Annotated in this window: 31 protein-coding genes and 1 riboswitch (2 of these 32 only partly in view); of the genes, 16 read left to right on the forward strand and 15 right to left on the reverse strand. The window is 64.1% G+C overall.

Annotated elements, in window-relative coordinates:
• Positions 1-722: the 3' portion of a sensor domain-containing diguanylate cyclase gene (locus tag ACN50D_RS05090; protein ID WP_249342659.1), read on the forward strand. It extends 412 nt beyond the left edge of the window; the window shows 722 of its 1,134 coding nt (coding positions 413-1,134); the start codon falls outside the window, past its left edge; the stop codon is at positions 720-722.
• Here the strand turns inward: ACN50D_RS05090 and ACN50D_RS05095 are convergent.
• The 4 genes from ACN50D_RS05095 to ACN50D_RS05110 all read right to left on the reverse strand — a co-directional run bounded on the left by ACN50D_RS05095 (position 711) and on the right by ACN50D_RS05110 (position 29,771).
• The gene (locus ACN50D_RS05095; protein ID WP_003945009.1) at positions 711-1,184 is read right to left on the reverse strand and encodes a DUF5709 domain-containing protein; all 474 of its coding nucleotides are present in this window, start codon (positions 1,182-1,184) and stop codon (positions 711-713) included. The genes ACN50D_RS05090 and ACN50D_RS05095 overlap by 12 nt on opposite strands.
• 73 nt (positions 1,185-1,257) lie before the next feature.
• On the reverse strand, positions 1,258-2,433 hold the full coding sequence (locus tag ACN50D_RS05100; RefSeq protein ID WP_054827626.1) for a lipase family protein: 1,176 nt from the start codon (positions 2,431-2,433) through the stop codon (positions 1,258-1,260).
• A gap of 110 nt (positions 2,434-2,543) precedes the next feature.
• On the reverse strand, positions 2,544-29,120 hold the full coding sequence (locus ACN50D_RS05105; RefSeq protein ID WP_211920165.1) for a non-ribosomal peptide synthase/polyketide synthase: 26,577 nt from the start codon (positions 29,118-29,120) through the stop codon (positions 2,544-2,546).
• A 294-nt stretch (positions 29,121-29,414) separates the two neighbouring features.
• Positions 29,415-29,771 (reverse strand): hypothetical protein, encoded by a 357-nt coding sequence (locus tag ACN50D_RS05110; protein WP_050655267.1) that lies wholly within the window; start codon positions 29,769-29,771, stop codon positions 29,415-29,417.
• A gap of 189 nt (positions 29,772-29,960) precedes the next feature.
• Between ACN50D_RS05110 and ACN50D_RS05115 the strand changes: the two genes are divergently transcribed.
• Entirely contained in the window at positions 29,961-30,299 is a 339-nt protein-coding gene (locus tag ACN50D_RS05115; protein WP_003944971.1) for an RNA polymerase-binding protein RbpA, read from the forward strand.
• Between the two features lie 429 nt (positions 30,300-30,728).
• On the opposite strand, the gene ACN50D_RS05120 is transcribed toward ACN50D_RS05115, so the two are convergent.
• From ACN50D_RS05120 to ACN50D_RS05145, 6 genes are all read right to left on the reverse strand, one after another.
• Entirely contained in the window at positions 30,729-31,907 is a 1,179-nt protein-coding gene (locus tag ACN50D_RS05120) for a PrsW family intramembrane metalloprotease (RefSeq protein WP_211920163.1), read from the reverse strand.
• Positions 31,904-32,557 carry a hypothetical protein gene (locus ACN50D_RS05125; protein WP_249342658.1) on the reverse strand — a complete coding sequence of 218 codons (654 nt, stop codon included), beginning with the start codon at positions 32,555-32,557 and terminating at the stop codon, positions 31,904-31,906. The genes ACN50D_RS05120 and ACN50D_RS05125 overlap by 4 nt, the downstream gene beginning before the upstream one ends.
• 136 nt (positions 32,558-32,693) lie before the next feature.
• The gene (locus tag ACN50D_RS05130) at positions 32,694-33,524 is read right to left on the reverse strand and encodes a hypothetical protein (RefSeq protein ID WP_192712409.1); all 831 of its coding nucleotides are present in this window, start codon (positions 33,522-33,524) and stop codon (positions 32,694-32,696) included.
• 92 nt (positions 33,525-33,616) lie between these two features.
• Entirely contained in the window at positions 33,617-35,185 is a 1,569-nt protein-coding gene (lnt, locus tag ACN50D_RS05135) for an apolipoprotein N-acyltransferase (protein ID WP_081558815.1), read from the reverse strand.
• A 37-nt stretch (positions 35,186-35,222) separates the two neighbouring features.
• Entirely contained in the window at positions 35,223-36,857 is a 1,635-nt protein-coding gene (locus ACN50D_RS05140) for an amidohydrolase (RefSeq protein WP_003944830.1), read from the reverse strand.
• A gap of 12 nt (positions 36,858-36,869) precedes the next feature.
• On the reverse strand, positions 36,870-37,430 hold the full coding sequence (locus tag ACN50D_RS05145; RefSeq protein WP_003944915.1) for an FxsA family protein: 561 nt from the start codon (positions 37,428-37,430) through the stop codon (positions 36,870-36,872).
• Between the two features lie 250 nt (positions 37,431-37,680).
• On the opposite strand from ACN50D_RS05145, the gene ACN50D_RS05150 reads away from it, so the two are divergent.
• Positions 37,681-38,340: a hypothetical protein gene (locus ACN50D_RS05150; protein ID WP_211920159.1), complete on the forward strand. Its 660-nt coding sequence runs from the start codon at positions 37,681-37,683 to the stop codon at positions 38,338-38,340.
• A gap of 37 nt (positions 38,341-38,377) precedes the next feature.
• Here ACN50D_RS05150 and ACN50D_RS05155 read toward each other — a convergent pair whose 3' ends face one another.
• Positions 38,378-39,037, reverse strand: a complete 660-nt coding sequence (locus ACN50D_RS05155) for a response regulator (RefSeq protein ID WP_003945024.1) — start codon at positions 39,035-39,037, stop codon at positions 38,378-38,380.
• A 57-nt stretch (positions 39,038-39,094) separates the two neighbouring features.
• Positions 39,095-40,258, reverse strand: coding sequence for a sensor histidine kinase (locus tag ACN50D_RS05160; RefSeq protein WP_030536362.1), 1,164 nt, complete (start codon positions 40,256-40,258; stop codon positions 39,095-39,097).
• 38 nt (positions 40,259-40,296) lie between these two features.
• On the opposite strand from ACN50D_RS05160, the gene ACN50D_RS05165 reads away from it, so the two are divergent.
• From ACN50D_RS05165 to ACN50D_RS05180, 4 genes are read left to right on the forward strand one after another with little or no spacing between them, the layout of a single operon-like run.
• A complete protein-coding gene (locus ACN50D_RS05165; RefSeq protein WP_030536361.1) occupies positions 40,297-41,064 on the forward strand; it encodes a TSUP family transporter in 768 nt (255 codons plus the stop codon).
• A 30-nt stretch (positions 41,065-41,094) separates the two neighbouring features.
• Complete coding sequence (locus ACN50D_RS05170) at positions 41,095-42,615, forward strand: TldD/PmbA family protein (RefSeq protein WP_211920157.1); 1,521 nt, start codon at positions 41,095-41,097, stop codon at positions 42,613-42,615.
• Positions 42,612-43,970 carry a metallopeptidase TldD-related protein gene (locus tag ACN50D_RS05175; protein WP_211920155.1) on the forward strand — a complete coding sequence of 453 codons (1,359 nt, stop codon included), beginning with the start codon at positions 42,612-42,614 and terminating at the stop codon, positions 43,968-43,970. Before ACN50D_RS05170 ends, ACN50D_RS05175 begins: the two co-directional genes overlap by 4 nt.
• Positions 43,970-44,875, forward strand: coding sequence for a TIGR01777 family oxidoreductase (locus ACN50D_RS05180; RefSeq protein WP_042919754.1), 906 nt, complete (start codon positions 43,970-43,972; stop codon positions 44,873-44,875). The genes ACN50D_RS05175 and ACN50D_RS05180 overlap by 1 nt, the downstream gene beginning before the upstream one ends.
• Positions 44,876-44,882: 7 nt before the next feature.
• On the opposite strand, the gene ACN50D_RS05185 is transcribed toward ACN50D_RS05180, so the two are convergent.
• Positions 44,883-45,263: a PPOX class F420-dependent oxidoreductase gene (locus ACN50D_RS05185; protein ID WP_211920153.1), complete on the reverse strand. Its 381-nt coding sequence runs from the start codon at positions 45,261-45,263 to the stop codon at positions 44,883-44,885.
• Positions 45,264-45,466: 203 nt separating this feature from the next.
• Between ACN50D_RS05185 and ACN50D_RS05190 the strand changes: the two genes are divergently transcribed.
• Positions 45,467-47,122 carry a GMC oxidoreductase gene (locus ACN50D_RS05190; protein ID WP_211920151.1) on the forward strand — a complete coding sequence of 552 codons (1,656 nt, stop codon included), beginning with the start codon at positions 45,467-45,469 and terminating at the stop codon, positions 47,120-47,122.
• 39 nt (positions 47,123-47,161) lie between these two features.
• Here the strand turns inward: ACN50D_RS05190 and ACN50D_RS05195 are convergent, their stop codons facing one another.
• Positions 47,162-50,782, reverse strand: a complete 3,621-nt coding sequence (locus ACN50D_RS05195; RefSeq protein WP_042919753.1) for a cobaltochelatase subunit CobN — start codon at positions 50,780-50,782, stop codon at positions 47,162-47,164.
• Between the two features lie 63 nt (positions 50,783-50,845).
• Positions 50,846-50,931, reverse strand: a riboswitch (cobalamin riboswitch).
• A 74-nt stretch (positions 50,932-51,005) separates the two neighbouring features.
• Between ACN50D_RS05195 and cobG the strand changes: the two genes are divergently transcribed.
• From cobG to ACN50D_RS05230, 7 genes are all read left to right on the forward strand, one after another.
• Positions 51,006-52,148, forward strand: a complete 1,143-nt coding sequence (gene cobG / locus ACN50D_RS05200) for a precorrin-3B synthase (protein ID WP_211920149.1) — start codon at positions 51,006-51,008, stop codon at positions 52,146-52,148.
• 19 nt (positions 52,149-52,167) lie between these two features.
• The gene (locus ACN50D_RS05205; protein ID WP_007729839.1) at positions 52,168-52,794 is read left to right on the forward strand and encodes a precorrin-8X methylmutase; all 627 of its coding nucleotides are present in this window, start codon (positions 52,168-52,170) and stop codon (positions 52,792-52,794) included.
• Positions 52,791-54,278, forward strand: a complete 1,488-nt coding sequence (gene cobJ / locus ACN50D_RS05210) for a precorrin-3B C(17)-methyltransferase (RefSeq protein ID WP_125051083.1) — start codon at positions 52,791-52,793, stop codon at positions 54,276-54,278. Before ACN50D_RS05205 ends, cobJ begins: the two co-directional genes overlap by 4 nt.
• A gap of 26 nt (positions 54,279-54,304) precedes the next feature.
• Complete coding sequence (locus ACN50D_RS05215; protein WP_065455757.1) at positions 54,305-54,664, forward strand: HNH endonuclease; 360 nt, start codon at positions 54,305-54,307, stop codon at positions 54,662-54,664.
• Positions 54,661-55,065, forward strand: coding sequence for a hypothetical protein (locus ACN50D_RS05220; RefSeq protein WP_058226722.1), 405 nt, complete (start codon positions 54,661-54,663; stop codon positions 55,063-55,065). Before ACN50D_RS05215 ends, ACN50D_RS05220 begins: the two co-directional genes overlap by 4 nt.
• Positions 55,062-55,301 carry a PLDc N-terminal domain-containing protein gene (locus tag ACN50D_RS05225; RefSeq protein ID WP_003944835.1) on the forward strand — a complete coding sequence of 80 codons (240 nt, stop codon included), beginning with the start codon at positions 55,062-55,064 and terminating at the stop codon, positions 55,299-55,301. The genes ACN50D_RS05220 and ACN50D_RS05225 overlap by 4 nt, the downstream gene beginning before the upstream one ends.
• 77 nt (positions 55,302-55,378) lie before the next feature.
• Complete coding sequence (locus tag ACN50D_RS05230; RefSeq protein ID WP_125051085.1) at positions 55,379-55,969, forward strand: dihydrofolate reductase family protein; 591 nt, start codon at positions 55,379-55,381, stop codon at positions 55,967-55,969.
• Between the two features lie 446 nt (positions 55,970-56,415).
• Here the strand turns inward: ACN50D_RS05230 and ACN50D_RS05235 are convergent, their stop codons facing one another.
• Positions 56,416-57,198 carry an alpha/beta hydrolase gene (locus ACN50D_RS05235; RefSeq protein WP_211920147.1) on the reverse strand — a complete coding sequence of 261 codons (783 nt, stop codon included), beginning with the start codon at positions 57,196-57,198 and terminating at the stop codon, positions 56,416-56,418.
• A gap of 274 nt (positions 57,199-57,472) precedes the next feature.
• On the opposite strand from ACN50D_RS05235, the gene ccsB reads away from it, so the two are divergent.
• Positions 57,473-57,671: the 5' portion of a c-type cytochrome biogenesis protein CcsB gene (gene ccsB, locus ACN50D_RS05240; protein WP_007729846.1), read on the forward strand. 761 nt of this gene lie beyond the right edge of the window; the window shows 199 of its 960 coding nt (coding positions 1-199); its start codon is at positions 57,473-57,475; its stop codon lies off the right edge, out of view.

Raw genomic sequence — 57,671 nt, forward strand, 5'->3', positions numbered from 1 at the left:
AGCTGTGGCACCTGCTGTTTTCCGGGGCAGTCATCGTTGTTGCCAGCATCGGCGTGTTCACCGATGTACCTTCTGGCCTTCCAGACGTCCTGGGACGCATTGCCTTTGCCATTCCTGTCATCACTGTCATACCGGTGGTCACGCAGATTGCTCTGGCGCTCCTGAGCAACGACGCTCAAAGCTCAGAACTCGATCCGTTGACGGACCTGCTGAATCGGCGCGGACTCGCACGGCGGACTTCCGAACTACTGCAAGCGAAATCCAGCCTCGACCAGTCTTTGCTGGTGGTGGTGATCGACATCGACAATTTCAAACACTTCAACGACACCTACGGTCACGACGTCGGCGACCGAGTCATACTGCGCACGGCCTATCGACTACACGACTGGGCCAGATCGGACGCGGCGATAGCGCGCTTCGGCGGTGACGAGTTCGTCGTCGTTCAGATGATGCCGTTGCCGTACGTCGGCGATCTACTGGCCCGGATCGCGCCCATCATGAACTCCCCTACAGGCGAACCAATCTCGACGACAAGCATCGGCATAGCCATCCACAACGGCGCCTGGCCGGACGTACAAGCAGCAGAAAGTGGCGTTCACGATCTACATCGCCTCGCCGATTCGGCGATGTACGAAAGCAAGAGAATGGGTGGAAATCACGTCCACTCCATCGTTCTCACCGATCAACAGCTACAACAGTCAGGCGGTCGTTCAGTCCTCTGAATCGTCGATCAGATGCATCGCGGCTTCCTCTGCCGACGCTGCGCCGCCGTCGATTCCGACGTCTCCGGCAATGAGTTCACTTTCCTCGTCCTCGTATCTGCCCTCGTCTTCGGCAACGAGACGGCCGACCCGACGGTTACCCACTTCGTCACCGTTCGGGAATTCTTCTTCCCGTTCGAATTCGTCGGCATCGGCGGGATCCTTCAAAGGATCTCCGAGCGACGCGTACGGATCGGGTTCTTCTTCGGCCAGGCGCTCGTCGAGGGTCTCCCCCGCTGATTCCTCGCTGCCGGTCAACCCGTGGGCATCAAGTCCCAGTGGGCGTTCCGGTGGTGAGATTCCCTCGTCGAGAATGTCGTCGACGCCTCGATCGATCAGAGTGTCTTCAGGTTGAAGCTGGTCGTCGGGATCGAGACTGTAATCGCCATTGCCGGCCGCGCCGGTGTCATCCGTGTCGCTCATACGATCAACGATGCCACGGGCACACCGAGTTGGCCATGTGCCGCGCCTGCTCGATACGTCACTCCGGAGACATTCAGCACGAACGCGGGGCCGGCACTCCGTCGAATCGGTCCTGTAGGTACTCGAATGCGGTGGGCAGACCGAGGACCGCAGTGGTGAGGTGGTCCGGGCTGGGGAACAGTTGGGATTGAATCGTGGCTCCGGCGGCGCAGTACCGCGAAATCGTGTTGACCACCGAATCGATGGGGATCAGAACGTCGTCGGGCGTGTGCCATTCGAACACCGGGGCAGTCGGCACACCGGGATAGAGTTCGACGCTGTTGTCGTCCATCACCTTTCGCACTTCAGGGCTGGACAGCAAGGATGTCGACGTCGACACCTGAGAGGCACTGCGCCCGGCACCGACCCTGAGGATGTCGTTGGTGCACGCGTTGGTGAGTTCGGCCCGCATCGACCGTCCGAGGTCGTTGAGTTGGTTGCTCAGCGGCAGTAGGTCGGGATACTCGCGTTCGAGGCCCATTGCTGCGGCGAAGGCGAGGCCGAATGCCGGGTGCGGATCCTGTCCGAGGCCGTTTGCCATCTTGGACAGATTCATCGGGACGCCGCCCTCGGCTACACCGACAAGGTTGACCTCGGGTGCGTAGCTCGGGGCCAGTGCGGCCGCCCACGCGGTGGCCATGCCGCCGCCGGAGTAGCCGGCAATACCTACAGGGCTGGCGCCACTACGCAATTCGGGGACTTTCTGAACGGCGCGGATACCGTCGAGCGTGATCTGTCCGCCCAGGCGCGCGGCGCCGTACGCACTGTTGGGTCCGAGATGGTCGGGAAGGGCAATGGTCCATCCACGTTGCAGCGCGACGTTGAGGATGGGCGCTTCACGGATGACGATGTTGGGATCCGATGCGTAAAGCGCGCGAGACGGCGCACATCCCGTACCGAGTGCATTGACGATGTGCTGATACGAGAGCAACGGGCCGTCTTGTGCTTGATTCGGCGGGACCAGGATCGTGCTGACCGCGGCAATAGGCTTGTTCTCTGAGTTCGTGGACCTGTAACTGACCTGCCAGATCGCGACGCCGGGAAAGGTCATCAGGTCAGGGGCCCGGCGCACGGAGATCGGCGTGCCGGCGGTCCCCTCGGCCGCTGCTTGCGAGTAGAACGGGTCCGGGTCCGGTGCCGGATATGCGGGATCGGCCTGTGCAGTCCCCCCGGAGAGCAGTGCGGCAGTCAGTGCAGCGGCAGTCAGCATCGATCCGGTAAACACGCGTGTGGTTCGCAGTTTCAACGTTTTCCCCTCGTCCGGACCCACCCGGGGTCCATCACCCTGTGTGTTTCACTCATACCCATGTCGAACCTGGTTCAGACACCCCACTGAGCGATAACTTCTCGCAATCGTACAGCTATGGTTGCCGCCGGACCCGGTTCGATCATCTGGTTGTGTTCGCAATCGACTTCGGTGACTCGGATGTCCCCTTCTACAAACCTTCGCCATTCGGCGACATCGTGTCCGTTCTCCGTAGATCTTCCGGCTACGAAGAACTCGATGGCTCCAACGTGGACAGGCGGTTGGTGCCGATTCGTCAATTCGACGGAGCGGGAGTAACCGCGACTGATCCGCGCCAGATGCTCCGCTTCGATTCCGATTCCGGCACCCAGGGTCTGCTCCAGCAATTCCGCCGCTTCTTCGAAGGTCTCGACCGTCTTGGATCCCGCCGGCATCGCGAGCCCGGCCAGTAGTTCGGAGACCGAGAGTTCTGCGGGCTGATCGGAATCCGACGACGGATAGCTGTCGAGTATCGACAGAGTCACGTCACGTCCGCTCCGAGTGAGGCTGTGTGCCACGGCGTGTGCGATCACGCCGCCGAGCGACCAGCCGGCCAGATGGATCGGGCCGGTCGATGCCACGGCTGCAATGCGATTCGCGTAGTCGTCGGCGAGTTCGGTCAGCGAGTCGAAGCTGGGCCCGCCGCTCAGGGACGGTAGCTGAAGACCGTAGACGGGTTGATCCAGCTCGAGATGCTTGACGAATTCTGCGTAACCCCAGGACAATCCGATACCCGGATGGACGAAGAACAGTGGTGCACGATCGGATCCGGCGCGCAGCGTGATCATCGGGGCGAGAAGATCCGACGAATCGTCCGGCGAGTGTGCGTCCATTCCGTCGGCAGCCCGGGCGACTCCGGCAGGTGTCGGATCCAGGAAAAGCGATTGCAACGGCACTCGCATCCCGAGACGCTTCTCGAGTTCGATGGTGATGCGAGTGGCCACGATCGACGTTCCGCCCAGTTCGAAGAAGTCGTCGTCGACGCCGATGTGCTCGTGCCCGAGCACGGTCTCGAAGATGTCGACGACCGTTCGTTCGGTGTTGTTTGTCGGCGGTGCGTACGGGACCGTGCGTCGCTCGAAGCTCGGGGTCGGCAGTGCCTTGCGGTCCAGCTTGCCGACCGGTGTCACCGGAATGCGGTCGACGACGACGATCGCGCCGGGAACCATGTGCGCGGGCAGGCGAGAAGACAGATGGCGGCGAAGCTCCCAGTCGTCGACGGTCTGTCCTTCCACGGGCTGGATGTAGGAGGCGATCATCGTCTCCCCCGACGGCGCTTCGTGCCCGAGTGTGGCGGCGAAGTAGACGGATGGGTGTGCCATCAGGACAGAGTCGATTTCGCCGAGCTCGATGCGGAATCCGCGGACCTTGATCTGGAAGTCGCTGCGGCCCAGGTATTCGAGGGTGCTGTCGGAGCGCCAGCGCACCAGGTCGCCCGTGCGGTACATCCGCTGGCCTGGTTCGCCGAACGGATCGGCGACAAATCGGTCGGCGGTAAGGTCGGGACGATTGTGGTATCCGCGGGCGAGTCCGGGGCCGGTCACGTACAGCTCCCCGATGACTCCCACCGGCACGGGCTTGAGGTGCCCGTCGAGGACCAGTCCGGCGAAGCCGATGGCCGGTCGTCCGATGTTGATGTCCTTGCCCGGCCGCATGGGTTCACTGACGCTGGCCTGGATGGTGGATTCGGTGGGTCCGTATCCGTTGAACATGCGACGGTCGCGGCCCCAGATGTCCACGAGTTCGGGTGGGCAGGCTTCGCCACCGACTGCGAGTACGCGGAGTTCGGGTAGCGCGGAGCTTTCGATCGAGCTGAGCGCGGTCGGAGTGATGAACGCGTGTGAGACGTGTTCGTCGGCAAAGATTTCGGCCAACTCGGATCCGCCGAAGACCGTCGGTGGGATGACGACCAGGCACGCTCCGCTGCCGAACGCCATCATGAGTTCGAAGACCGAGGCGTCGAAGCTCGGTGATGCCAGGTGAGAGATCCGCGAATAGGGCTGGACGTTGAATCTCTGATGTTCCTCGGCATTGAGGTTTGACAACCCGAGGTGGGTGACGATGACGCCCTTCGGCTTCCCGGTTGAACCCGAGGTGTAGATCAGGTACGCGGGATGCCCGTGATGCAAGGGGATCGTGCGGTCGCGATCGGTGATCGCGGCTGCGCTCTGGGCGTCGATCTCGTCGACGGTCTCGGCTTCATCGAGGACCATCCACTCGACCGTGTCGGGAAGTTGACTGCGGTGAGCGTCGTCGGTGATGCCGAGTACGGCCCGCGAATCGTCGAGCATGTGGTTGATGCGATCGTCGGGATAGTTCGGGTCGACCGGCAAGAATGCTGCACCGGTTTTCGTGACCGCCCAGATCGCGACGATCTCCGCGGTGGACCGCGGCAGACCCAGCGCCACAAAATCTTCGGGACCGACGCCGCGCCGACACAGCGCGCGCGCCAGCTTCGTCGATTCCTCGTCGAGCTCGCGGTAGGTCATCGACCTCTCGCGACTCGAGAGGGCTGGGGCATCCGGGTTCGAGGCGACTGCTTCGGCGAGGATCTCCGGCCACACCCGCGCTCGAGTCGCGGCGGCACCGGATGCCGGCACCAGGGCAGCTGTTTCGTCGGCGCCGAGGATGCCGATGTCGGCGATACGTGTTGCGGGTTCGCGTCCGACAGCGTCCAGGATCAGGCGCAGTCGGTCGGCAAACCGACGAATGGTGGCGGGTTCGAAGAGATCGGTTGCGAAGTCGAAGGCTGCGGACATCCCAGCCGGGATGCCGAACTCGTCGAACTTCTCGTCGACGATCAGCTCCAGGTCCTCCTTCGCGAATTTGGTTTCCACGGTCAGTCCGTCGATGTCGAGGCCGGGTAGGTGGAAATGTGCGGGTTCGTTGTTCTGAAGTTCGAGGGCGACCTGGAACAACGGTGAGTACGACGTGGATCTGGTTGGGTTGATGACGTCGACGAGCCGTTCGAATGGCAGGTCCGAGTTCTGGAATGCGGCCAGGTCGATTTCCCGGACGTGCTCCAACAGGTCGGCAAACGTGATGTCGGGATCGACGCTGGTTCGCAGGACCAGTGTGTTGACGAACATTCCGACGAGATGGTCGAGCGCTGCCTGACCTCGGCCGGCGATCGGTGTGCCGATGGTGACTTCGTCGGCGCCCGACAACTTGGACATCAGCACTGCGAGCGCGCCGTGCAGCGCCATGAACATCGTGACACCGTTTGCCCTGGTGAGGTCCGCGAGGGCGCGGTGGGTGTTCGCGTCGATGTCGAAGGTGAATCGGTCACCGTGGAAGGTCTGTTGCACGGGTCGCGGGTGGTCGGCGGGCAGTGCGATGACGTCGTCGAGTCCGGCGAGTTGCTCACTCCAGTAGTGCAATTGGCGACTGATGACGGATTCCGGGTCGTCTTCCGATCCGAGGACGCGATGCTGCCACAACGTGAAGTCTGCGTACTGCACCTCGAGTGGCGCCCACGTGGGCTCGGTCCCTGCCGTACGCGCCAGGTAGGCCGTCATCACGTCGCGTGCGAGCGGCGCCATCGACGATCCGTCGGCGCAGATGTGATGGACCACGACAAACAGAATGTGAACGGGTTCAGCGGTGTCGAGTCGGAACAGTGCCACGCGCAGCGGCAGGTCCACCGACACGTCGAAGCCGGTCGTGGCGAGTCGTTGCATGCGCTCCGCGAGCTCGTCCTCCCCCAACGTCATTTCACGGACCGGCGGTACTGCCTCGTCGACGGTGAGCACTTGCTGAATCGGATCGCCGCCGACGGCGGGGAACACCGTCCGCAGTGTTTCGTGCCGCTCGACGACGTCGGCGATGGCCTGTTGCATGGCCGTGACGTCGAGGTCACCGGTAAGGCGAACAGCTAGTGGGATGTTGTACGCGGCTGAGCGTGTGTCGAATTGGTTCAGGAACCACATGCGCTTCTGCGCCAACGAGAGCGGGACGCTGCCACTGCGCTCCATGGGAGTGAGCGGCACAGCGCCGACGGCAGTGACAGCGCTGGAGAGCCGTTCGGCGAGCTGAGCCGTCGTCGGTGCCTCGAACAGCACGCGCACCCCGACGTCGATGTTCAGTGCGGAGTTGAGCCGCGAGACCACGCGAGTGGCGATCAGCGAGTTGCCGCCGAGCTCGAAGAAATTGTCGTCGACGCCGACCCGTTCGACGCCGAGTACGTCGATGAACGCATCGGCGATCCGACGTTCGAGGCTGGTGCCGGGCGCCCGGAATTCCACACCGGTTCCGGTAAACTCCGGCGTCGGCAACGCTTTTCGATCGAGCTTGCCGACCGCGGTGCGCGGTAGCTCGTCGACGATCATGATGCTGGCCGGAACCATGTGCGAGGGAACACGTCCGGCGAGGTGCGCGGTGATCTCTGCCCCGGTCAGCGTCGATCCTTCCTCGACGGTGAGGTAGGACGCGAGAACTGTGGCGCCGGCCGGTCCGTCGACGCCGAGTGTCACGCAATTCGTGACACTCGCCATTGCGGTGATCTGGGCGTCGACCTCGCCGAGCTCGATGCGGAATCCGCGAATCTTGACCTGGAAGTCGCTGCGCCCGACGTATTCGATGGTGTGATCGCTTCGCCAGGAGACGATGTCGCCCGTGCGGTACATCCGGTCGCCTGGCTTGCCGAAGGGGTCGGCGACAAATCGCTCGCTGGTCAGGCCGGGACGCCGGTGGTATCCGCGAGCCAGGCCGATGCCGGCGATGTACAGCTCACCGGGAGCTCCGACGGGTACGGGTTGCAGGCGCGAATCGAGGATCATCTCGTGCACGCCGCGGATCGGTCCACCGATCGTGATGGGTGCGCCCACTGTCATGGGTTCGCTGATGTCTGCCATGACGGTTGTCTCGGTCGGGCCGTAGGCGTTGACGAATTCTCGTCCGGGAGCCCAGAGGCCGACGAGATGCGGCGGTAGTGTCTCTCCCCCGACGACGACGTGCCGGAACTCGTCCAGGCCGGCCGGGTCGACGGTGGCGAGCGCTGCCGTGGTGACGAACGCGTGAGTGACGTGTTCGCGGCGGATGAGACTTGCCAGTTCGGCGCCGCCGTAGATGTCGGTCGGGACGATCACCATGGTGGCTCCGACACCGAATGCCTGCAGGTACTCGAAGACGGCTCCGTCGAAGCTGGGGGTGGCGAAGTGCAGGGTTCGAGAGTGGTGATCTGCGTGGAATCGACGCTGCTGGTCGAGTGCGAAGCTGTCGAGTCCGGTGTGGGTGACGACAACTCCCTTGGGTCGGCCGGTGGATCCCGAGGTGTAGACCACGTAGGCGGCGTTGTCCATGACCACCGGTGCACGCCGTTCGTCCTGGGTGATCGGCAGCGTGCAACTGGTGGCGACGTCGTCGTCGAATGCCTCTTCTCCGAGCACCAACCAGGACACGATGGGTGGAAGTGTGTCGATGGCGTCGACGACGGTCAACCCGAACAGCACCTCGGAGTCGCTGAGCATGTGTTCGATTCGGTCAGCCGGATAGGTGGGGTCGACGGGGACGAACGCTGCGCCGGTCTTGGCCACCGCCCACACCGCGAGTACGGATTCGACGGACCTTTCGATGCCGATGGCAACCGACGTCTCGGGCCCGGCGCCGCGGCGAATCATGGCTCTGGCCAACTGGTTCGAGCGCCGGTCCAGTTCGGCGTAGGTCATGGAACGGCTGCCGGCCGAGAGCGCGATGCGGTCGGGATAGGTGGCAGAGACGTCGGCGAGAATCTCTGGGAGCGTTCGCGCGGAGCGCCCCGGGGAGCCGAAGACCGGCGCAAGATCACGGCTCTCGAACTCCGTGAGAACCTGCAGACGGGCCAGCGGCTGATCCGGTGCCGAGGCGAGTTGCCCGAGGACGATGCCCACGCGCTCGGTGATCTTGGCGACTTCGCGGGCGGAGAAGTGCGTCGGCAAGTACTCCATCTTCAGATTCAGCGTGTCACTTTCGGACGCCACCACGGCAATCGGATAGTGCGCCGAGTCGCGTCCGTCGATGCCGAGAACGTGCATTCCCGCGATGTCGGTTTCGGCGGTCAGGGCTGCCTCGTCGACGGGATACGACTCGAATACCGTCAGGGTGTCGAAGGAGCCGGCGGCGCCGACTGCTCCGGCGATGTCCGACAGTCCGATGTGGTGGTGGTCGAGCAATGACGCTTGCTCGGATTGGATGCGAATGGCCAGTTCGGCGAGGGTTTCTCGGGCGTCGAGGCGGACTCGGACAGGCACCGTGTTGATGAACAGGCCGACTATCGATTCCACGCCGGGCACCTGTGGTGGGCGTCCTGAGACCGTTCCGCCGAAGACGACGTCGTCGCGTCCGAGAAGTTCGGCGAGCACGATTCCCCATGCCACCTGTACCAGGGTCGCCATGGTCAGACCGCGGCTTCGCGCGAACGCCCGAAGAGTCTCGGCTCGTTCGGTCGGAAGCGAGTACGAGTGGATTTCACTTGCCACGGTTTCGGCGGCGGTGTCTGCCCTCGAGAGGTGGGTGGACGTGTCGACGCCCCGTAGCGCTTCTTGCCACGCCCGTAGCGAAGTCTCGGGTTCTTGCTTCGAGATCCAGGAGAGATAGTCGCGATACGACTGAACTCGGGGCAGAATCTCGGGGTCACCGTCGGTTGCGTAGAGAGTGAGCAGGTCTCGAAGCAACAGCGGGGTGGACCAGCCGTCGAGCAGGATGTGGTGGTTCGTCACGACGAGGCGTGCTGTGTCCGGTCCGATTCGCACGAGCATGAAGCGGATCAACGGGGCTGTTTCCATGTCGAAACGATGAGCGCGATCGCGTTCGAGCAGCTGACCGAACGCGACTTCACTGTCTTCGGCTCCGGACAGGTCGATCTCGGCCCAGCCGATGTCGACACCGGAACGGATCACCTGCAGTGCCCGCCCTCCCGGTGCGGAGACAAATCCCGCGCGCAGGCTCGGATGACGATCAACCAAGGCCTGCGCGGCGCGGCGCAGGCGCGGCGCCTCCACCCGACCCCCGAGCTCGAGGGTCAGTTGCACCATGTACGGGTCGATTTCGGTTTCGTCGAACTGGGCGTGGAAGAGCATGCCCGATTGCAGAGGTGACAGTGACCAGATGTCGGTCAGGTCGGGGAATCTGCGCTCGAGCTGTTCGATGCTCTGTTGATCCGCGGTGACGAGATCGAGATCGGTGGGCGTGAGCTCGCGCTCGGAGTGTTCCTCCACGTATTCACTCAGTGCGCCCAGTGCTCGGGTCCAGAGCTCCGCCAGTTCGGTGACTTCGGCCTCGCTGAGAATGCCGCGGGGGAAGGACCACGTGGCGCGCAGAATCGGACCGTGTGCGGTATCGGTCGTGACGGCGTTGATGTCGAGCACCGACGCGGCGGCCAATTCGCCGCTGTGCGCTTCGTCGAGGGTCACTTCCGAGATCGGCAGCCACGGCACTTCGCCGTGCTCGGGATCCGAGCCGGCAAATCGTCCGAGGTAGTTGAACGAGATCTGCGGCGTGGGCAGCTCACGAAGTTCCTCGTTTCGATCGAGGTACTTCAGGATGCCGAACCCGATTCCGTTGTCGGGCAGGCCGAGCAGCGTTTCCTTGACGAGTTTCACGGCGGAGGCGGCGGTTGATCCCCCGGCCAGTGCATCGACGACATCGAGTCCGGTGAGATCGATCCGGACGGGGAACAAGGTGGTGAACCAGCCGACCGTGCGCGAGAGGTCGGCGCCCGGTACGGCGTTCTCCTCGCGGCCGTGCCCTTCGAGGTTGACGAGCACGTCCCCGCTGCGCTGTCCGCGCGATCGACGCCAGGCGGTGACGGCAATCGCGAGAGCAGCGAGCAGCCCGTCGTTCACCGAGCCTCCGAAATGCTGAGGCACCGTCGAGATGACGTTCTCGGTCACGGAGGTCGGAACGTCGACGCTGACGCGGTCGACGGTGGCTCCGACATCGACGGCTGGGTCGAGCCCGCGTGCCCCGAGCAATGGCTCGTCGGTCCGCATTCTCGACCACAGGTCGATCTCGTCGCGTCGCTGCGCAGCGGTCTCGGCGAGCGCTGTCGCCCAGCGACGTATCGACGTTCCGCCCGGCGGAAGTATCGGTGTTTCTCCGTCGAACGCCGAGGCATAAGCAGTGACCAGGCCCGGGACGAGCATGCGCCAGGACACACCGTCGACCGCGAGGTGATGAAGGACCAGGAGCAACCGTCCGGCTTCGGCCCGGTTGCCGTTCGAGCTGACGGGATCCAACCAGACTGCGCTGATCATCTTCCCGTGTTCGGGATCGAGGCGGCTGGATGCGTCCTGCATCGCGGTTTCCGCAGCGGCGACGAATTCTTCGCCGCTGGTGGACACGATGGGGGTTCGGCGCAGGATGTCGGGGGCGGTGATGCTCCCTGGCTCGCGGATCTCGAGTTGGTGAGTCGCGGCGTCCAGGCGCGCCCGCAGCACGTCGTGACGATCGAGGATCGTTTGCAATGCTCGTTCCAGCGCGGGGCCGGAGACATCCGCGGGCAGTGCGATCAGCGCGCTCTGGCTGTAACTGCGGATCGTGCTCAGGTCACCGCGACTGCGTTCGACGAGCCACTCCATGATCGGCGTGAGCGGTAGCGGGCCGGCTCCCCCGCCGGGTAGCTCCGTGAGAACCGGTGCCGTTTCCGATGATTCGATGAGGAGCACTTTGGTGAGGCCGGCCACGGTCTTCGCTTCGAAGACGTCCCGCGGAGTGAAGACGAGGCCTGCGGACTTCGCCCGTGAGACGAGTTGGATCGACATGATCGAATCGCCGCCGAGACCGAAGAAGGAATCGTCCACTCCGATACTGCCCCGACCCAGCACCTCCGCGAAGAGGTCCGCGAGGACCGCTTCGGTAGCGGTGGCCGGCGCCCGCGTCGCCTCGGTTGGTCCCGTGACGGTGAAGTCCGGAGCCGGGAGGCTGCGTCGGTCGAGCTTTCCGTTGACCGTCAGTGGAAGCGATTCGAGGACGACGATCGCGGTGGGCACCATGTACTCCGCGAGTTCGGCGGCGACGAAGTCGGTCACCGTCGCTGAATCGACGGTACTGCCTGTTTCGGCGACCACGTACCCGACGATCCGCGGTGACGCTCCCTCTGTCCGAACAAGTGCTACCGAGGCAGCGACGCCGGGGCAGCGGAGCATTGCGGCTTCGATCTCTCCGAGTTCGATGCGGAAACCACGCACCTTCACCTGGAAATCACTGCGGCCCACGTACTCCAACTGCCCCGCGTCGTTCCACCTCGCCAGGTCCCCGCTCCGATACATTCGATCCCCCGAACTACCGAATGGATCGGGAAGGAACCGCACCGAAGTCAATGCGGGTTTCCCGAGGTATCCCCGAGTCACCTGATCACCGGCGACGTACATTTCGCCGACGACACCTGGTGGTACCAAGTTCAGTCGCCGATCGAGTACGTAGACGGACAATCCCGGTACTGCTCGCCCGATGATGCTCGCCGACGCGTGCTCGCTGTCGTTGCGGTCGAGTGCGATTCGACTGACGTGCACTGTCGTCTCGGTGATCCCGTACATGTTGACCAACGTCGGAGCCGTGTCGGCCCGCCTGTCGTACCACTTGCGTAACTGCCCGAGGTCGAGCGCTTCGCCACCGAAGACGACGTAGCGCAGTGCAAGGTCGGGATCCGTGCCGTTCGGTGAGTACGCACGGTCGGCTTCGGCGAGTTGGTAGAAGGCGGTGGGTGTTTGGTTCAGCACCGTCACTCGCTCCCTGCGGAGCAGTTCGTGGAACATGTCCGGTGATCTGGTCGTGTAGTAGTCGACGACGACCAGCCGGCCCCCGTGTAGCAGCGGCCCCCACAGCTCCCAGACGGAGAAGTCGAATGCGTACGAGTGGAACATGGTCCACACGTCCGTGTCGTCGAACCCGAACGTCGGGGCGGTGTTGTCCATCAGAGTCAGGACGTTGCGGTGGCTGACCTGGACACCTTTGGGGCGCCCTGTGGATCCGGAGGTGTAGATGATGTACGCGATCGCGTCGGGCAGAAGTGGTGTCGTCCGGTCCGCGTCGGTGATGCGACGGGGCGCGGAGTGATCGAGGCGTACCGCGATCTCCGGCGATCCGAGTTCGACGACGTCTATGCCGGATTCGATGATCTCCGAAGGTAGGTCACTTCGGAAGTCTCCGGTCGTGACCAGGCATACCGGCCGCGCGTCGTCGAAGAGGAACCGCATGCGCTCGGCCGGGTAGGTGATGTCGACCGGCAGGTATGCCGCTCCGGTTTTGATGACGGCGACGAGGGCGAGCACGAGATCGGTGGTTCTGGGCATCGCAACAGCCACCACGGATTCCGGACCGATACCGCGGCCGATCAGGAGCCGCGCCAGGCGGTTAGCGCGCCCGTCCAGTTCGGCGTACGTCATGGCGCCGTCGCTGTCGTTGACCGCGGTCGACGACGGATGTGCTGCAACAGCCTCGAAGAATCGGTCCGCGATGTTGTCCGCTGGAGCCGGTTCGGCGTGAGTGTGCCACTCGGTCAGCATCTGTCGACGCTCGTCGGCGCCCACGACGTCGATGTCACCGGTAGGAGTCGACGGCTCTCGGGAGACCGCCTCGAGGATGGTGAGCAGTCTGCGTGAGAACGAATCGATCAAGTCACCGTCGAACAGGTCTGTGGCGTAGATGAATTCGGCGTCGATTCCATCCGTTCCGCCATCCGCGTCGTAACGCTCGGTGACCGAGAGTTGCAGATCGAACTTGGCGACGGGTAGGTCGAACTCGACTCCCGAGACCGACAGCCCCGGCAATTCGAGTTGTGGGAGTGCATTGTTGCGGAACTCGATGAGGATCTGGAACAACGGAGTGTGCGAAGTCGAGCGTTCCGGGTCGAGTGCGTCGACCAACCTTTCGAAGGGCAAATCGGTGTGCTGGAACGCGCCGAGGTCGCCTTCGCGAACCTGGGCGAGGACGTCCTCGAACGACGCGTCGGGCGTGATCTGTGTTCGCAGCACGAGAGTGTTGACGAACATACCGACCAGGTGATCGAGTTCGGCCTCGCCGCGGCCGGCGACGGGTGTTCCGATGGCGATGTCCTCGGTACCGGCCAGGCGCGCCGCAAGTACCGCCAGTGCTGCGTGCATGAGCATGAACATGGTGGTGCCGTGCTCACGTGCCAGGTCGGTCAGCGCCCGATGGGTCTGCGGCGATACCGCGAACCGGTGGACCGAGCCGACCATGGACGGCTTTGCCGGACGTGGGAACGACGTCGGCAACGCGATCGGCTCGCCCAGTCCCGCGAGTCGGTCCTTCCAGTAATCGAGCTGACGGGTCAGAGCCGAGTCCGGATCTTCCTCGGAGCCGAGCACTTCGTGCTGCCACACAGCGAAGTCGCCGTACTGCACGGCCAGTTCCGACCAGTTCGGCGCACTGCCGGCACTGCGGGCCGCATAGGCCGCTGCCACGTCCGCTGCCAGGGGGTTCATCGAGAACCCGTCGGCGACGATGTGGTGGACGACGATCACGAGTACGTGCCTGCGCTCGTCCCCGTCGACGCGCAGGACCGCGCAGCGAATCGGAACTTCGGCCGAGGCGTCGAAGCCTGCCGAGGCCAGCTCGAGGATTCGATCGGACACTCTGGCAGCAGTGACGATTTCCGGTTCCAGGATCGGCATGACCTCGTCGCTGGACATCACCTGCTGAACCGGCTGTCCGTCGATCGAGGGGAACTTCGTCCGCAAGCTCTCGTGGCGCCCCAGTACGTCCGCTACCGCGGCCTGCAATGCGGCGAAGTCCAGATCGCCGTCGAGGCGCACTGCCAGGGGAACGTTGTAGGCGGGAGACGTCACGTCGAACTGGTTGAGGAACCACATCCGCTTCTGTGCCAGTGACACGGGCAGTGGGTCCGGGCGGGATCGCCGAGTCAACGGTGGTCTGGGGTTCTCTCCGCGGCCGACGCTCTCCGCCAGACGCGAGAGCTGCCGAACTGTCGGAGACTCGAACAGTCCTCGAACGCCGATGTCGGTGCCGAGAAGTGCGTTGACGCGGGCGATGACGCGGGTCGCGGTCAGTGAGTTTCCGCCGACGTCGAAGAAGTGAGTGTCGATACCGATCGGAGACACTCCGAGCACGTCCTCGAAAACGCCCACCACCAGCCGTTCCAACTCGGTGGCCGGTGCAGTGAGTGTCTCGGCATCGGTGTCGAAACGAGGCGCCGGAAGAGCAGCCCGATCGACCTTGCCGACGCCGGTCAGCGGTAGTTCGTCGAGCACGACGACGCTTGCGGGCACCATGTGTGCCGGCAGTAGATCCCGTGCCGCCGCCCGGATGTCCTCGGCGCTCACCCGGCGTTCGTCGTCGCAGACGACATATGCCGCCAAGGCCTGCTCGTCGGAGGGTCCGCGCACCGCCAACGTGACCGCGTACTCCACGCCGGGCAGCTGACCCAACGCCGTGTCGACCTCGCCGAGTTCGATACGGAAGCCGCGGATCTTGACCTGGAAGTCGCTGCGTCCGAGGTACTCGATGGTGCGGTCGCTGCGCCAGCGCACCACGTCGCCCGTGCGGTACATCCGCTCCCCCGGCTCGCCGTACGGGTTGGCGACAAATCGTTCGCTTGTCAGTGGTGAGCGCCCGTGATAGCCGCGCGCGAGTCCGACTCCGGCGACATACAGTTCGCCGGGAACTCCGACGGACACCGGTTGAAGTCTGCGATCGAGGACGACCTCGCTGAATCCGCGGTTCGGCGGTCCGAGATAGACCTTCTCGCCGGCCGGGATGGGGTCGCTGAGGTTGCAGGAGATGGTGGTTTCGGTGGGTCCGTAGACGTTGACGAACGATCTTCCCGGCGCCCAGGTGCGCACCAGGTCCGCCGAGGGCGCCTCGCCGCCCACCGTGATGGTGGTCAGTTCGTCGATTCCCTCGGGATCCACCGACGTCAGCGCTGCAGGCGTGATGAACGCGTGGGTGACATGTCCCTCGCCGAGAACGTCGGCCAGTTCGGTTCCTCCGTAGACGGTGGTGGGAGCTACGACCAGTTCGCCGCCGACGGCGAAGGCGAGCAGGTACTCGAGAACGGAGGCGTCGAAGCTCGGAGAGGCGAAATGCAGTGCGCGTGAATTCTCGGTGAGACCGTAGCGATGACGCTGTTCGTCGGCGAAGTTCTCGAGACCGGTGTGCGTGACGACGACGCCCTTGGGTCGGCCGGTCGAGCCCGAGGTGTAGATGAGGTAGGCAGTGTTCTCCAACCGCGGGGTTCCTCGACGCTCGTCCTCGCGTAGCGGCGCCGCGGATACTCCGGAGAGCCGAGCGATGCTCGTCGGGTCGTCGAGTTCGAGCCACTTCGTCACACCGCCGTCGCCGGGTCTGTGGGCAGCCGTGGTCAATCCGAGCGAGGATGCCGAGTCCTCGAGCATGAACGAGATCCGGTCACTCGGGTAGCGAGGATCGATCGGCACGAAGGCGGCGCCGGTCTTGGTGATCGCCCAGACCGCTGCGACGGATTCGAAGGAGCGTTCCACACAGATCGCCACCCGTGAGTCCGGGCCGGCGCCTTCCGAGATGAGCACGCGCGCCCACTGGTTCGACGCCTCGTCCAGCTCTCGATAGGTCATCTTTCTGTCACCACAGGACAGTGCGACCCGTTCGGGGAATCTGCTCGCAGTGTCCGAAAAGATGCGATCGAGTGTCCTGACCGAGCGGCCCTGCCGGCCGCGCGCGGGAACCAATTGCTGCACTTGCGAATCCGGCATCAGGCGCAGTTTCGCCAGCGGGAGATCCGGTTGCGCGGTGATCAGCTCGAGGGTGCGGAGCAGCCGGTCGGCGATCGCGTCGATGTCGTGATCGCCCAGGACTCCCGGGAAATACTCGAATTTGAGCCGCAGTCGCCCGTCTGCCGCAGAGGCAACGATCGCGAGTGGATAGTGCGCGGCATCCTCGGCGTCGTGGACGTCGAGAACGTGCATTCCGGCTATGTCGGTGCCGGAGGAGAGTCCACCGCGGTCGACGGGATACGACTCGAACACAGTCAGCGTGTCGAACGATGCAGCGGACCCCACAGCCGAAGTGATGTGCGAAAGCCCGACATGATGGTGATCGGACAACCGCGCCTGTTCCGCTTGGACGCGAACGCACAGCGCCGCCAGGGACTCTCTTGGATCGAGGCGAACTCGGACGGGGACGGTGTTGATGAACAAACCCACCATCGACTCGACGCCGGACACCTGGGGTGGTCGGCCGGAGACGGTTCCACCGAAGACGACGTCGTCGCGGCCGAGGAGTTCGGCGAGCACGATTCCCCAGGCCACCTGGATCAAGGAGGCTGTCGTCAGGCCACGGGAGCGGACGAATCCACGCAGAAGTTCCGTCTCACGTTCTCCGAGCGCTGTGGTCGTCGAGCGTGAGGTAGCGCCGTCCTCGTCGACGGCGTGAGTTCCGGTGAGCAGCGTCGGGTCGTCGAGTCCGCGGAGTGCTTCGCCCCAGGCTTCGATCGACACGCTGTCGTCGCGAGTGCTGATCCAGCTCAGATAGTCCCGGTAGGGGTGTACGCGTGGGATGGCACTGTGATCACTGTCTGTCGCGTAGAGCGTCAGTAGGTCGCGGACCAGCAGCGGCATCGACCATCCGTCGAGGAGGATGTGGTGGTTGGTCAGGATCAACCGATACGCGTCGTCACCGGTTCGCAGAAGCAGGAACCGCAGCAGGGGCGGAGTGGCCATGTCGAAGCCGCGGACCCGATCCGCATGGAGAAGCTCGCGTATCTCGGTCGCTTGTTCGGTGGGGGCCAACGGAGAGATGTCGATCTCGGTCCACGGCACGTCAACGTCTGCGTTGATCACCTGCACCGATCGTCCACCGGTGTCGGTCGTGAACGCCGCGCGTAGGTTCTCGTGTCTGTCGAGCAGTGCCTGTGCGGCGCGGTGCAACCGGGACGCGTCGACGCCGTCGAGTTCGAGTGCGAGTTGGACGGTGTACGCGTCCACAGTGTGTTCGGCGTAGCGGGCGTGGAAGAGCAGTCCGGATTGCAGTGGTGAGAGGGACCAGACGTCGGTCAGTGTCGGGAACTCGCGCTCGAGGTGGTCGATGGAATCCTGGTCGAGGTCGATCAGGTCGATGTCCGACGGGGTGAGTCCCCCGCGTTCGCTGTGTTCGGCATAGGTGGCCAGCGCGCGCAACGCCTGCACCCAGAGGTCGGCGATGGCGCGAGCATCGCGCTCTGCCAGCACGCCGGTGGGATAGGCGATAGTGGCACCGATGTGCGGTGCGCCCGAGATCTCGGTGGTGACGACGTTGACGTCCAGGACCGAACCCACTGGCATCTCGGACCGCGCTGCCGCTTCCAGATCGACGTCCCGGGCCAGTGCCCAGTCCCCCAGTGACTCTCCTGCTTCGGTGCCGGAGAAACGGCCCAGATAGTTGAACGAGATCTGCGGTTGGCGGAGGTCTTCGAGTTCCGCTCGACCCACCTCGTCGAGGTAACGCAGAACTCCGTAGCCGATGCCGCTGTCCGGAACACCCAAGAGTTCTTCCTTGACACGCTTGAGCACCACCGCTGCCTCTGGGGCGCTGCTCATCACTTCCGCGATGTCGATGCCGGCGAGGTCGATCCGCATCGGGAAGACGCTGGTGAACCAGCCGACCGTGTGCAGGACGTCCGCACCGGGCACCACGTGAGCTTCGCGTCCGTGGCCCTCCATCGAGATGAGCACGTTGTCGGTTCGTATGCCCTGTGCCTGCCTCCACTGCGTCAGTGCCAGTGCGAGAGCAGCAACGAGACCGTCGTTGACTGATCCACCGAAAAGCGCCGGAAGCGTGGTCAGGACTGTGTCGGACAGTTCGACGGGTACGTCGGCGACAACTCGGCCGACCGAATCGAACGTGTCGAGCCGCGGGTCCAGCGGCCGGGTTCCGATCAGCGGGTCGGCACCTTCGAGTATCGAACGCCACCGGGGCAATTCGACTCTTCGATCGGGCGCGATGTCGCGGAGCGCATGCGACCAACGACGAACCGACGTGCCCGAGTACGACGGCTCCGGTTCCTCGCCTGCATCGATGCGGTGGAAAGCCGACGCAAGTTCCGGCACGAGGACGCGCCAGGAGACACCGTCGACGGCGAGGTGGTGGATCACCAGGAGCAGCCGGCCGGTGTTGCGCACGCCGGACAACCAGACGACCCGCACCATCACGCCCCGGCCGGGGTCGAGTTCTCGACGCGCACCGCCCAGTGCGTCGACGATCGCCGCGTCGAACACCGCGGTGCCCGGCTCGGCCTCTACCTCGATCACCCGGCAAATATTCTCGGCTGCAACAGATCCCGGCTCGCCGACAACAAGCCTGCGCTCGCCGTCGAGCTCGAGGCGTGCGCGAAGGATGTCGTGACGATCGAGAACAACTTGAAGAGCCGCGGTCAACTGCTCCACACTGTGAAGCCCGTGCGGCGCGTTGAGAAGAGTCGCTTGGGAGAACGAATCGAGACCTCGGAGATCGGAGCCGAGCCGGTCGAGCCACCACTGAGCCACCGGCATCAACGGCACGTGGCCCACGCCGTCTCCGGGAAGTTCCTCGAGCACCTCGGGTTCGTCGTCCTTGGTCGATGCCAGCAAAACCGCAAGACCGGCGACCGATTTCACCTCGAAGACGTCACGCGGGGTGAAGACGAGCCCGGCATCGCGGGCACGGGCGACGAGCTGAATCGACATGATCGAATCGCCGCCCATCGAGAAGAACGAGTCGTCGACGCCCACCGATTCGACACCGAGGACATCGACGAACAAGGCGGCCAGCGTGCGTTCGGTATCGGATTCGGCGGCCCGCGAGCGTGCCTGGGTTGCTCGCAAGTCGGGAACCGGCAGGGCTCGGCGGTCGAGCTTTCCGTTGGCAGTCATCGGCAGTTCGTCGAGAACGACCACGACCGCAGGAACCATGTACGGGGCCAGAGCCGAGCCCGCGAACGCGATGACGGCCTCGGGATCCACAGTCTGAGCGTCGTTGGCAGGCACGACGTATCCGACGATCCGTGCGGCGCCTCCGTCACGTTCGAGCGTGGTCACCACGGAATGTGCAACGCCGGGATAGCGAGCCAGAACTGCCTCGATCTCGCCGAGTTCGATGCGGAATCCGCGAATCTTGACCTGGAAATCGCCTCGACCCTGGTACTCGAGTTCGCCGTTCTTGTTCCACCTGGCGAGGTCACCGGTTCGGTACATCCGTGTGCCCGCACTGCCCGCGGGATTGGGCACGAATCGTTCGGCGGTCGTGCCGGCGCGGTTTCGGTAACCGCGGGCGAGTCCGTCGCCGCTGACGTACAGCTCTCCCGTCACTCCGACCGGGACGCGGTGCAGGCGATTGTCGAGGACCCACGCGCTGATGCCTGTCGACGGGCGACCGATCGTCACTCGATCGGTCGGGGACATCGGCTCGGTGATGCTGGCGACGACCGTCGATTCGGTTGGTCCGTAGGCATTGATCATGATCCGGTGATCGCTGACCCAGGCGGCGACGAGGTCGGGTGGGCAGACGTCGCCGCCGGTTCCGATGCACACCAGCTCGTTCAGTCCGCTCGGATCGACCGTGGCCAGAGCGGCTGGTGTGATGAAGGCGTGCGTGACGTGCTGGTCGGCGATCAGACTCGTCAGTTCGGTTCCGCCGATGATGCTCGGTGAGGCGATGACCATCGTGGCCCCGGCACCAACAGCCATCAGGAGTTCGAGAATCGAGGCGTCGAAGCTCGGTGAGCTGAAATGCAGCGTGCGCGAGGTCGACTCGACGCGGAAGCGACTGCGTTCCTGCTCGGCGAGTGCCGAAAGCCCACGGTGAGTGACCATGACGCCTTTGGGGACGCCGGTGGAACCGGAGGTGTAGATGACATAGGCCGGGTTGTCCAGGGACACCGCAGCCAGCAGCTCCGAGGCACCTATCCGCTGATCACCGATCTGTTCGAGGGTTGCGAGTGTCTTTGCCTGATCGAGCAGAACGGCGTCTGCCTCGTCGGGGACGACACCCACATGCTCGGCGGTGGTGAGAACGACGCCCGCTCCCGAGTCGTTGATCATGTGGTGCACGCGGTCGACGGGATACGCCGGGTCGACGGGTACGAATGCAGCGCCGGACCGGGCAACCGCCCAGATCGCGACCACGGATTCCAGTGAGCGTGGTAATGCCAGGGCGACAACGGATTCCGGACCGACCCCGCGGCTGATCAACAGTCGTGCAAGCCGGTTGGCGCGGTGGTCCAGATCGGAGTAGGTCAGATGGCGGTCGCCGAAAATCAGTGCAGTCCTCTGCGGTTCGTCGACGTACTTGCGCTCGAGCAACGTCGAGAAGTGAACCTGCTCGGGAAGTTCCGGTGCGACGGCGCGAATCGTGTCGAGATCACTCACGAGATCGATGTCGCCGACCGGCGTGTGCGGTGATTCGGTGACAGCACCGAGAATCCGAACCAGGTATCGAGCGAAACCTTCGACGGTCGACTCGTCGAACAGGGCGCTGGCGTAGGTGAACCCGGCCTCGATTCCGGCCGGCCGGCCGTCGTCGTCGAAGGTCTCGGCAAGCGTGAGTTGCAGATCGAAATTCGAGACGGCGGATTCGAGTTCGAGGACCTCGACGTCCAAATCCGTCAGACTAACTGCTGGCCGAGTGGTGTTCTTGAACTCCAGCATCACCTGGAACAACGGTGAATGCGACGTCGACCGCTCCGGAGCCAGCGCATCGACGACGCGCTCGAAGGGGACGTCTGCGTGAGCGAAGGCGTCGAGGTCGGTGCTGCGAACTCTGGCCAACAGATCGGTGAACGAGGCGGCGGGGTCGACGTCGGCGCGCAGGACCAACGTGCCGACGAACATACCGACCATCGGATCCAGCAGGGCATTTCCGCGCCCGGCGATCGGTGAGCCGATCGTGATGTCTTCCATGCCGGACAATCTCGCCACGAGCACTGCGTATGCGGCGTGTACCGCCATGAACATACTGCTTCGGTGTTCGATCGCGGTTTCGCTCAGACGACGGTGGATGCCGGCATCGATGTCGAATCGAACGACGCCGCCCGAGAGATCCTGCACACGCGGACGCGGTCGATCTGCGGGGAGCGCAAGAAGTTCGGGAACACTCGCCAGTTGACGTGTCCAGTACTCGAGCTGACCGGCAAGAGTGCTGTCCGCTTCGTCGATCCGACCGAGAGCCCTTTCCTGCCAGATGGCGAAGTCCGCGTACTGGACCGGAAGAGGAGACCAGTCGGGCGCCTCACCTCGATGCCTTGCCGAGTACGCGCTCATCACGTCGAACGCCAACGGTGCCATCGAGAATCCGTCGGCGCAGATGTGATGGACGACCACGGTCAGGACGTGATCTTCTTCGTCGACCTCGATCAGTTCCGCCCTGATCGGTGGAGCCTGCGTGACGTCGAAGCCCCTCGAGGTGAGACGTTCGATCTCCCCGAGTACCGCTTCGGCGTTTGCGGCGACAACCGGCAGCGCGCCCAACGCTTCACCGGGTTCTACGATCACCTGCGCCGGCACTCCCTCGATCATGGGAAACAGCGTGCGCAGCGATTCGTGGCGAGTAAGCACGTCGGTGATCGCGCCCTCCAACACGGCAACGTCCAACCGGCCTCTCAGCCTGATCGCTATGGCGACGTTGTACGCCGCGGACGTGACGTCGAATTGATTGACGAACCACATGCGCTTTTGTGCCAGCGACAGCGGGATCGTCTGTGGCCGCGGCAATGCCTCGAGCGGAAGGACTGCCGGTCCCCCTCGTGCCGTTGCGCACTCGACAGCCAACTGCGCAACGGTCGGCGCGTCGAACAACTCTCTGATCGACAAGTTCAACGACAGCGAATCGTTCACGCGCGCCACAGCGCGTGCAGCGACGAGGCTGTTTCCGCCGATCTCGAAGAAGTTGTCGTGAACACCGACTGCCCCGGATTCCAGAAGCTCCTCGAAGATCGCCGCCAACTGCGCTTCGAGCGGTGTTCGCGGCGCCAGATACGTCTGCGAGCTGTCGAAGCTGGGCGCGGGCAGAGCCTTCCGATCAAGCTTGCCGGTCGAACCGAGAGGGAACACGTCGAGGGCGATGACCACAGCGGGAACCATGTAGGCCGGAAGGAGACCTCTCAACTCGGTGCGTAGGCCGTCCGTGTCGATCGAAGTGCCGGTCTCGGCGATGACGTAGCCGACCAAACTGTCACCGACCACGTCGTCGTGATGGACGAGAGCAGCAGCTTGCGCGACACCGGGCAGCCTGAGCAACGCTGCTTCGACCTCGGCGAGTTCGATGCGCTGGCCGCGGATCTTGACCTGGAAATCGCGTCGACCGACATAGTCGAGCAACCCGTCGGCGCGCCACCGGACGACATCACCGGTTCGGTACATCCGGGTGCCCGAAGGGCCGTACGGATCGGCCACGAACCTGTCGGCGGTGAGATCGCTGCGCCCGAGGTATCCACGCGCCAGTTGCACTCCCGCCAGGTACAGCTCGCCGTGAACGCCGACCGGAACCGGATGCAGCCGCCCGTCGAGGACATAGAGCTGGGTGTTCCACACGGGCGCACCGATGGGAACGGTGACGGTCATGTCGGGGGTGAATTCGGCGGCGCTGACGTCGACGGCAGCCTCCGTGGGTCCGTACAGGTTGAACAGTCCCGCAGAACTCAGACGGGTGAACGCCTCCGCAGTGGTAGGCGCGAGGGCTTCACCGCTGCAGAACACCTGACGCAGGCTTGCACACTGCCCGGCAGTCGCGGCAGCGACGAATTCCGCGAGCATCGACGGAACGAAGTGCGCCGTCGTGACGCCTCTGTCGGCAATCAACGCCGACAGGTACCCGGGATCACGGTGCCCGTCCGGTTCCGCGATCACCAACTGCGCGCCGGTCTGCAGGGGCCAGAACAGTTCCCACACCGAGACGTCGAAGGTCACCGGGGTCTTGTGCAGCACCACGTCCGACGCGTGAAGGGGGTACGTGTCCTGCATCCACAGCAGGCGATTGACGATCGAACGGTGTGATACTGCAACACCTTTCGGTCGACCCGTCGATCCGGACGTGAAGATCACGTAAGCAGCATTGTCCGGGCGGAGGGGTCCGAGCCGATCAGCGTCGGTGATCGGCGCCGTCGTGGACACCTGACGATCGAGATCGACGTCCACGATCGGGACTCGCGCGGGAAGAGCGCCGTGGTCCTGGGGCCGGCTCAGCACGCAGATCGGTTCCGCGATGTCGAAGACGTACGCGATGCGCTCGGCGGGATGATCGGGATCCACCGGGACGTATGCCGCACCGGCACGGATCACGGCGTGGACCGCGACGAGTAGTTCCGGTGACCGTCGAATCGACACCGCGACGCGCATGTCCGGGCCGACCCCGCGGGCGATGAGGGTTCTGGCAAGTTCACCGACCCTCGCGTCGAACTCCGCATAGGTCAGTGTCCGCTCGCCGTAGACCAGCGCGGCCCCCTCGGGTGTCCGGGCTGCCTGCTCCGCCACCAGGTCCGAGAGGGTGGTGATCGGTACGGCGTGTTCGGTGGCATTCCAACGCTCGAGGACCAGTTCCGCCTCGCCCGGAGCTGTGAGATCGACGTCGCCGACGACGGATTCCGGGTAGGCAGCTACCGCGTCGAGGAGCATCGTGAAGCGATCAGCGAGGCCGGACATGGTGTCCGAGTCGAAAAGCTGGCTGGCGTAGTTCAACTGGCCGTCGAGATGGTCGCCGCGGTCGGTGAGAATGACCTGAAGGTCGAACTTTGCCGCGCCCGTCGACAGTTCGTCGACCGTGACCTCGAGCTCGGGCAAAGTGACCTCGGTGGGAGCGGCGCCCTGCATCACCAGCATCACCTGGAACAGCGGCGCCTGGTTGTCTGCGAGGGATTCGACGAGTACGTCGTACGGCACTTCGGTGTGCTGCAAGGCCGCCACGTCGACGTCGCGGACGCGGGTGAGAACTTCACCGAAGGTGAGTCCCCCCTCGAGAACCGTCCTCAGCACCACCGTGTTGACGAACATTCCGACGACGTCGTCGAGAGCGCGCTCGCTCCGCCCGGCCACCGGAGTGCCGATCGTGATGTCGTTCGCTCCGGATTCTCGGCTGAGCAGGACGGCCAGCGCGGCGTGGATCACCATGAACACGCTGACGTCGCTGCGCGCCGCGATCTCGCCGACCCGGCGGTACGTCGCGGAGTCGATCCGGAAATCGAGATCGTCACCGCGCAGCGAGACACCCGCAGGCCGCGGGTGATCCATCGGCAGTTCCGCGAGCTCACCGCGTTCGGTGAGCGTGTGCGACCAGAACCGCAACTGCTCGGCAAGAATCGAATCCGGGTCGGACGCTTCACCGAGCGCTCCGCGTTGCCACTCGCTGAAATCGCCGTACTGCACTTCGAGTGGCAGCCACGCCGGCACGCGTCCGCTCGCCCGCGAGGCGTACGCCACCATCACGTCACGAGCCAGCGGCGCCATCGACAGGCCGTCTGCTGCAATGTGGTGCACGACGAGGACCAAGGTGTGCTCGCGTTCGTTCACCTCGAGCAGAGTCGCGCGGATCGGCACCGATTCGCTGACGTCGAATCCCTCTCGCGCGAGCTCACTCGCCCGCGCCGAGGTCGCTGCGGCAGGCACCGTTTCCACCTCGAGATGATCGAACATCTCGTCCACACCGAGAACGTGCTGGACGGGGCCACGCGCACTCTCGGGGAAAACGGTCCGCAAGATCTCGTGTCGAACGATCACGTCCCGCAGCGCGGTGAACAGTGCATCGACGTCGAGATCGCCGGTCATCGAAACCGCGATCGGAATGTTGTACGCCGGCGAACTCGGATCGAGTTGATTGGTCAGCCACATTCGTTGCTGCGCCAGAGATACCGGTATCCGGTCAGGGCGATCGATACGCGTCAGTGCCGGGGCACGTGTGTTCCGCGAGTCCGCGAGGTCGGCACGTGCTGCCAGAGCGGAGACGGTCGGCGCCTCGAAGAGGTCGAGAACGCTCAGCGTCGTTCCGAGAGCTCCGTTGACTCGCGACACGACGCGGGTCGCGATCAACGAGTCACCGCCGAGGTCGAAGAAACTGTCGTCTGCTCCCGCCCGGGTGATACCGAGCAGATCGCAGAACACCGCCGAAATTCGCTTCTCGGTCGAGGTCTCAGGGGCACGGTATTCAGCCGACCCGCCCACAGAATCGATGTCCGGTAACGCTTTCCTGTCGATCTTTCCTGCCGGAGTCAACGGAATGGAGTCGAGGACGACGATCCGCGCCGGAACCATGTGGGCTGCCAACGAAGATCTCGCGTGGGCGACCAGCTCGGAGTTGTCGATGTGTGTGCCCGCAGCCGCCGTGACGTACGCCGCCAACAGTGTTTCCCCACTCGGGCCCGCAACTCCGGCGGTGACTGCCTGTGCGACGCTCGGGTGGCGGCGCAGCACGTCGTCGATCTCGCCGAGCTCGACGCGGAAACCGCGGATCTTGATCTGGAAGTCGCTCCGGCCGAGGTACTCCAGCTCACCCTCGCCGTTCCACCGCGCGAGGTCACCCGTGCGGTACATGCGCTCTCCCGCAACACCGTTGGGGTCGGCAACAAATCGTTCGGCCGTAATCGTGGCACGCGCGTGGTACCCGCGCGCCAAACCGACACCGCTCACATAGAGCTCGCCGGCGACACCGATCGGCACCGGTTGAAGCCGCGAGTCCAGGAGGACGGTTGCGGCTCCGCGCATCGGCTTCCCGATGGTGACGGGAACATCGCTGCTCAGCGGTCCGGTCAGAGTGGCGACGACGGTGGTTTCGGTCGGTCCGTACGCGTTGAACATCGAGCGTCCGTGTGACCACTGATCCACCAGCGCGGGTGAGCATGCGTCGCCGCCGGTCACGACCACTCGTAGATCCGGTAGGCCGGCGGGATCGACTGTTGCCAGCGCGGCCGGGGTGACGAAGGCGTGGGTGACCCGTCCGATACGCATCACCTGTGCCAGTTCGTCGCCGCCGTACACGGTGGGCGGCGCGATCACCATCGTTGCCGCGCCCCCGAAGGCAAGGAGGAGTTCGAGGACCGAAGCGTCGAAGCTCGGCGACGAGAAATGCAGGGTGCGGTCTCCAGGTTCGACTCCGAACCTGACTCGTTCTTCGTCGGCGAAGCTGCTCAGCCCGCGGTGACTGACCACGACGCCTTTGGGGACACCAGTGGAGCCGGACGTGTAGATGAGGTATGCCGGATCGTCGTAGCTCAGGCGCGTACGCCGCTCGGCGTCGTCGACCGGTGCATCGGAATGGTGCGAGGTGTCCAGTTCGTCGAGGAGCAGCCAATCCACCGAATCGGCGAGCCCGCCGTGGTGCTCCCCCACACTGATTCCGACTACAGCTCCCGAATCGGTGAGCATGTGCCGAATACGATCCTCGGGGTAGTGCGGATCGATCGGGAGGAATGCACCGCCGGTCTTGGCCACCGCCCACGTCGCGGTCACCGATTCGAGAGACCTCGACAGCGCAAGGGCGACATAGGTGCCGGGGCCGACTCCCCTGTTGATCAGTTCACGGGCGAGTGTGTTCGACTCGGCGTCGAGATCCCGGTAGCTCACCTCACGATCACCGAAAACGAGCGCTGGGGCATCGGGGTTCACAGCCGAGGCCCGGCGGAGAATATCGGGGAGGGTCAACGGGGAGGACGCGGTCGCTCCCCGCGCCGGTACCAGGGACTCGCGCTCGAAGTCGTCGAGGAGATCGAGGTCTCCGACCGGCGTTCGCGGGGCTGCTGCTGCGCCTGCAAGGATCCGCACCAGTCGCGAGAGGAAGGCTCGGACCGTGGATTCGGCGTAGTGCTGCGTGGAGTACGCAACCTCGAGGGCGCCGGTATCTGCGTGGACGTCGATCGCCACGTCGAGGCCGGCAATCGTGGTCTCCTGCGAGCCGTCGTTGAGGTGGACGTGCAACTCGGGCAGTGCGGGGACACCTGCCGCCGATCGAATCGACAACGTATCGCGTTCTCGAGCAAGAGAACTCACGAACTCGTCGAACGGCGCCGCCGGATCGACCTCGCAGCGCAGGGGCAAGGTTCCCCACTCGGTCCTCGTTCCGATCAGCACGTCCCGGCGCTCGGTCGATCTCGACAGCAACGAAGCAAATGCGGCATGGACAACGGCAAAGAGGGAGACGCCTTCCGTGCGCGCAAGTTCGGCGACCGCGGGATCGAGTGGGACGCTCAGCCGATTCGTACCGGTGGGCTCCGATTCGGCGTCGATTCGCTCGAGGCCCAGTGTCTCGAGGTCCAGTGTGGAGCCCTCGTCGGAGTCCCCCAGGTATCTCGCCCAGAACCGCTCGAGTTCCCTGCGCTGTGCACTGCGCGCCCCTGCCTCGGCACTTGCCGGATGAATCCGGTTCATCGGCGTACCGGCCGGTGCTGCTGTCAGTTCTGCGACCAACTCGGTGAACGCCCGGTGGTGCTCGGCCAGTTCGTCGTGTCCGTAGCGATTGGGGTTTCCGCGAAAGTCGATCAACGTCTGCGCCGGATCGCCGCTCTGGTACACGTTGACCAGCAGATCCTCGACCGGACCCGACGTGACGATGTGATACTCACCGGTCAGTGGCCCGAGGGTTATCTCCTGCCGGAAGAGCATCACATTCATCATCGGGCCGGACAGACGCGCGTCGCCGACGGTCAGACCGGCATCACGCCGGATGTCCTCGAGGCTGCATCGCTGATGACGAAGCGCACCGAGAAGTTCGAGTTGCACGCGCCCGACCAGATCGTCGACACTTTCGTCCGGGTTTACGTGGATGTGTAGCGGCGCGACGTTGACCAGCATTCCGCCGGACCGCTGCAGCGGTGCCGTCGTCCTCGCGGAAACCGGCAGGTTGATCAGCACGTCGTCGTAGCCGGTACTGCGGGACAGGTAGCACGCCAGTGCCGAAATCAACACTGCGGCCGGAGTTGCACCGGAACGTGAATTCCACTCGTCCAAGGCAGCAAGGCTGTTCGCCGACATCGCGGCACTGACGAGTTCACTGCGTGCAGTCGGGGGTCCCTCACGGGTGGCCAACGTCGAACCGTGTTCGACGCCCGACACACGCTGGGCCCAGTACTCGCGGTCGGCTTCGAATCGGCTCGATTCGCGGTACTTCTGGTCGAGCTCGGACAGCGTCGTGACGTCGAGCGCCTTGTTCACCGCAGGCTCTCGACCTTCGACGGCTGCGGTGTAGATCGCCGCAATCCGATTGACGATCGTCATACCGCTGTATCCGTCGAGAGCGACGTGATGAATCCTGGTGTACCACAGGTAATCCCGATCACCAGTTTGAAGAATTGTCATCTCGACGAGACGATCGCGAGTCAGATCGAGCGTCGTCGCGTAATCGTTGTCCATCCACTCCGAGGCAGCCTGCCGAGGGTTCTCACGCTCGCGGAAGTCGAAGTAGTCGATGCCCGGGTCGATCGTGAAGTCCACGATCTGGCAGGGCTCCCCATCCGGGTACATCAACCGTAGAAACGGTGATTCGAACTCGTGGGCAGCCTCCACCGCGGCGCGACTGAGCAGTTGCATGTCCAAATCGCCGTGGAACTCGATGTACTGCGCGATGAAGTACGGGACCGTCGGGTGAAGTTGCTGCGCAAACCACATGCTGCGCTGCACCGCTGACAGGGGGAACGCTCCTGCCGGCAGGCTTCGCGATCCGGTGAGCGGGTCGATCCTCTTGTCGGTATCCATCACGACCACCCCCACACAGCGTTGTGACGATCAGCGTTGTCACGATCAGCGCCGGGAAGTGTGGCTCGGGGATTGAAGAGAAACATCGCACCGCCTCGATATCGAGTGGAAACCATGTGGCGATCCTGCGAGAGCGCAGCCGAAGGTCATCGACCTCGACGAAGGGTCGCTTCGAAGTCCGAACCTCCCCGAAGGTCCGAACTCAGGATCAAAATTTGTCGTCGTCAGGCGTCAGGAGCACCGCAGTGTTGCAGTGCTCGACGCAAGGCTAGAAACCGGTTGCCCACACCTGCTCTACCGGAAACGTTCGGCTTCGCGGGCAAGCTCGGTCAACCTTTCACACAACTGTGTGAGCTCTGAACTCTCTGCGCCCTCGGCAATTGCTGTCGCCACATCTTCGGCAGCGCATCGGACCTCGAACATCCGATCCACGAGTTCGACCGCTTCGACTGCGGTCAAGATGACGGCGTCAGCCGGGATCGACGTGCCCTTGACGGCATTGCGCTGCTCGTACGCACGCTGTCGACAAGACTGGCTGCAGTACCGGCGTCGACGACCGACACCGGTCACCGCGACCTCTCGACCACACCACACACACGGGTTTCCCGAACGCGCAGACTGCGGTGATCCGACGCGTGTGCTCTCAGCCATGAATCGACACTGTACTCGAGATTCGGACGCCTTCGATGAACGCGCACGGTACCCGGTAAGATGGAGAGGTTGCGTCTTCTCGCCACACGGGAACCAATCGGGTGCTCGTGGCGTTGTAGATGAGTGTGAGCGTCTACTCCCCAAGTCAGGGCGCCCACCAGCGGTGACGAACGAAGAGAGGACACCACCATGGCAGATCGCGTACTTCGAGGTAGCCGACTCGGAGCTGTGAGCTACGAGACCGACCGTGACCATGACCTCGCGCCCCGTCGTATGGCCAAGTACAAGTGCGAGAACGGCGAGATCTTCGACATCCCGTTCGCGGACGAAGCCGAGATCCCCGGCACCTGGTTGTGCCGAAACGGCCTCGAAGGCACCCTCATGGAGGGGACTGCTCCCGAAGCCAAGAAGGTCAAGCCTCCCCGCACCCACTGGGACATGCTGCTCGAGCGTCGCTCGGTCGAGGAACTCGAAGAGCTCCTCAAAGAGCGTCTCGATTTGCTGAAGGCCAAGCGTCGCGGCGCATGAACTAGCACTTCGATCAAGACCGTCCGGTTCTACACCGGGCGGTCTTTCTCGTTCTTCGGGGAGCGATCGTTCACAAGTCGACGTCATACTTCGGCCCTTCTTCGACGTGGCAACTTCAGGATGCTTCGCGGTCCTCAAAGACACTTCAGGGCAACGTCATTCAGCATCCAGGCGCACTCGCGGGCCGACAGTGCGCAAATCCTGGACTTGCGCTGGAGAACCATCGGCACTGCTTCGTGCACCAGTGTGAGCTGTATCCCCCACCCCGCGACACACCAAACTTCGGTACACCAAACTTCGATACGGAGTGAACTGGTAGCCCAGTCACTCGGCCGGGTTGCTTGCCAAGTGACGATGGCAAGCAACCCGGCCGACTGGGGTGTGGGTGAATGATTTGCGGTGCTGAACGGTTCTTCCGCTACTTCCCGGTCACCGAGTGATGCTCTGTGCCGCGGTTCCTTGGCGGAGGCGGGTGATTTCGTTGCGTGATTCGACGACCTGGGGGCTGTCGTCGCCCTTGCTGACAGCTAGGTCGCTGCACAGATCCAGCGCGGCACGAACGATATGTCGTCGTTGGCGACGTTCGGTGCGAGTGGGTGCGGCTTTCGCGTAAGTGCGTTGTTGTCGCCATCCGCCGGCGGCTGTCACCTCGGCGTCGGTCAGGACGCCGGACTCGATTTCCGGGGCGAGAATGTCACGGACGAAGTGGGATTCACGTGGGTGCGCCCAGACGAACGCGATCCACAAGGCAGTGAACGCGAAGACGATGTCGCCGATCATGATGACGAACACGAGCGAACTGCTGCCGCCGGCGATCGCGAGCATGGAATCCCACACGCCGTGGATCAGGATGGGTGCCACGATCAACGCCAATCCGCGTCCGATCCGCCGGGGCTGGGCCGGGGTGCCGATCAGATTGATCACGCCGGCGCAGAAAAGGGCGGTGAACAGGGGATGAGAGACGATGTCGGAGTAGGTGCGGGTGGCGATGGAACCGAGCAGGCCGTCGGTTTGGTGGGCGCCGAAGCCCTGTGTTGCGCCGGCAATCGAGTACAGAAAGTCTTCGCTGGTCTGAAATCCCAAGCCGATGAAAGCACCGAGGAGCAGGCCGTCGGTTGCGGTGCGCACCAGGCGTGGTGCAAGCGCGAGGAGGACTACGATGCCGATGCCTTTGGCGGTTTCCTCCACGAAGGGTGCAGAGAGGCCCGCATGCCAGTCCTGAGCCCATACCTGCCCGAAAATCTTCGAGTAGAGCGAACCGACTGCTCCGTTCGCGGGTACTGCGATAGTGAACGTTGCTGCGGTGGCGCCCCAGATGAAGCCGGTGACCACTAGTCCTACGGGTTGGCGTTCGTAGCGGTCGATGTGCCGGAACCACCATGTCCAGACCGCGGCGCTGATGACGCCGACGATGCCGGCAACGAGGAGTGCGCGCCCGAAGTATCCGGCGAAGGGAGCAAACATCTGCCAGCCTTTGACGAGGCCGAATCCGCACATCCACAGGTATATCCAGAACACGACGTTGCGTGGCTGGAAGAAGTGAAATTTCTCGCCCCAGGCCGTCGTATCGAATGCGCGGGAGCGGGTTTCGAGGAGATCGGTGCTCACTTGGTGTCTCCCTCGTGTGTGCCGATAGAGGCGATCATGTCGGTGATTTCTCGACTGCGGGCGGCGATCTGATCGGGTGGGCCGACTACCTGTACCCGAATTCCCTTGCCGTCGACGACGAATGTGGTCACCGATCCGGCGGACCGCGGAGTGTCAAAGCTGACCTGGACGCCGCCCAGACCCCCGGCGGTGCTGATCGGCTGGCGCGCACCGGAGACCGCAAGCACGGAACTGCCGTTCGTCGCAAGACTCACGGCATCTGTTTGGGAGAGGAGCTCGTCGGCAGTTCCACTGAATGTGTCGGCGTCGACGCTCACGGTGACGGTGCCATCGGTCAACGTCACACGTGGGAGCGAATCGGACGCGCCATGTTGGTCGGTTCGGAAACCACTGTCGACATTCCAGCCCGCAGGTGCGGCGAAGGAGACCGTTTCGGTCACGGCCATCCGGTCTCCGGCTCCGGTTGGATCTTCGGAGGAGACAGCGGAATCGATGGCGGGCACGATCACGGTCCAGAGCATCCACACCGCCAAGATCGCGAGGGCGTGTGGAAAGACTCGTGTGTCGAATCCGAGGAAGCGGTGATCCGCTGGTGGACGTCTTCCGTGTAGGGGCTCGTGCTTGTGTGCAGTACTCGAAATAGCGCTCAATTTCCCTCGTTTCCATTGCACGGCAGGTGTACTGACTATCGCAGAAACGGACAAATTCCGTGCATCAGCCGGCACCTGCCGGTCATCGAGACGATCGTGCACCAAGTTCCCGTAGGCGCGAGATCACCGAGAGCTCCTAGTCGACGGTGAACCGTCGCATCGCCAGATGTCCGAACACGCCGACCAGAATCAACGTGACGCCTGCGGTCACGGAAACGGAGTCGGTCACCAACCCCGCGATGCCGGTCACGGCTACGAACACCGGCAAAAAGTCGAACAGCCTGAAAATCGACTGCGGTGGTTCGGTTTCGAGGCCCTGAGCCTGAGCGGCCTTGTTCGGCGCATACTCGGGGTACCACTCGGTGAAGGAGATCGCGAAGAAGGTTCCGAGCAACTGCAGAATCCATCCGGTCCAGAAGTTGTCACCGTCGTGCAGCAGTGCGTCTCCGAACAGGCCCACTACGGCCGACCAGGTGAAGGCGAGAGCCCACACCGCCGTAATGACGTAGTTGATGTGCAGAAACAGTGGCGTCGTCCAATACTCTTCGGGCGTCGACTCTTTCGCGTACTGCAAAGTGAAAGGATTGCGGAGCAGGATCGATCCGAAGGCAAAGACCACCAGCGCGATGTTGGTCAGTTCGCCTCCCCAGAGTTCGAACCACCGAATCGTGTTCGCCGACGCGAGGAGGCCGATGGCCGCCAGAACGCCGAAGAACACGACGTCGAAGACCTCCAACAGCTTCACGGTGCCGCCGCGCCGGTGACTGGCCGCCAAGATCAGCAGCGACAACCCGAGGGCTGCGGCCGCGGATTCCTCGAACCTTCCCGGCCCGGAGAGCAAGGACAGCAAGATCCACGGCGACAGGCCGGCGAGCGGTGACTGCAGAACCGCGTCGACGACACTGGTTTTGTGAACTGCATCCCGGGGCTCGGACTTGTCTGGCTCGGTTTTCTCAGGCTCGGTCACAAGAAGCCGCCTTACGCAGGAACGGGTGGCACAGCGAGTACCCGCGTAGGCGCTCCTCGGAACATCGGCAGCCCTAATATCCGATGCTCGGCTCAGATTGCCGCAGTCTCCTCGGGTGAGTGCTCAGCCTGATCTCGGCGCCGGGCCAGCACTGCCATGGCAATCGCGCCGACCGCGATGATGCTGAGCACGATCTCCGGCACCGGACCTACTCGGCTGGCAAGGGTGGAGCTGGTCGAGAGCGGCACCTTCGCCACCAGGGCCGCCGGCACGAACAGGTCGGTTTGCGAAGTCACCGCACCGTCGGGAGCGATAATGGCGCTGACACCACTGGTTGCGGCGACAACGACGGCGCGGCCGTGCTCGACTGCCCGCACACGCGACATTGCCAGCTGCTGATAGGTCATCTCGGTGTCCCCGAAAGTAGCGTTGTTGGTCGGTACCGCCAGCAACTGTGCACCGTTGCGCACCGATTCCTGGAACGCCCGGTCGAACGCCACCTCGTAACAAGTCGCGACACCGATGGGTACCCCCGCTGCATGGACAACGCCGTTGCCCTCGCCGGGAACGAAATTGCCCGCGCGATCGGCGTACGAGGAGAAGTTCCGGAAGAAGCTTCGGTAGGGCAGGTATTCGCCGAACGGCTGAATGATCTTCTTGTCGTGCTGTTCCTGAGGACCGTTGGCGCCGTCCCACACGATCACCGAATTGGTGGTCGTACGATCGGCGTTCACGAGTACGGTGCCGACAAGAATCGGCGCTCCGATCGCTTCGGAGGCCCGGGTGATGTCGGCAGCGGCATCGGCGTTTCGCAGGGGGTCGATGTCCGAGGCGTTCTCCGGCCAGATCACGACGTCAGGCTGATCGACGCGGCCCGCGTCCACCTCGGCAGCAAGTTTCACGGTTTCGGCGACATGGTTGTCGAGGACCTGCTTGCGTTGCGAGTTGAAGTCCAAGCCCAACCTCGGAACGCTTCCCTGAATGGCGGCGACGGTGATCGTTCGATCACCGGAATCCATGGTGGACAAGAACGGCGACACCACGAGAGCAATAATCACGGGCACGAGGGCAGCGGCAACAGCTCCGAAGAATCCTCGGTCCCATCGTTTGGCCGCGACAGCGACTGCAACTGCTGCCAAGCCGGTACCGGTCAGGGCCACCGCGAAGCTGAGCAGCGGCGCACCGCCGACACTCGCAAGAGGGAGGAGCCACCCTTCGGATTGACCGAATGCGAGCCTGCCCCAAGGAAATCCGCCGAAAGGAACGCTGGAACGAAGCCACTCGGTGAGCGTCCAGGTCGCAGCAATCCACAAGGGTGCCCATGGCAACCTCGCCACCAGAACCGCAAGCAGCCCGAACAGTCCGATGAACAACGACTCCACCGCGGCCAACGCGATCCACGGGACCGCACCTACGAACACACCGATCCACGGAAGCAACGGCACCAGAAATCCGAGACCGGCCAAGTATCCGTAACCGAAGCCGGCACGAAGGCGCAGTCCGCCGCGCCCGAAGTTCGTCAACACACACGTCAGAAGAGCGATCCCGACGGGCGCCAAGAACCACAGCGGGCGGGGTGGGAACCCTGCGAAGATCAGGAATCCACCTGCGGCCGCGTACAGCGAACGTAGCCATGCGGAACGGGTGAGCACAGCGCTCACACGGGAGCGATCACCGACAGACGCCTCTGCGCCGGCCTCACTCACTCGACGAGCCGCGCTGATAGACGACGCGTCCGCGATGCACCGACTTGATGCAGACCGGAATCGGCGCATCTTCCGCCAGCCTCGGCAGAGCGGGTACGCGCGAGCGCGGATCGGTAGACCATCGCTGAACCGAGTCGGCGGGTGCGCTCACTTCGAGTTCGCCTGCCTCCCACAACACGTAGGAGGCCGGTGCGCCCGGATTGAGGGTTCCCGCGGCGCCGTCCCGCACTCCGCCCGCGCGCCAGGCGCCGCGAGTTGCCGCGGAGAAGGCCGCACGCGGCGAGATTCCACTTCCGTCGGTGCGGTGCTGGACAGCGGCGCGCAGCATCGCCCACGGCTCGATGGGGGTGACCGGGGCGTCGGAGCTGAATGCGAGCGAGACACCCTTACCGGCAGCAGGTGCAAACGGATTCAACGCTGCTGCGCGCTCGACTCCCAGGCGCGTGGCGTAAAGACCGTCGGTGCCACCCCACAGTGCGTCGAACACCGGTTGGACGCTAGCGATGACACCCAAGGCGGCAAAGGTTTCCGCGTCGGCCATGGACATCATTTCCGCGTGCTCGAGGCGGTGACCCAACGCGGCGACCTTGGGGCCACCCAGTTCGTCGGCGACCCTGCGGAACGCGGCAGCTGCCGACGAGACGGCGCCGTCACCGATGGCATGGAACCCGGCCTGGACGCCCGCGAGGGTACAGGCCCGGATGTGTGCGGCGATCGCGTCGACGTCGAGGTAGGCATTGCCCGTCGAATCAGGTTGGTCTGCATAGGGTTCGAGCAACCACGCGGTATGCGAACCGAGCGAGCCGTCGATGAAGAGATCCCCGCCGAGTCCGTCTGCTCCGGTTTTGTCGAGGAGCGCGCGAGCATCCTCTTCGCTGTCGACACGCTCACCCCAGTAGCCCCGAACCTCCACGCCGTGATCGTGGGCCAACAGTTCCTGGAAATCGGTCAATCCCGAGATGTCCGGTCCCCCGCACTCGTGAACGGCCACGATTCCGCGTGAGGCGCAGAGATCGAGCGCAGCGGTACGAGCAGACGCGCGCTGAGTTTCCGTCAGCAGATTCCGAGCGGCATTGCGCGCCAGGTGGTGTGCGTCGAACGTCAACGGGCCTTCGGCTGAGTATCCAGCGGTGTCGGCGAGGCCGGAGATCCCGTCGCGCAATGCGCTCGAGCACGCGGCCGAGTGAACGTCGATCCGCGAGAGATACACCTTGCGGCCAGGGGCGGCCGCGTCGAGATCTGCGGTCGACGGCGGGGTCTGCTCGGCCCACTCGGTGTCGTCCCAACCGTGTCCCCAGATGACTGCGTCGGGATGGGCAGTTTCGGGGTTCGCGGCTGCGAATGTTCGTACTCGCGAGAGACATTCGTCCAGAGAGTTCGCGCCCACGAGATCGAGGCCGACGAGATTGAGTCCCAGTGCGGTGATGTGGACGTGGGTGTCGACGAACCCGGGAGTGACAAACGCACCACCCAGGTCTTCGATCTCCGCGGCGGGGTGCAACGCCCGTCCGGCGCGCTCGTCGCCGACCCACACGACGGTGCCGTCGGTGATGGCGATCGAGGTCGCATCAGGTGCAAATGAACTGTAGATCCGGCCGTTGACCAGCAGACGAGTAGTCACGAGCACCCAGTCTGCCTGTTAGTACTGCGGCCCCCGCGAACGGGTGGGTGTATCCGTGTCCAGAATCTCACCCTCGAGGACGAGTTCCTTGCCGTTGCTGGCGACGTACTCGGTGGTTTCGGGTGTCTCGACGATGATCTCGCCGTCGATCACCTCGCCGTTTCCGCGCATCCGCGCCGCGTAGCCGACGGTTCCGGCGAAGGCGTCACCACCGGCGGCAAATGCTGCTGCGCGCTTACCTGCCAGGAGCACTGCAAGCGGGCGCAGCGCCCAGCGGGTCGGCGGAATCAGAAGCAGCAGGCCCAGAACCGAAGTCACGAGTCCGGGTACGAACATCAACGCGGAGCCCGCCGCGACCAGGGCGCCGTCGGCGACCGCCAGTGACGGCGATCCCTCACCCCGCGTGGCCTTACGGAACCCGTCCATGACCCGTCGCCACTGCGAGCGCATGAGGATCAATCCGACAAGCGATCCGGCGAGAAACAGCAGCACTGTCCAGGCGACACCGATGGCGTTGCCCACGATGACCAAGGCTGCGATCTCGACGATCACGTAGAGGAGAAATACGGCGGCGATCATGACGTCCCCTTTCAGACGGTCTATTCGTTCAACGCTCGAGGGGCCGGTTTTTCTCCCGACAACGACGCAGAGGTGCAAAACAGGTGGGTGCCGTGAGTCACACGGGCCTTCTCTCACGCACGTGCGACTTGCCTGGCGTTAACTAACGCTCCGCTAACGATTCTAAACCTCAAGTTGACGTTGAGACTCTGCGCATGGTCAAGTCACTTCGGGCCGCATTCCCCGGCCTCATGAAATGAAGGAGCCCGACATGAGCCGACTCCCCGGCAAGACACTCGCCCGACGCATTCCCGCTGCCATCGCCGGCACTGCCGCCGTCGTGGCACTCACCGCCGGCAGCGCGATGATCAGCGCGGGAACCGCGGCCGCAGAACCGGTGGTACCCGAAGGAATTGCCGCACTGATCGCGGAGGCCGCAGCCATCTCCCCCGAAGCCTCTGCTGCTGTTCAGCAGTTGATCGGCACGGCAGGCGCTGATCAGATCACGACCGCTCTCGATCTCCCGGACATCGGCGTCACCAAGCCGCAGTCGTTCATGTACCCCGCACCGACCGTCGGGTGTGGCGTGGCCGGTGAACCCGTCACCGTCACCCTCAGCTCCGCACAGGCCGGTCCGAACTTCCCGTTGCCGCCGTGGGTCGAGGCCGACCATCTCCGGTTCCAGGCAATCCCGGGTTACGTCGGCATACCCAAGACCTCCGGGTTGAGTGTTGCCTGGATCAACGTCGGCACGTTCAAGGGCGGCATCGTCCCGTTGGACGAGAAGTTGCCCGTACTCGATACGCCGTTGCTCTCGAAGGTCGTCGACACCGGTGACGGCAAGGTGTTTGCCGCTCTGTTCGGCAATGTCGATTACGCAGACGGGAAGACCTGCATCGTGCTGCCAACAGTGGGCGCTTTTGATGCTTGAGCAGAGCGAAACGCTCGCTGCCTGACAGGCGGCTGGCCTACGCGCCCGGAGTCACCAGTCCGGTCTCGTAGGCCAGCACCACAGCCTGCACACGATCACGCAGATCGAGTTTGGTCAGAATGCGTCCGACGTGCGACTTGATCGTCGATTCGGACAGGTACAGCTGCTGTGCGATCTCGATGTTCGACAGCCCCGTGGCCACGTGTCCGAGGACTTCGCGTTCGCGTTCGGTCAGGACGTCGAGAACTACCGGATCGCGCCGGGGCGCCGGACCGTCCACGATGAACCTCGACAGCAGACGACGTGTCACCTTCGGGGAAACAACCGCGTCACCGGCTGCCACGCTGCGGATTGCCGACACGAGATCCTCGGGCGGGGTGTCCTTGAGAAGGAAGCCGCTGGCTCCGGCGCGCAAGGCACCGAGAGCGTGTTCGTCCAGGTCGAAGGTCGTCATCACCAGGACCCTGGATTCGATCCCGGAGGCAAGAATCTGCTCGGTCGCTTTCACCCCGTCGACAATCGGCATCCGCACATCCATCAACACGACGTCAGGCTTCAGCGCCACCGCCGCTGCGACCGCCGCGGCCCCGTCGCCGGCCTCACCGATAACCGAGATGTCTTCATGTGCTTCGAGCACCATGTTCAGGCCCATCCGCATGAGTTCCTGGTCGTCGACTAGCAGCACGGTGATGGGCACGGCGTAAACCTATCGGGCCTGAGACGTCGGTGCCAATGCGATTGCGGCGAGCCGGTATCAATCGTGGATCTCGAGCGGCAGCTCTGCGTACACACGCCAACTGCCGTCGGGGCGTCGTCCGGTCTCGAGCGTCCCGTGCAGTACCGCCACCCGCTCACGCATTCCGACCAGTCCATTCCCCGAACCGTGGGAGAAGGTCGAACTCGACGTTCCGTTGTCGACGACCTCGAGTAGTACCGCGGTGTCGGTGCGGCGCACGGTGACTCGTGCCTTCGGGTTTGCGCCGGCGTGGCGGAGGACATTGGTCAGTGATTCCTGAACGAGGCGATGAATTCCCAGGCTGACTGAAGGACTGACGTCGTCGAGCTCGCCGGTCAGCTCGAGGCGCACGCCGAGACCAGCGGCCCGCATCATCTCGACGACCTTGGCGATGCCGGCAGTTCCGTGTTGCGGCATCGCATCACTACTGACCTCGGTGCGCAGCAGCGAGACGGTACGGCGAAGCTCGGCAAGGGCGTCGCGTCCGGTGCTGGAGATGTTGCCGAGCGCCTTCTTGGCCAACGCGGGATTGGAATCGACCGCATACGACGCGCCGTCCGCCTGGACGATCATCACGCTGACCGCGTGGGCGACGACATCGTGGAGTTCGCGGGCGATTCGGGTTCTTTCCGTGGCCACCGCATCCTCGGCACGCCGATCCCGTTCGTATTCGGCCACTTCGAGTCTGGCGGCCACTTCCTCGTCGTAGGCGCGGCGGGCGCTCAAGAACTCGGCGGTGATCCAGGCCAGTGCATAGAGCAGGGTCGCGATGATGATCGTGAGGATCACGTCTTCGCGGATGACGAGCAACGAGAGTGTCATGTCCAGGGCAAGGAAGCACGCGAAAATCGCCCCGGTGCGTCGATCGACATACGCAACGAGTGTGTAGAGCGAGACCCCGAGCGCCAACAGGCCTGGATGTTCCGCAGCCGGATCCCCGGTCGCCCACATCATCAAGGTTGCGAAGTACGACATCGACAAAATGGACGCAGCGGACACACGCGGATATTTGCGACGCCACACGACGGGAAGGCAGATCAGAAATCCGACGACGAGCTGAGGCCACCGCTCCTCACGCGGCGAACTGACGAACGTGACTACCTCGAGCGCGAAGAACACGAGCGCCAGCGCGCTGTCCGCGATCATCGGCTTTCCTCGCAGCCACAGGCTGAACCTCCGCATGTGCTCAAGAGTGTCACAGCTGTGAAAGAGTCACCGCCGTGGATATTGCTGATTGGGGACTGCTGATGACGGCAGCGACGGCGGCGGGTTGGGTCGACGCCGTGGTCGGCGGCGGTGGATTGATTCTGTTGCCGGCGCTCTTTCTGGTCGCACCCCAATTGACCCCACAGGCGGCACTGGCCACCAATAAATTGACGGCATTCACCGGGACGAGTGCTGCGGTGTACACGTTCTCCCGTCGAATCCCGATGGAGTGGCGGCAGATGGCGCCGGCAGCCGCGTTGGCTGCGGTGACGGCCGCGTGCGGGGCGGCGGCCGTTTCGCTGATCGACAAGAAGTACTTCATTCCGATCGTGATGGTCGTCCTCGTCGCCGTCGCCGTCTTCGTGACCATGCGTCCGACGCTGGGCACCACGATCGCGACCCATCGTCCGACGCAGCGCAAGACCGTCCTCGTCCTGCTGCTCTCCGCCGGACTCATCGGCCTCTACGACGGTCTGCTCGGACCCGGCACCGGCACCTTCCTCATCATCAGCTTCGCGACCTTCCTCGGAACCGAATTCGTTCGGAGCGCAGCGATGGCGAAGGTGATCAATCTCGGTTCCAATTTCGGCGCGCTCGCCTACTTCGCCGTCACCGGGCATGTCTGGTGGAGTTTGGGTTTGGCGATGGCGGTGTGCAACGTTCTCGGCGCGGTCATCGGTTCGCGGATGGCGCTGAGCAAGGGATCCGGATTCGTGCGGATCACGCTGTTGGTGGTCGTGATCGCCATGGTGATTCGCCTCGGATGGCAGCAGTTCGGCTGAGATCGGCGGTCGTCGGCTAGCGTCGTGTGCGTGACCGTCACCCGAGATGTCGATGCAGATTTCCTCGCCCTCCCGCTGCGAGCTGTCGCTGATGCGGCGCTGTCGGCAGCGAGAACGGCCGGCGCCCAGCACGCCGATGTTCGTGTCCACCGCGTGCTCACACAGTCGATCAGGTTGCGCGACGGCGTAGTTCAGGCGGTGTCCGACGGAGACGAGATCGGGGTCGCCGTCCGTGTGATCGTCGACGGCACGTGGGGATTCGCCTCGCACGCCGAGGTGTCCCCCGATGTCGCTGCTGCGCTGGCACGCCAAGCGGTCGAGGTCGCGAAGGCATTGCGCTCGCTCAATCGGGATCCGGTCACCCTCGCCGACGAGCCCGTCTACGCCGACGCGACGTGGGTGTCGCCGTACCTCGAAGATCCCTTCGCGACACCGACGGCCGAGAAGGTAGGCCTGCTGGTTGACTACTCCGGACGGCTTCAAGCCGCCGACGGCGTGGATCACGTCACGGCGAGTGTCCTCCAGGTCAAGGAGCAGACCTTCTACGCGGATCTGGCCGGTTCGTCGATCACCCAGCAACGGGTGCGTCTGCACCCCGAGTTCGAGGCGACCGCCGTCGACAAGTCGGCCGGCAGCTTCGAATCGATGCGCACCTTGGCGCCGCCGGTAGGCCGCGGATGGGAGTACCTCGGGGCGGAGAGCACATGGAACTGGGGCGATGAGCTCGCGCAGATCCCGGAGTGGCTGGCCGAGAAGACCAAGGCACCGACCGTCGGAGCGGGTCCGACCGACCTCGTGATCGATCCGACCAATCTGTGGCTCACGATCCACGAATCCATCGGACACGCCACCGAATACGACCGGGCGATCGGCTACGAAGCGGCCTACGCCGGTACGTCGTTCGCGACGCCGGACAAGCTGGGAACGCTGAAATACGGAACGCCACTCATGCACGTGACCGCCGATCGTAACGAAGAGCACGGCCTGGCCAGCGTCGGATTCGACGACGACGGCGTCGCCTCTCAACGGTGGGATCTGGTGGCAGAGGGAACACTGGTCGGGTATCAACTAGACCGCGTGTTCGCGCCGAGGCTGGGGCTGACGCGTTCCAACGGTTGCTCGTACGCAGACTCCGCACATCACGTTCCCATCCAGCGAATGGCCAACGTCTCGCTCTCCCCCGACCCTTCTACGGACACCTCGACTGCAGACCTGATCTCGCGAGTCGAGAACGGCATCTACGTCGTCGGTGACAAGTCCTGGTCGATCGACATGCAGCGCTACAACTTTCAGTTCACCGGTCAGCGGTTCTTCAAGATCCGTGACGGAAAGCTCGACGGTCAGGTGCGCGACGTGGCGTATCAGGCGACGACGACGGATTTCTGGGGCTCGATGGAAGCCGTTGGCGGTGAGTCGACCTGGCGTCTGCAGGGCGCGTTCAACTGCGGCAAGGCGCAACCCGGTCAGGTTGCGGCGGTCAGCCACGGCTGCCCGTCCGCTCTGTTCCGCGGAGTCAACATCCTCAATACTCGTTCGGAGGCTCAGCAGTGATCGATCCGCAGCAGGTCGTCGAGCGTGCATTGGCCGCGAGGACGGTAGACGAATCGTTGGTGATCGTGACCGATGCGAGTGAGGCGTCGCTGCGGTGGGCCAACAATTCGATGACCACCAACGGAGTTTCGCTGTCCCGGACGTGGACGGTGATCTCGATCGTGCGCGAGGGTGACATCGCGAAGGTGGGCACTGTCAGTTCCAGCAGTGTCGATCCGGAGCAGATTTCCGCGCTCGTACATGCAAGCGAAGAAGCTGCGCGCACAGCCACTCCGGCTGACGACGCGTCCGACCTGATCACGCAGTCGGCGGCAGAGACCGACTGGGACCTGCCGGCCGCCCTGACCGACATCGGTGTCTTTGCGCCGTTGGCTGCCGACCTGTCCACGGCCTTCGACGGCGGCGACCAGTTGTTCGGCTTCGCTCACCACCAGTTGCACACCACCTGGCTCGGAACCTCGACGGGCGTGCGACGTAGAACGGCTCAGGCCACCGGCTCCGTGGAGATCAACGGCAAGCGCGGCGACGCCAGCGCCTGGGTCGGATCCGGAACTGTCGATTTCAGCGATATCTCGATACCGAAGCTCTTGTCGCAGTTGACCACTCGACTCGACTGGGCGGGTAACTCCGTCAGTCTGCCTGCCGGCCGCTACGAGACAATTCTTCCTCCGTCTGCTGTGGCGGACCTGATGATCTATCTGATGTGGACCATGGAGGGTCGCGGCGCCGAAGAAGGCCACACCGCACTGTCCACCACCGGTGGAACCCGGATCGGCGAGAAGCTCGGATTGCCACTGACACTCACCTCCGACCCCGGCGCCGAGGGCTTGCAATCCGCGCCGTTCGTGATCACGACGTCGTCGAGTGAATCCGTCTCACTGTTCGACAACGGTATGGAGATCGAACCCGTCGACTGGGTCCGAGACGGCGTCGTCAGTGCGCTGGCGTACCCGCGCCACGCTGCACGAGAATTCGGTCGACCTGTCGCAGTTCCCGGCGACAATCTCATCCTGACCGGTGGTGACGACACCTCGATCGAGGACATGATCGCAGGTACCGAGAAGGGTCTACTGCTCACAACCCTCTGGTACATCCGTGAGGTGGATCCGACGACGCTGCTGTTGACCGGACTCACCCGTGACGGGGTGTATTTGATCGAGGACGGCAAGATCGTCGGCGCCGTCAACAACTTCCGTTTCAACGAGAGTCCACTCGATCTCCTGCGGCGGGTCACCGAGGCTGGACGTACCGAGATCACGCTTCCCCGGGAGTGGAAAGATTGGTTCACCCGCACGGCCATGCCGCCCATGCGGATTCCCGACTTCCACATGTCCTCGGTCAGCCAGGCGCAGTGATGACGAAGGTCGTGATCGCCGGCGGCACCGGCGCTCTCGGCCGCCGGATCAGCGACGATCTCGCGGACCGTGGGTATGACGTCGTGGTCCTGACTCGCTCACCGAAACCTGGCAGGCACAGGCAGGTTCAGTGGGACGGTGTCACGGTGGGCGACTGGGCGGGAGAACTCGGCGGCGCCGCGGTGATCAATCTGGCCGGCGAGTTGGTCGATCGCCGACCCACCCCGGCAAACATCGCACTACTCACCAACTCCCGGGTCGATCCGACCCGCGCGCTGGTCGAAGCGTCGAAACTACTGGCGAACCCTGTTCCGGTGTGGATCCAGGCGAGCACGCTCGCGATCTACGGCGATGCGGGTGAGGCACGATTGGACGAGGATTCTCCCCTCGCTGACGGGCCACCTCAGATGACCGACGTCGCAAAGGACTGGGAGGCAGCGGTCGAGGGTGCAAACGCGTCACGAGTGGTGATCCTGCGAACCAGTGTCGTGTTGGAGAAGGGCACACCGGCGCTCGAGCGATTGCTGTTGCTCGTGCGTCTCGGACTGGGCGGACGCGTCGCCTCGGGTAGGCAGTGGACCAGTTGGATTCACATCGAGGACTGGCTGTCGATCGTTCGTTGGGCACTCGAACCCGTTTCGGCTGCCTCGGGGGTGGTCATCGCGACGGCTCCGGATCCCGTCCGAAACTCAGAGCTGATGGCCGGGCTGCGCAAGCACCTTCACCGGCCACCTGCGCCGCCGACGCCCGCTTTCATGGTCAGATTCGGCGCGTTCCTTCTTCGCAGCGACGCTGCCCTGGGCCTGACGGGTCGTCATGCCGTATCGAAAGTGTTGGCGGACAAAGGCTTCCCCTTCACGTATCCGCGGTTCGATTCAGCGTTGGACGATCTGCTCGGCAACTGACGCGCGGTCAGGCTGCAGTGATGGCAAGTCCGATCGTTCCGGTCTTGCCGCGGCGCAGGAGACTGCCTTTCATGGTGATCCAGCCGAGGATTCCGTACCGACGTGCTATCGCGTCGCGAGCATGATCGGTGCCCGGTCCGTCGAGGATCTCGGCGACGGCGGCCACCGGTTCACCCTTGGGATTTCCCCGAGTGTCACACGCAGCGACGGTGACCGACGGGTTTCGCCTGATGCGCTTGACCTTGTAGGAATCGGTCACGGTCCACATCAGGAGCTTGTCGCCGTCCGGCGCGGCCCAGAGTGGAGTCGCCACCGGAGTTCCATCCTTGCGGAAGGTCGTGAGTAGGACGTACTTGGCCTCGGAGACGCGCTTGAAGTCGGGGTTCACTCCTCGAGGATAGGTGCGAGCGCCTCTCGCTGAACACCGACAAGATTCCGCGACTATCTGGCGACCGATCAGTACCACCCAGGAAGTGCCACTTATGCACGTTTTATCCAGTTCTTCATGACGTCGGACACGCCGTTTCGTCCCCGAACTCCATCTCGAGTTATTCTGAGGCAAACCGTCGAACTGGGGAGTCGAACTTACACATGCAGCGCCGTGACATGCAGCGTCGTGACTTTTTCAAAGCCGCCGGGGCGGGGGCGGCAGTTGCAGCCGCGACACCGCTCATGTCGACGTCGACCAGCCACGCCGCCCCCGCACCCCTACGGGCGCTACCGATGGGTGCTGATCACTACCGCGCGCTCGTCCCCGAGTTGTTCGCACCATCTCCTACTCCCCCGGAGCATTCCGAAGCCATCGTCATCGGGTCCGGATTCGGCGCAAGCGCCACCGCTCTCCGGTTGGCGCAGAGCGGCACCCAGGTCACCATCCTCGAACGCGGACTCCGATGGCCGCATGATCCGCAACGGGAGATTCACACCTCCGACATGCTGGCCGACGGCCGCGGAGTTTTCCGGCGCACATCGTTCACCAACCTCACCGGACTCCCGGTGGTGTGCGACTACTTCAGCGGCGTCCTCGATGCCACCGACTACGAACACATCTCGGTCTGGCGCGGCGCTGCAGTCGGCGGTGGTTCCATCATCTTCACCGGCGTGATGATCGCGCCCGAGCGCCGATTCTTCGACGCAGTCTTCGGCAACTCCCTCGACTACGACGAGATGGCGTCCACCTGGTACCCCAAAGTGCGCCAGATGCTGCGTCTGAGCCCGTTGCCCGAAGACATTTACCAAACCCCGAACTTCGGCCACTCGCGTCGTTGGGATCAGGACGCTCGTCGTGCCGGATTCGATCCGCAGCGGATCGACGGGATCTGGAACTGGGACGTGGTGCGCTCAGAACTCGACGGCCGAACCCGAGCCTCGGCCACTGTCGGTGACAGCAACATGGGTAACTCCAACGGCGCGAAGTTCGACCTCACACAGAACTACATTCCCGCCGCCGAAGCCACCGGACGAGCCACCGTCTGTTACGGACATCAGGTGCTCGCGATCAGTCGCGAACGTGATGGACGCTACGTCGTCGACGTCGAATCGACGGATCCGACGGGTGGCGTTCTGGCCCGGAAGACTCTTATCTGTGACCGTCTGTTCCTCGGCGCCGGCTCGATCGGCACCTCCGAACTGCTGGTACGCGCCCAGGCGACGGGCGCGCTGCCGAACCTCAACGAACACGTCGGTAAGGGCTGGGGAACGAACGGCGACGCCGGGATGGTGCGCTCGTTCGGCTTCAGTGACGGCACTGCGCAAGCCGCACCGTCGGCATCACGCATCGTCGACGAGTCGGGAATGCCACTCTCCCTGGAAAATTGGTACGTCCCCGGCCTACCCGTCAACATCGGCATGCTCGGAACATTGGGGATGACCCTCGACTCGCAGCGCGCCGACTTCGCCTACGACGGCGGCTCCGATCGGGTGGTGCTGAACTGGCCGAAGAACGGCAACGACGCCACCGTCGAGGCACTACGCGCCGTCCAGAACAAGATGGCCTTCGCCGGCACCACGCTGCCGTCGGCATTGCCGTTCGCGAAGGACGTCAATTCCTCGTTCACCGCGCATCCCCTCGGCGGTGCGGTTCTGGGCAAGGCCACCGACGGTTACGGGCGAGTCAAGGGCTACGACGGCCTGTACGTGATGGACGGCGCTGCCATTCCGGGCAGCACCGGCACCGTCAATCCGTCACTGACCATCACTGCTCTGGCGGAGCGGAACATCGCTCAGATCATCAAGTCCGGACGCTGACACACTTCAGCGCCCGGACCTGCCGGTGATTCTCGAGGTTTACTCCCCCTCGAGTTCGCCTTCGGTTTCGAGGTACACCTGACGCAAGCCGTCGAGTGTCTTCTGCTCGGGGTGCTCCCACATGTTGCGCTCGGCGGCTTCGAGGAGCCGCTCGGCGATTCCGTGCAAGGCCCACGGGTTGGACTGCGTCATGAACTTCTGGTTCTGCTCGTCCAGAACGTAGGTCTCGGCGAGCTTTTCGTACATCCAGTCCGCGACCACGTTTGTGGTGGCGTCGTACCCGAAGAGGTAGTCGACCGTGGCCGCCATCTCGAACGCACCCTTGTACCCGTGACGGCGCATCGCGTCGAGCCAGCGGGGATTGACCACGCGCGCCCGGAAGACACGTGCGGTCTCTTCCGAAAGTGTGCGTGTGCGAACCGATTCCGGTCGAGTGCTGTCGCCGATATATGCCTCGGGCGACTTTCCGGTCAGCGCGCGCACGGTGGCAACCATGCCGCCGTGGTACTGGAAGTAGTCGTCCGAATCGGCGATGTCGTGCTCACGCGTGTCGGTGTTCTTGGCCGCCACGTTGATTCGACGGTATGCACTGCGCATGTCGTCGGCTGCCGGGATTCCGTCGAGCCCACGGCCGTACGCGAAGCCGCCCCAGTTGGTGTACACCTCGGCGAGGTCGTCGTCACCGCGCCAGGTCTTGGAGTCGATGAGTTGCAGCAGGCCGGCGCCGTAGGTTCCGGGCTTCGAACCGAAGATGCGAGTGGTCGCACGCCTGGCATCGCCGTGCTCGGCAAGGTCGGCCTGCGCGTGGGCGCGCACGTAGTTCTGCTCGTCCGTCTCGTCCAATGCGGCGACCAACTGAACAGCGTCGTCGAGCAGTGCGAGCACGTGCGGGAACGCATCACGGAAGAATCCGGAGATGCGGACGGTGACGTCGATGCGCGGGCGGCCGAGCTCTTCGAGATCGATGACCTCGAGGTTGACCACGCGTCGGCTTGCTTCGTCCCAGACAGGGCGAACACCGAGGAGCGCGAACACTTCGGCGATGTCGTCGCCGGAGGTACGCATGGCGGCGGTACCCCACACGGACAGACCCACCGAGCGCGGGTACTCGCCGTGATCGGCGAGATATCGAGCGGCGAGCGACTCGGCCATCGCCTGACCGGTCTCCCACGCCAGTCGTGAGGGAACTGCCTTGGGATCGACGGAGTAGAAGTTACGACCGGTGGGAAGCACGTTGATCAGGCCGCGCAGCGGTGACCCACTCGGGCCGGCGGCGATGAAGCCGCCGTCGAGCGCGTGCAGGACCTGCTTGATCTCGTTGTTCGTCTGTCGGAGGCGTGGAACCACTTCGGTGGCCGCGAACTGAAGGATCTTCACGACGGTCTCGTCGTCGCTGAGTTGTTCTGCCGCAGCGGGGTTCCAATCGGCGTCGTACATGCCGCGAACCAGAGCGTGCGCCTTTTCCTCGACGTCGTCGACACGGTTGCGGGACTCGTCGCCGTCTTCGCTGAGCCCGAGAGCTTCGCGCAGACCAGGGACACTCTGTTCGCCGCCCCACATCTGACGGGCACGGAGCATGGCCAGGACCAGTTCGATTTCGGCGTCGCCCTCGGGTGCGCGGCCGAGAATGTGCAGACCGTCGCGGATCTGGACGTCCTTGATCTCACACAGCCAACCGTCGACGTGCAGGAGCATGTCGTCGAACACGTCTTCTTCGGGACGCTCCGCGAGGCCGAGGTCGTGGTCCATCTTGGCCGCCCGCATCAGCGTCCAGATCTGCTGGCGAATGGCCGGCAGCTTGGACGGGTCCAGTGCGGAGATGTTGGAGTGCTCGTCGAGCAGTTGCTCGAGACGGGAGATGTCGCCGTAGCTTTCGGCGCGGGCCATCGGCGGGATCAGGTGATCGACGAGAGTCGCGTGGGCGCGACGCTTTGCCTGTGTTCCTTCACCCGGGTCGTTGACGAGGAACGGGTAGATCAGCGGCAGGTCGCCGAGGGCTGCGTCGGTACCGCAGTTGCTCGACATGCCGAGTGTCTTGCCGGGCAACCATTCGAGGTTTCCGTGCTTGCCGAGGTGCACAACGGCGTCGGCGCCGAATCCGCCGTTGTCCGGTGTTGCAGCGATCCAGCGGTAGGCCGCGAGGTAGTGGTGGCTCGGCGGCAGATCCGGGTCGTGGTAGATCGCGACGGGCTTTTCACCGAATCCCCGCGGCGGCTGGACCATGAGCACGATGTTATTGAATCGCAGTGCCGCGATGACAATTTCGCCGTCGGGATCCTGCGAGCGGTCGACGTACAGCTCTCCGGGCGCTGCGCCCCAGTGCTCTTCGACACCGCTGCGCAGTTCCTCGGGCAGGGTGGCGAACCATTCGCGGTACTTCGCTGCCGAGATGCGGATCGGATTGCCCTCGAGCTGCTCGGCAGTGAGCCAGTCGGGATCCTGTCCGCCGGCCGCGATCAGGGCATGGATCAGCGCGTCGCCGTCCTTCGCCGCCAGGCCGGGAACTGCGTCCGGACCGTCGACCGGACCGAGATCGTAACCGGCAGAACGCATTTCGGTGAGCAGGTCGATTGCGCTCGCCGGAGTATCGAGACCGACGGCGTTGCCGATGCGGGCGTGCTTGGTCGGGTACGCCGAGAGCATCAGAGCAACGCGACGCTCGGTGGTGGGAATGTGGCGCAGCTTGCCGTGACGGACCGCGATCCCGGCGACGCGGGCAGCGCGCTCGACGTCGGGGACGTACGTGGACAGTCCGTCGGAGTCGATTTCCTTGAAGGAGAACGGGACGGTAATGATGCGGCCGTCGAATTCCGGCACCGCGACCTGGGTCGCGACGTCGAGAGGCGACAGTCCGTCGTCGTTCTCGTCCCAGGTGGCGCGGCTACTGGTCAGGCACAGGCCCTGCAGGATGGGGACGTCGAGCGCAGCGAGTGCGGCGACATCCCAGGCTTCGTCGTCGCCACCGGCGGACGCGGTCGCGGGCTTCGTGCCACCGGCAGCAAGAACTGTCACAACCATGGCGTCGGCGCGGCGGAGCGTGCTCAGAAGTTCGGCTTCTGCGGTTCGCAGAGATGCGCAGTAGATCGGCAGCGCGGTGCCACCGGCCTCGGCGACCGCGTCGCACAACGCCTGGATGTACCGGGTGTTTCCGGCCAAATGCTGGGCGCGGTAGTACAGAACTGCGATGACCGGACCGCTCGCCGAGTCGAGATCGGGCGCGAAATCAGCGATGCCCCAGGAAGGCAGGTGGGCCGGCGGTTCGAACCCGTGGCCGGTGAGCAGGACGGTGTCGGACAGGAAGTGGTGCAGCTGTGCCAGATTCTGTGCGCCACCCTCGGCCAGGTAGTTGTGCGCCTCGGCAGCAACACCGGCGGAAACCGTCGAGCACTCCATGAGGTCGGCGTCCGGCGCGTGCTCGCCGCCGAGAACGACTACGGGAAGTCCGGAGGCGAGGACCATGTCCAAGCCGTCTTCCCAGCTGCGACGGCTGCCGAGGATACGAACGATCACGAGGTCGACGCCGTCGAGCAAGGGCGGCAAGTCCTCCGAGACCAGCAAGCGTGAGGGGTTGGCCCAGCGGTAGGAAACTCCGTCGCCGGCTTCCTGGCTGGCGCGGGCGCTCAGCAGATCGGTGTCGGACGTGGAGAGCAGAAGAATCACGGGTGAAGCCTTCCTGGGGTTTCGCGCCCCGTGGCACAGATCTGTCATCGACGGCGGTTGAGGGTCTGACTCGTGTTTCCGGGCGGAAACACGTCCCGCTCGAGCAACACTCACAGTGGCGCGACCGCACCGGACTTTCACCGGTTTCCTCAACTGCCGTCACTGGTGGTGGTGATGCTACCGGTCCGCAGAAGGCACTCATGACAGGTCGTACCCTGGAGCCATGCCCACGGACCGTTCACAGCCAGACGCGTGCCCGGGTGCACTGCAAGTTCACCACGCCGCCGACGGCGCACTGGCACGCGTGCGCCTACCCGGCGGACTCCTCACCCCGGTCCAATTGCAGACGCTCGCCGACGCGGCGCGCGATCTCGGCAACGGGCAGATGGAACTCACCTCGAGGGGCAACGTACAACTGCGCTCGGTCTCGGACCCCGAAGCCTTCGCGGCGCGTATCGCTTCGGCCGGTCTGCTGCCGTCCGCGACGCACGAGCGAGTGCGCAACATCCTCGCGTCCCCACTGTCCGGCCGTATCGGGGGCGTCGCCGACATTCGTGAACTGGTCCACCGTCTCGATTCGGCGATCCAAGCGGATCAAGCATTGGCAGATCTGCCAGGGCGAACCCTGTTCACCCTCGACGACGGGCGCGGAGACATCACCGGGCTACGGGGCGATTTCGGACTCCATGCGCGCAGCGCCACCGAGCATTCACTGGTGCTCGCCGGTCACCACACCACTCATCTCGTCCAGGCGGACGACGCCGTCGAATTGCTCCTCGAGGCGGCTCGATCATTCCTCGACGTCCGCGACAAGCACTGGCGCCTGGCCGAGGTTCCGGACGGAATCGAACGCACCCTCGAGCAGCTGGGTCTGAGCGCCGAGTCCACCGTTGCGGCGGACCTCACGCCGGATGCACGGCCCACTGTCGGCTGGCTCGAGCAGCGCGACGGGACCGTAGCTCTGGGCGGCGGCCTGCGATACGGACTGCTCGACGCTCGGCTGGCCGAGTTCCTCGCCGCCGTCGACAAGCCCGTCGTCGTGACGCCGTGGCGATCGGTGCATATCTTCGACCTCGACGAATGGGCAGCCGAGCAGGTAGTCCGGGTGCTGGCACCCATGGGGTTGATCTTCGACGAGAACTCACCGTGGCTCGAGGTCACCGCCTGCACCGGAAGTCCGGGATGCGAGAAGTCGCTCGCCGATGTGCGCGCCGACGCGATCACCGCCGTCGAGCAGGCAGAACTTCCGGTTGTCGGGCGCCAGCACTGGGCCGGGTGCGACCGCAGCTGCGGACGTCCCCGCGGGGACGTAGCGGATGTGATCGCGACGGGTGACGGTTACCGGGTGAATCCGCCCGATCGGTGATGCCTCTATCGTGTGGCACATGATCGAGTACATCCGTGACGGCGCGGAAATCTATCGCCAGTCCTTTGCCACCATTCGGGCCGAAGCCGACCTGAGCCGTTTCCCGGCGGATGTCTCGCAAGCTGTAGTGCGCATGATTCATGCAAGTGGCCAGGTCGATCTCGTCGACGACGTCGCCTTCACACCCGGTGTCGTCTCGGCTGCGCGCGCAGCTCTGCGCGACGGCGCGCCGATCTTCTGCGACGCCCAGATGGTGGCTGCCGGCATCACGCGCAAGCGTCTGCCCGCCGGCAACGACGTCATCTGCACCCTCGGCGATCCGCGGGTTCCCGTGCTGGCGTCGACCATCGACAACACTCGCTCGGCGGCTGCTCTCGAACTGTGGGGAGCCAAGCTCGAGGGCGCTGTTGTCGCGATCGGAAACGCACCCACCGCACTGTTCCATCTCCTGAACCTCATCGAAGCCGGCGCACCCCGTCCGGCCGCCATCGTCGGAGGTCCGGTCGGCTTCATCGGCGCTGCCGAGTCGAAGGAAGCCCTCATCGAACACGCCAGCGGGATCGATCATCTCGTTCTCCGCGGCCGACGCGGCGGCAGCGCGATCACCGCCGCCGTCGTCAATGCGATTGCGAGCGAAGTCGAATGAGTGCAGGCAAGCTCTGGGGTGTCGGTATCGGCCCCGGCGATCCCGAATTGGTGACCGTCAAGGCAGCCCGCGTCATCGGCGAGGCCGATGTGGTTGCGTTCCACTCCGCGCGGCACGGCAAGAGCATCTCCCGCGGAGTTGCAGCGCCGTACATGCGCGAAGGACAGATCGAAGAACACCTCGTCTACCCCGTGACCACCGAGACCGTTGATCATCCCGGCGGATACCAGGGCGCGATGGACGAGTTCTACGAAGCAGCTGCCGAACGGCTGGCAGCTCACCTCGCGGCCGGTCGAACCGTCGCGTTGCTCGCCGCCGGCGATCCGCTCTTCTACAGCTCCTACATGCACATGCACAAGAGACTGGCCGATCGCTTCGACGCCGAAGTGATTCCCGGCGTCACCTCCGTCAGCGCGGCATCTGCTGCACTCGGAAAGCCGCTGGTCGAGGGTGAAGAGATCCTCACGATCCTGCCCGGAACGTTGCCGCAGGCCGAGCTGACCAGGCGGCTCAAGGAAACCGACGCCGCGGCCATCCTCAAGCTCGGACGTACCTTCCCACCGGTCCTCCAATCGCTCGAGGATTCCGGCCGCCTCGGCGAGGCCCACTACGTCGAGCGCGCGAGCACCACACGTCAACGCGTCGAATCCGCTGCCGAGGTCGACCCGGACGGAGTTCCGTACTTTTCGATCGCCATCGTTCCGAGCCCGTCGAACAACCCTCGACCCGCAGCCGAGTCTCGCGGCGAGGTGGTCGTGGTCGGACTCGGGCCGGGCGACACCGCCTGGACCACACCCGAAGTGGCGCATGAGCTTTCGTTGGCAACCGACCTCGTCGGCTACGGCCCGTACGTCGATCGCGTGCCGACGCGTCCGGGCCAGCGTCGCCATTCCAGCGACAACCGCGTCGAAGCGGAACGCGCCGCGATGGCGTTGGACCTGGCGAAGAACGGCGCCCGTGTAGCTGTCGTCTCCTCGGGTGATCCCGGCGTATTCGCCATGGCTGCAGCAGTTCTCGAAGTTGCCGCCGAAGACCAGTGGCGCGGGGTGCCGGTCCGCATCCTTCCCGGCATGACGGCGGCAAACGCTGTCGCCAGTCGCGTCGGCGCTCCCCTCGGGCACGACTACGCGGTGCTCTCGTTGTCTGATCGCCTCAAGCCGTGGGATGTCGTCGCGCGCCGTATCTCGGCAGTTGCAGCCGCGGACATGGCATTTGCGGTCTACAACCCGGCGTCGAAGTCCCGGACGTGGCAGGTCCAAGCCATGAAGGACCTCGTGCTCGAGCACCGCTCCCCCGAGACTCCCGTCGTCATCGGCCGCGATGTTGCCGGTGCCGAGGAATCAGTTCGCGTCGTGACCCTCGGCGAGCTCGAGCCTTCCGAGATCGACATGCGAACTCTGCTGATCGTCGGCTCCTCGATGACGACGGTCGTCGAAACCGGTTCGGGCCGTCAGGTGTTCACCCCGCGGCGCTACCCGGAGTGAACGCCGCACGGCGATAGCATGGCCTCATGCCCGTCAACCGGACCCGGAAAGCCAGATACGCGCGTAGGCGCAAACGCCGAATGGATCTGATGGAGCACGACCTGTCCGTCGAGCAGTGGTCCGCGCTCAAAGCGGCCTGGGGTGGCTGCGCGTACTGCGGCGAGCCGGACGAGTCGCCGCAACGTGACTGCGTGCTGGCGATCTCCCGCGGTGGGCGCTACACACTCGACAACATCGCACCGGCTTGCCGCTCGTGCAATGCGAGCAAATGCAACAGCGAGGTCACTCTCTGGTTGCGGCGCAAGGGTTATGACGAGAAGGCCTTCCTCCTGCGCCACGCGGAGATAGGGATCGAGATGAGGGCGCAGTTCTCGGAGCAGTCGTGACGGCCCCGGACGAGTTGCGCCCGATCCTCGACGAGCTCATGGAGTTCGAACCTCTGTTTCACCGAACTCGAGTAGCGATGTCACGAGACGAGTTCGATGCGGTCGTCGACCCGGAGTTCCGGGAAATCGGAGCCTCCGGTGCGCGATACACCCGCGACTACGTGCAGTCCGTAGTCGAGACCCGGCGACTCCGCGGCGAGGTGAACGACGCGGCTGAACTCGGATGGAGGGTTGACCGACCCGCGCTGAGCCGGATTGCACCTGACACGTATCTGGTGACGTACCGGCTGGCGCAAGCGCAACGAGTTACCGAGCGATCATCCATCTGGCGGTTCACCGAGAATCGGTGGAGCGTGTTGTTTCATCAAGGCACAGTCGTCGAAAGTGGTTTGGAAGCGTGAACGAATCGACCCCCAACCCCACCATTCCGCTTTGGATGGACATCACCTTCACCGCCTTCGTTCTTGCCTGGATCTTCATCACGATTAGCGCGCTCGTGGCGATCGTGCGCACTGACTTCGAACGCTCGGGCGGCAAATTCTGGTGGTCGGCACTGGTGATCGCGGTGCCTGTACTCGGTGCGCTCGTCTGGTTACTGTTCGGTCGACCCCCGCGTGACTCCAGGTCCCGAACCTGATCTACACCGACGGCCCGGCAGTAGTCTGAGTACGGTCCGGTGCTGTCACTCTGCGCCTATCAGGGGAGAACAACGAGATGAGACCACTTCGATACTCGATCAACGTCACCCTCGACGGCTGCTGCCATCACGAGGCGGGGCTCCCACCCGACGAGGAGTCGATGCGCTACTGGACCGCTCAGATGGAACGAGCCGATGCCTTGCTGTTCGGCCGGGTGACCTACGAGATGATGGAGTCGGCGTGGCGGCGGCCCGCAACGGGCGCGTGGCCTGACTGGATGGACGAGTGGGAGATCCCGTTCGCCCAGGCCATGGACCGGGCGAAGAAGTACGTCGTGTCGAACACGCTGAGCGGGGTCGATTGGAATGCCGAACTCGTGCAAGGCGACTTGGGGCCAGTGATTCAACGGCTCAAGGAGCAGCCCGGCGAAGGCCTGTGGGTTGGCGGCGTAACACTCCCCCTGGCATTGGCAGACCTGGGACTGATCGACGAGTACGAGTTCGTTGTGCAACCGGTCCTCGCCGGACACGGACCGACGTTGCTCGCCGGTCTGCGCAAGCGCATCCAACTCGAACTCGTCGATCGCCACGAGTTCCAGTCGGGTGCAGTCGCCGTGCGATATCGGCCCACTCAAATACCGCCCCCGGGTCAGGTATCGGACGGGTAGTCGACGCATGGCTGGACATGCGCGGTTGAAAGACATGTCGTCGCCTCAGTTCGGACGCGAGAAGAGTTCCCAGTCTTGTTCGGTGTTCGGTATTGACCGGACACTCGGCACAGCATGAACATTAGCCACCGAAGTTCTCCGGACAACCCTCGACGAGATCGAAGCATCGAACTGGATCACGAACAAGTTCATTCCGCCCGGCGGACCGTAAGGACATATGTCGCCATCGAGCGCCTCAGCAAAAATGGCCAAGCTGGACGGCTACTAGCGAGCGAAGGATCGAAATCGCCACCATCGCGAGCGCCACAAAAATGATCATCTGAAAAGCTTTGGTCAAATTGATGCAGGATACGTTGACGCCACTACTTCGGGTCTTGCTGAGAAACGAAACCTGGTCGAGATCGTATCGGCGTCCGACACAGGCCGGACGCCGATACGTGTTCACGTCAGCTCACAGGAGCGCCACCGCTCCCGCCGAGGTGGCGGACGAAGAACCGAGCCGAACTGTCGCGCTCGTAGTCGGGCACCGGATAGTGCCTGCCCGAGTAGGCGTGCAGCGTCTTCTCCTTCGAGCCGAAGGCATCGAACAACGCTATCCCCGACGTGCGGTCGTAATCCTTGTCGTCCCAAGGGATCCGGTACTCGACCGGGACCGCGAGCTTTCGTGCCGCTTCGATGAGGGAGTCGTCCACAAAAACTCCCCCGAAGCTCACGGCAGCGATCCTGGATTCGACCGGGGCCAACATGAGCCCGGTCACGACCCCTAGCGACACGCCGCCAAAGCCGATCGGAGCGTCGGCGTTGACGTCGGGCAGCGTTTGCAGAGCGTCGATGGTCGCCTGCCATTCCGGCACTGCACGCTCCGCCAACGATCGGTTGTACTCGACGACGATCGGGGCGATCGGCTCGTGGGCCGCCCTAGCCTGGTGGATCGCCTCGACCCACTGTTCGTCCTGTGTGTTCCGCGGGCGGTCGCCGTGTCCGGGCGCGTCGATCGCGGCGACTGTGAACCCGCGGGAGCTCACACTGTGGAGTGCGCTGGCAACCAGTCCTGGTGCCTTCTTGTGCATGCCGCCGGAGTGCCCGGACAGCAGAAGGGGTGATTCGACAGATCCGGACGCGGGTGACCAGAGCACACCGGTGATGTCGTCCAGAATGAAATGGCGTTCGACGACCCCGTTCGACGTTGTCTCGGAAGTGAATTCGATGGTCTGAGAATTGGATTGCATGGTGTTACCTTTCGGGATTGCCCACTCGAGGCGCTCCCGGCGACACCTACGTCAATCGCCGATCCGTGAACACGAGTGGGAGCACCCACATGGTTACAGCGTTCATGGGTCTCACCTCCTGGCGTGTTGTCACGGTCTCGCACAAGCTATCAACCCCAACCGAAGCTCGTCCAATCATTTTCCGGGCCACTGATCCGACAGACGGCCCTGCCAGTTCTACGATCGTGTGTAGTAGATTCCAAATGACAACCAACCGGTCGTTATGAGGAGTCTGATGTCGGTAGATCCAGTTCTCGCGCAGTACAGCGACTACGCCTTCGCGTCGTCTTTCGCGATTTACGTTCTCGCCCTGGTTCTTTCCGTCGTCGACTTCTCCAGCACACCCCTCTCTGCCACGGTGCGACCGGCACTCGCACATGCCGGAAGTGCATCGAATCCTGCATTGCCCGGCCGGATCGCATTGCTGCCGAATC

It is taken from the genome of Rhodococcus sp. SB1D, assembly GCF_048573875.1.
GTDB classification, from domain to species: Bacteria; Actinomycetota; Actinomycetes; order Mycobacteriales; family Mycobacteriaceae; genus Rhodococcus_F; species Rhodococcus_F qingshengii.

Excerpts from the sequence above, each read along its gene's own strand:
- ACN50D_RS05095 (WP_003945009.1), bottom strand. The coding sequence starts at position 1,184 with ATGAGCGACACGGATGACACCGGCGCGGCCGGCAATGGCGATTACAGT.
- ACN50D_RS05100 (WP_054827626.1), bottom strand. The coding sequence starts at position 2,433 with ATGCTGACTGCCGCTGCACTGACTGCCGCACTGCTCTCCGGGGGGACT.
- ACN50D_RS05105 (WP_211920165.1), bottom strand. The coding sequence starts at position 29,120 with ATGGATACCGACAAGAGGATCGACCCGCTCACCGGATCGCGAAGCCTG.
- ACN50D_RS05110 (WP_050655267.1), bottom strand. The coding sequence starts at position 29,771 with ATGGCTGAGAGCACACGCGTCGGATCACCGCAGTCTGCGCGTTCGGGA.
- ACN50D_RS05115 (WP_003944971.1), top strand. The coding sequence starts at position 29,961 with ATGGCAGATCGCGTACTTCGAGGTAGCCGACTCGGAGCTGTGAGCTAC.
- ACN50D_RS05145 (WP_003944915.1), bottom strand. The coding sequence starts at position 37,430 with ATGATCGCCGCCGTATTTCTCCTCTACGTGATCGTCGAGATCGCAGCC.
- ACN50D_RS05150 (WP_211920159.1), top strand. The coding sequence starts at position 37,681 with ATGAGCCGACTCCCCGGCAAGACACTCGCCCGACGCATTCCCGCTGCC.
- ACN50D_RS05160 (WP_030536362.1), bottom strand. The coding sequence starts at position 40,258 with ATGCGGAGGTTCAGCCTGTGGCTGCGAGGAAAGCCGATGATCGCGGAC.
- ACN50D_RS05180 (WP_042919754.1), top strand. The coding sequence starts at position 43,970 with ATGACGAAGGTCGTGATCGCCGGCGGCACCGGCGCTCTCGGCCGCCGG.
- ACN50D_RS05190 (WP_211920151.1), top strand. The coding sequence starts at position 45,467 with ATGCAGCGCCGTGACATGCAGCGTCGTGACTTTTTCAAAGCCGCCGGG.
- cobG (WP_211920149.1), top strand. The coding sequence starts at position 51,006 with ATGCCCACGGACCGTTCACAGCCAGACGCGTGCCCGGGTGCACTGCAA.
- ACN50D_RS05205 (WP_007729839.1), top strand. The coding sequence starts at position 52,168 with ATGATCGAGTACATCCGTGACGGCGCGGAAATCTATCGCCAGTCCTTT.
- cobJ (WP_125051083.1), top strand. The coding sequence starts at position 52,791 with ATGAGTGCAGGCAAGCTCTGGGGTGTCGGTATCGGCCCCGGCGATCCC.
- ACN50D_RS05215 (WP_065455757.1), top strand. The coding sequence starts at position 54,305 with ATGCCCGTCAACCGGACCCGGAAAGCCAGATACGCGCGTAGGCGCAAA.
- ACN50D_RS05230 (WP_125051085.1), top strand. The coding sequence starts at position 55,379 with ATGAGACCACTTCGATACTCGATCAACGTCACCCTCGACGGCTGCTGC.
- ACN50D_RS05235 (WP_211920147.1), bottom strand. The coding sequence starts at position 57,198 with ATGCAATCCAATTCTCAGACCATCGAATTCACTTCCGAGACAACGTCG.